The sequence below is a fragment of the Halorussus lipolyticus genome, from assembly GCF_029338375.1.
GTDB lineage: Archaea > Halobacteriota > Halobacteria > Halobacteriales > Haladaptataceae > Halorussus > Halorussus lipolyticus.
Genome location: NZ_CP119804.1, coordinates 888183 through 943341, shown reverse-complemented (window position 1 = coordinate 943341; position 55159 = coordinate 888183). Strand labels below are relative to the sequence as shown.

The 55159-nt window shown below is 64.7% G+C and carries 58 protein-coding genes (2 of these 58 only partly in view); 35 read left to right on the top strand and 23 right to left on the bottom strand.

What is annotated here, in order from left to right; translation table 11 throughout:
* The 3 genes in view from P2T57_RS04790 to P2T57_RS04780 are tightly spaced (at most 57 nt apart) and all read left to right on the top strand, a layout consistent with a single transcriptional unit that may run on beyond the window.
* Nucleotides 1-284, top strand: the 3' portion of a protein-coding gene (locus P2T57_RS04790) for a glycosyltransferase (RefSeq protein ID WP_276301348.1). Its footprint begins 859 nt before the window's first position; the window shows 284 of its 1143 coding nt (coding positions 860-1143); its start codon lies off the left edge, out of view; the stop codon is at nucleotides 282-284.
* Between the two features lie 3 nt (nucleotides 285-287).
* Entirely contained in the window at nucleotides 288-1331 is a 1044-nt protein-coding gene (locus P2T57_RS04785) for a glycosyltransferase family 4 protein (protein ID WP_276301347.1), read from the top strand.
* Nucleotides 1332-1388: 57 nt separating this feature from the next.
* The gene (locus tag P2T57_RS04780; RefSeq protein WP_276301346.1) at nucleotides 1389-2840 is read left to right on the top strand and encodes a sulfatase; all 1452 of its coding nucleotides are present in this window, start codon (nucleotides 1389-1391) and stop codon (nucleotides 2838-2840) included.
* Between the two features lie 12 nt (nucleotides 2841-2852).
* On the opposite strand, the gene P2T57_RS04775 is transcribed toward P2T57_RS04780, so the two are convergent.
* Complete coding sequence (locus P2T57_RS04775) at nucleotides 2853-3422, bottom strand: glycosyltransferase family 2 protein (protein WP_276301345.1); 570 nt, start codon at nucleotides 3420-3422, stop codon at nucleotides 2853-2855.
* A 142-nt stretch (nucleotides 3423-3564) separates the two neighbouring features.
* On the opposite strand from P2T57_RS04775, the gene P2T57_RS04770 reads away from it, so the two are divergent.
* On the top strand, nucleotides 3565-5019 hold the full coding sequence (locus P2T57_RS04770; protein ID WP_276301344.1) for a sulfatase: 1455 nt from the start codon (nucleotides 3565-3567) through the stop codon (nucleotides 5017-5019).
* The gene (locus P2T57_RS04765) at nucleotides 5016-5915 is read left to right on the top strand and encodes an alkaline phosphatase family protein (RefSeq protein ID WP_276301343.1); all 900 of its coding nucleotides are present in this window, start codon (nucleotides 5016-5018) and stop codon (nucleotides 5913-5915) included. Before P2T57_RS04770 ends, P2T57_RS04765 begins: the two co-directional genes overlap by 4 nt.
* A 33-nt stretch (nucleotides 5916-5948) precedes the next feature.
* Here P2T57_RS04765 and P2T57_RS04760 read toward each other — a convergent pair whose 3' ends face one another.
* Both P2T57_RS04760 and P2T57_RS04755 read right to left on the bottom strand, forming a co-directional pair.
* Entirely contained in the window at nucleotides 5949-7382 is a 1434-nt protein-coding gene (locus P2T57_RS04760; protein ID WP_276301342.1) for an oligosaccharide flippase family protein, read from the bottom strand.
* Nucleotides 7379-8695: a sulfatase family protein gene (locus P2T57_RS04755; RefSeq protein ID WP_276301341.1), complete on the bottom strand. Its 1317-nt coding sequence runs from the start codon at nucleotides 8693-8695 to the stop codon at nucleotides 7379-7381. Before P2T57_RS04755 ends, P2T57_RS04760 begins: the two co-directional genes overlap by 4 nt.
* 228 nt (nucleotides 8696-8923) lie before the next feature.
* On the opposite strand from P2T57_RS04755, the gene P2T57_RS04750 reads away from it, so the two are divergent.
* Nucleotides 8924-12070, top strand: a complete 3147-nt coding sequence (locus P2T57_RS04750; protein ID WP_276301340.1) for an oligosaccharyl transferase, archaeosortase A system-associated — start codon at nucleotides 8924-8926, stop codon at nucleotides 12068-12070.
* Nucleotides 12071-12476: 406 nt separating this feature from the next.
* Nucleotides 12477-12797 (top strand): divalent-cation tolerance protein CutA, encoded by a 321-nt coding sequence (gene cutA, locus P2T57_RS04745; RefSeq protein WP_276301338.1) that lies wholly within the window; start codon nucleotides 12477-12479, stop codon nucleotides 12795-12797.
* Nucleotides 12798-12920: 123 nt separating this feature from the next.
* Here the strand turns inward: cutA and P2T57_RS04740 are convergent, their stop codons facing one another.
* The 3 genes from P2T57_RS04740 to glpK form a co-directional block, all read right to left on the bottom strand.
* Nucleotides 12921-13595, bottom strand: a complete 675-nt coding sequence (locus P2T57_RS04740) for an HAD hydrolase family protein (protein WP_276301337.1) — start codon at nucleotides 13593-13595, stop codon at nucleotides 12921-12923.
* 66 nt (nucleotides 13596-13661) lie between these two features.
* Nucleotides 13662-14798 (bottom strand): DUF7973 family transport facilitator, encoded by a 1137-nt coding sequence (locus P2T57_RS04735; RefSeq protein ID WP_276301336.1) that lies wholly within the window; start codon nucleotides 14796-14798, stop codon nucleotides 13662-13664.
* A 125-nt stretch (nucleotides 14799-14923) separates the two neighbouring features.
* Complete coding sequence (glpK, locus tag P2T57_RS04730; protein WP_276301335.1) at nucleotides 14924-16468, bottom strand: glycerol kinase GlpK; 1545 nt, start codon at nucleotides 16466-16468, stop codon at nucleotides 14924-14926.
* 247 nt (nucleotides 16469-16715) lie between these two features.
* Between glpK and glpA the strand changes: the two genes are divergently transcribed.
* From glpA to P2T57_RS04710, 4 genes are read left to right on the top strand one after another with little or no spacing between them, the layout of a single operon-like run.
* Entirely contained in the window at nucleotides 16716-18566 is a 1851-nt protein-coding gene (glpA, locus tag P2T57_RS04725) for an anaerobic glycerol-3-phosphate dehydrogenase subunit GlpA (RefSeq protein WP_276301334.1), read from the top strand.
* A complete protein-coding gene (gene glpB, locus P2T57_RS04720; protein WP_276301333.1) occupies nucleotides 18556-19851 on the top strand; it encodes a glycerol-3-phosphate dehydrogenase subunit GlpB in 1296 nt (431 codons plus the stop codon). Before glpA ends, glpB begins: the two co-directional genes overlap by 11 nt.
* 2 nt (nucleotides 19852-19853) lie before the next feature.
* Nucleotides 19854-21239: an anaerobic glycerol-3-phosphate dehydrogenase subunit C gene (locus P2T57_RS04715; RefSeq protein WP_276301332.1), complete on the top strand. Its 1386-nt coding sequence runs from the start codon at nucleotides 19854-19856 to the stop codon at nucleotides 21237-21239.
* A gap of 4 nt (nucleotides 21240-21243) precedes the next feature.
* Entirely contained in the window at nucleotides 21244-22395 is a 1152-nt protein-coding gene (locus P2T57_RS04710; protein ID WP_276301331.1) for a Cdc6/Cdc18 family protein, read from the top strand.
* Between the two features lie 12 nt (nucleotides 22396-22407).
* Here the strand turns inward: P2T57_RS04710 and P2T57_RS04705 are convergent, their stop codons facing one another.
* Nucleotides 22408-23370, bottom strand: a complete 963-nt coding sequence (locus P2T57_RS04705; protein ID WP_276301330.1) for a DUF368 domain-containing protein — start codon at nucleotides 23368-23370, stop codon at nucleotides 22408-22410.
* A gap of 404 nt (nucleotides 23371-23774) precedes the next feature.
* On the opposite strand from P2T57_RS04705, the gene P2T57_RS04700 reads away from it, so the two are divergent.
* From P2T57_RS04700 to P2T57_RS04680, 5 genes are all read left to right on the top strand, one after another.
* Nucleotides 23775-24284 (top strand): GNAT family N-acetyltransferase, encoded by a 510-nt coding sequence (locus P2T57_RS04700; RefSeq protein ID WP_276301329.1) that lies wholly within the window; start codon nucleotides 23775-23777, stop codon nucleotides 24282-24284.
* A 64-nt stretch (nucleotides 24285-24348) separates the two neighbouring features.
* Nucleotides 24349-25263 (top strand): aspartate carbamoyltransferase, encoded by a 915-nt coding sequence (gene pyrB / locus P2T57_RS04695; RefSeq protein WP_276301328.1) that lies wholly within the window; start codon nucleotides 24349-24351, stop codon nucleotides 25261-25263.
* On the top strand, nucleotides 25260-25721 hold the full coding sequence (gene pyrI / locus P2T57_RS04690) for an aspartate carbamoyltransferase regulatory subunit (protein WP_276301326.1): 462 nt from the start codon (nucleotides 25260-25262) through the stop codon (nucleotides 25719-25721). Before pyrB ends, pyrI begins: the two co-directional genes overlap by 4 nt.
* A 138-nt stretch (nucleotides 25722-25859) precedes the next feature.
* The gene (locus P2T57_RS04685) at nucleotides 25860-26591 is read left to right on the top strand and encodes a hypothetical protein (protein WP_276301325.1); all 732 of its coding nucleotides are present in this window, start codon (nucleotides 25860-25862) and stop codon (nucleotides 26589-26591) included.
* Between the two features lie 50 nt (nucleotides 26592-26641).
* Entirely contained in the window at nucleotides 26642-27463 is an 822-nt protein-coding gene (locus P2T57_RS04680) for a hypothetical protein (RefSeq protein ID WP_276301324.1), read from the top strand.
* 8 nt (nucleotides 27464-27471) lie between these two features.
* Here the strand turns inward: P2T57_RS04680 and P2T57_RS04675 are convergent, their stop codons facing one another.
* Nucleotides 27472-28035 carry an NUDIX domain-containing protein gene (locus tag P2T57_RS04675; protein ID WP_276301323.1) on the bottom strand — a complete coding sequence of 188 codons (564 nt, stop codon included), beginning with the start codon at nucleotides 28033-28035 and terminating at the stop codon, nucleotides 27472-27474.
* Between the two features lie 417 nt (nucleotides 28036-28452).
* Between P2T57_RS04675 and P2T57_RS04670 the strand changes: the two genes are divergently transcribed.
* The 3 genes from P2T57_RS04670 to P2T57_RS04660 all read left to right on the top strand — a co-directional run bounded on the left by P2T57_RS04670 (nucleotide 28453) and on the right by P2T57_RS04660 (nucleotide 29837).
* Nucleotides 28453-28641 (top strand): DUF1918 domain-containing protein, encoded by a 189-nt coding sequence (locus P2T57_RS04670; RefSeq protein ID WP_276301322.1) that lies wholly within the window; start codon nucleotides 28453-28455, stop codon nucleotides 28639-28641.
* Between the two features lie 100 nt (nucleotides 28642-28741).
* Nucleotides 28742-29365, top strand: coding sequence for an archaellin/type IV pilin N-terminal domain-containing protein (locus P2T57_RS04665; protein WP_276301321.1), 624 nt, complete (start codon nucleotides 28742-28744; stop codon nucleotides 29363-29365).
* Nucleotides 29366-29411: 46 nt separating this feature from the next.
* Entirely contained in the window at nucleotides 29412-29837 is a 426-nt protein-coding gene (locus P2T57_RS04660) for an RNA-binding protein (RefSeq protein ID WP_276301320.1), read from the top strand.
* 31 nt (nucleotides 29838-29868) lie between these two features.
* On the opposite strand, the gene P2T57_RS04655 is transcribed toward P2T57_RS04660, so the two are convergent.
* A complete protein-coding gene (locus P2T57_RS04655) occupies nucleotides 29869-30024 on the bottom strand; it encodes a hypothetical protein (protein WP_276301319.1) in 156 nt (51 codons plus the stop codon).
* 118 nt (nucleotides 30025-30142) lie between these two features.
* A complete protein-coding gene (locus P2T57_RS04650) occupies nucleotides 30143-30724 on the bottom strand; it encodes a DUF2391 domain-containing protein (protein ID WP_276301318.1) in 582 nt (193 codons plus the stop codon).
* Between the two features lie 91 nt (nucleotides 30725-30815).
* Between P2T57_RS04650 and P2T57_RS04645 the strand changes: the two genes are divergently transcribed.
* A complete protein-coding gene (locus P2T57_RS04645) occupies nucleotides 30816-31553 on the top strand; it encodes a 3-oxoacyl-ACP reductase family protein (protein WP_276301317.1) in 738 nt (245 codons plus the stop codon).
* A 198-nt stretch (nucleotides 31554-31751) separates the two neighbouring features.
* Here P2T57_RS04645 and P2T57_RS04640 read toward each other — a convergent pair whose 3' ends face one another.
* From P2T57_RS04640 to P2T57_RS04615, 6 genes are all read right to left on the bottom strand, one after another.
* Complete coding sequence (locus P2T57_RS04640; RefSeq protein ID WP_276301316.1) at nucleotides 31752-32603, bottom strand: enoyl-CoA hydratase/isomerase family protein; 852 nt, start codon at nucleotides 32601-32603, stop codon at nucleotides 31752-31754.
* Nucleotides 32600-33496 (bottom strand): 3-hydroxyacyl-CoA dehydrogenase family protein, encoded by an 897-nt coding sequence (locus tag P2T57_RS04635; protein ID WP_276301315.1) that lies wholly within the window; start codon nucleotides 33494-33496, stop codon nucleotides 32600-32602. The genes P2T57_RS04640 and P2T57_RS04635 overlap by 4 nt, the downstream gene beginning before the upstream one ends.
* A 227-nt stretch (nucleotides 33497-33723) precedes the next feature.
* The gene (locus tag P2T57_RS04630) at nucleotides 33724-34122 is read right to left on the bottom strand and encodes a PIN domain-containing protein (protein WP_276301313.1); all 399 of its coding nucleotides are present in this window, start codon (nucleotides 34120-34122) and stop codon (nucleotides 33724-33726) included.
* Nucleotides 34119-34334: an antitoxin VapB family protein gene (locus P2T57_RS04625; protein WP_276301311.1), complete on the bottom strand. Its 216-nt coding sequence runs from the start codon at nucleotides 34332-34334 to the stop codon at nucleotides 34119-34121. Before P2T57_RS04625 ends, P2T57_RS04630 begins: the two co-directional genes overlap by 4 nt.
* Before the next feature lie 110 nt (nucleotides 34335-34444).
* The gene (locus P2T57_RS04620) at nucleotides 34445-35884 is read right to left on the bottom strand and encodes a zinc ribbon domain-containing protein (protein ID WP_276301310.1); all 1440 of its coding nucleotides are present in this window, start codon (nucleotides 35882-35884) and stop codon (nucleotides 34445-34447) included.
* On the bottom strand, nucleotides 35881-37059 hold the full coding sequence (locus P2T57_RS04615) for a thiolase domain-containing protein (RefSeq protein WP_276301309.1): 1179 nt from the start codon (nucleotides 37057-37059) through the stop codon (nucleotides 35881-35883). Before P2T57_RS04615 ends, P2T57_RS04620 begins: the two co-directional genes overlap by 4 nt.
* A gap of 109 nt (nucleotides 37060-37168) precedes the next feature.
* On the opposite strand from P2T57_RS04615, the gene paaK reads away from it, so the two are divergent.
* From paaK to P2T57_RS04595, 4 genes are all read left to right on the top strand, one after another.
* Complete coding sequence (gene paaK, locus P2T57_RS04610) at nucleotides 37169-38464, top strand: phenylacetate--CoA ligase PaaK (protein ID WP_276301308.1); 1296 nt, start codon at nucleotides 37169-37171, stop codon at nucleotides 38462-38464.
* A gap of 126 nt (nucleotides 38465-38590) precedes the next feature.
* Nucleotides 38591-39886 (top strand): DUF8130 domain-containing protein, encoded by a 1296-nt coding sequence (locus P2T57_RS04605; RefSeq protein WP_276301307.1) that lies wholly within the window; start codon nucleotides 38591-38593, stop codon nucleotides 39884-39886.
* A 90-nt stretch (nucleotides 39887-39976) separates the two neighbouring features.
* Entirely contained in the window at nucleotides 39977-40678 is a 702-nt protein-coding gene (locus P2T57_RS04600; protein WP_276301306.1) for a LiaF transmembrane domain-containing protein, read from the top strand.
* Nucleotides 40679-40741: 63 nt separating this feature from the next.
* Nucleotides 40742-41128, top strand: a complete 387-nt coding sequence (locus tag P2T57_RS04595; protein ID WP_276301305.1) for a twin-arginine translocation signal domain-containing protein — start codon at nucleotides 40742-40744, stop codon at nucleotides 41126-41128.
* 55 nt (nucleotides 41129-41183) lie between these two features.
* On the opposite strand, the gene paaI is transcribed toward P2T57_RS04595, so the two are convergent.
* Nucleotides 41184-41585 carry a hydroxyphenylacetyl-CoA thioesterase PaaI gene (gene paaI, locus P2T57_RS04590; protein WP_276301304.1) on the bottom strand — a complete coding sequence of 134 codons (402 nt, stop codon included), beginning with the start codon at nucleotides 41583-41585 and terminating at the stop codon, nucleotides 41184-41186.
* 240 nt (nucleotides 41586-41825) lie between these two features.
* On the opposite strand from paaI, the gene P2T57_RS04585 reads away from it, so the two are divergent.
* From P2T57_RS04585 to P2T57_RS04570, 4 genes are all read left to right on the top strand, one after another.
* A complete protein-coding gene (locus tag P2T57_RS04585) occupies nucleotides 41826-42038 on the top strand; it encodes a hypothetical protein (protein WP_276301303.1) in 213 nt (70 codons plus the stop codon).
* A gap of 87 nt (nucleotides 42039-42125) precedes the next feature.
* Nucleotides 42126-42587 (top strand): MaoC/PaaZ C-terminal domain-containing protein, encoded by a 462-nt coding sequence (locus P2T57_RS04580; RefSeq protein WP_276301302.1) that lies wholly within the window; start codon nucleotides 42126-42128, stop codon nucleotides 42585-42587.
* 124 nt (nucleotides 42588-42711) lie between these two features.
* Nucleotides 42712-44037, top strand: coding sequence for a hypothetical protein (locus P2T57_RS04575; RefSeq protein ID WP_276301301.1), 1326 nt, complete (start codon nucleotides 42712-42714; stop codon nucleotides 44035-44037).
* Nucleotides 44038-44299: 262 nt separating this feature from the next.
* The gene (locus tag P2T57_RS04570; protein ID WP_276301300.1) at nucleotides 44300-45181 is read left to right on the top strand and encodes an amidohydrolase family protein; all 882 of its coding nucleotides are present in this window, start codon (nucleotides 44300-44302) and stop codon (nucleotides 45179-45181) included.
* Nucleotides 45182-45297: 116 nt separating this feature from the next.
* Here the strand turns inward: P2T57_RS04570 and P2T57_RS04565 are convergent, their stop codons facing one another.
* The 4 genes from P2T57_RS04565 to P2T57_RS04550 form a co-directional block, all read right to left on the bottom strand.
* Complete coding sequence (locus P2T57_RS04565) at nucleotides 45298-45744, bottom strand: hypothetical protein (protein ID WP_276301299.1); 447 nt, start codon at nucleotides 45742-45744, stop codon at nucleotides 45298-45300.
* Between the two features lie 166 nt (nucleotides 45745-45910).
* Complete coding sequence (locus P2T57_RS04560; RefSeq protein ID WP_276301298.1) at nucleotides 45911-46279, bottom strand: DUF8062 family protein; 369 nt, start codon at nucleotides 46277-46279, stop codon at nucleotides 45911-45913.
* A gap of 76 nt (nucleotides 46280-46355) precedes the next feature.
* Nucleotides 46356-46616: a hypothetical protein gene (locus P2T57_RS04555; protein WP_276301296.1), complete on the bottom strand. Its 261-nt coding sequence runs from the start codon at nucleotides 46614-46616 to the stop codon at nucleotides 46356-46358.
* Between the two features lie 160 nt (nucleotides 46617-46776).
* Entirely contained in the window at nucleotides 46777-47541 is a 765-nt protein-coding gene (locus tag P2T57_RS04550; RefSeq protein ID WP_276301295.1) for an enoyl-CoA hydratase/isomerase family protein, read from the bottom strand.
* A gap of 111 nt (nucleotides 47542-47652) precedes the next feature.
* Here P2T57_RS04550 and P2T57_RS04545 point away from each other — a divergent pair, with 111 nt between their 5' ends.
* A complete protein-coding gene (locus P2T57_RS04545) occupies nucleotides 47653-48036 on the top strand; it encodes a PaaI family thioesterase (protein WP_276301294.1) in 384 nt (127 codons plus the stop codon).
* A 10-nt stretch (nucleotides 48037-48046) separates the two neighbouring features.
* On the opposite strand, the gene P2T57_RS04540 is transcribed toward P2T57_RS04545, so the two are convergent.
* On the bottom strand, nucleotides 48047-48580 hold the full coding sequence (locus tag P2T57_RS04540; RefSeq protein ID WP_276301293.1) for a hypothetical protein: 534 nt from the start codon (nucleotides 48578-48580) through the stop codon (nucleotides 48047-48049).
* Nucleotides 48581-48706: 126 nt separating this feature from the next.
* Nucleotides 48707-49348 carry a helix-turn-helix domain-containing protein gene (locus tag P2T57_RS04535; protein ID WP_276301292.1) on the bottom strand — a complete coding sequence of 214 codons (642 nt, stop codon included), beginning with the start codon at nucleotides 49346-49348 and terminating at the stop codon, nucleotides 48707-48709.
* A 434-nt stretch (nucleotides 49349-49782) separates the two neighbouring features.
* Here P2T57_RS04535 and paaA point away from each other — a divergent pair, with 434 nt between their 5' ends.
* The 6 genes from paaA to P2T57_RS04505 all read left to right on the top strand — a co-directional run.
* Entirely contained in the window at nucleotides 49783-50724 is a 942-nt protein-coding gene (paaA, locus tag P2T57_RS04530) for a 1,2-phenylacetyl-CoA epoxidase subunit PaaA (RefSeq protein ID WP_276301291.1), read from the top strand.
* A 2-nt stretch (nucleotides 50725-50726) separates the two neighbouring features.
* Nucleotides 50727-51047, top strand: coding sequence for a 1,2-phenylacetyl-CoA epoxidase subunit PaaB (paaB, locus tag P2T57_RS04525; protein WP_276301290.1), 321 nt, complete (start codon nucleotides 50727-50729; stop codon nucleotides 51045-51047).
* On the top strand, nucleotides 51047-51922 hold the full coding sequence (paaC, locus tag P2T57_RS04520; RefSeq protein WP_276301288.1) for a 1,2-phenylacetyl-CoA epoxidase subunit PaaC: 876 nt from the start codon (nucleotides 51047-51049) through the stop codon (nucleotides 51920-51922). Before paaB ends, paaC begins: the two co-directional genes overlap by 1 nt.
* A gap of 186 nt (nucleotides 51923-52108) precedes the next feature.
* Complete coding sequence (locus P2T57_RS04515) at nucleotides 52109-52501, top strand: metal-sulfur cluster assembly factor (protein ID WP_420028526.1); 393 nt, start codon at nucleotides 52109-52111, stop codon at nucleotides 52499-52501.
* Between the two features lie 2 nt (nucleotides 52502-52503).
* Nucleotides 52504-52674, top strand: a complete 171-nt coding sequence (paaE, locus tag P2T57_RS04510) for a 1,2-phenylacetyl-CoA epoxidase subunit PaaE (RefSeq protein WP_168215919.1) — start codon at nucleotides 52504-52506, stop codon at nucleotides 52672-52674.
* 207 nt (nucleotides 52675-52881) lie between these two features.
* On the top strand, nucleotides 52882-55159 hold the 5' portion of the coding sequence (locus tag P2T57_RS04505) for a hypothetical protein (protein WP_276301286.1). Its footprint extends 944 nt past the window's final position; the window shows 2278 of its 3222 coding nt (coding positions 1-2278); it begins with the start codon at nucleotides 52882-52884; its stop codon lies beyond the right edge, outside the window.

The following is a 55159-nucleotide window of genomic DNA, read 5'->3' as shown; positions in this document are numbered from 1 at the left end:
TCAACTGGTGGTTCATGATAGCCTCGCCGTGGCTGGTCGCGCTCGACGTGCTGGCGGTCACGGCGGCCGGAATCTCGGTGTTCGGCCTCGCGGGACTGGCGGTGCCCGCGGCGCTCGCCGGATTCGTCTGGTTGGGCCAGAAGGACCTCCTCGGCCCCCTGCAAGCGTTCTACGCCATCTTCGACTCGCAGGTCTCGCTCCTCCACGCTGGGACCGAACTCCTCCGGGGCGAGGGCGACGGAACGTGGGAAGTGGACGAGGACCTCCGGGAAGCGTTCGACTGACCCATGCGGATTTTGCAGGTGACGCCGCGGTATCCGCCCCACACCGGCGGCGTCGAGACCCACGTCGCGGAGATTAGCGAGCGACTCGCGGCCCGCGGCCACGACGTGACCGTCTTCACGGCCGATGCCGGGGACGATGTGCCTCGCCAACACGTCCGAGACGGCGTCCAAGTTCGGCGATTTCGCGGGTTCGCACCCGGAGGAGCCTTCCACGTCGCGCCCGGAATCGCGCCAGCAGTTCGGCGTGCCGACCCGGACGTGATTCACGCTCACAATTACCACTCCCTGCCCGCGTTCTTCGCGGCGCTCGGCGCAGGAGATTCCCGATTCGTCGTGACGCCACACTACCACGGCGGGAGCGCCAGCGACTTCCGGGACCGACTCCTCTCGCTGTATCGGCCCCTCGGCGGGTGGGCGCTCGACCGGGCCGACGAGGTAATCGCGGTCAGCGAGTGGGAGCGAAACCGCCTCCGGGCGGACTTCGGCGTCGAAGCGACCGTGATTCCAAACGGTCTGCGCGTCGAACGATTCGCCGAGGCCACGTCCGAGGAGCGCGACCGGCCCTACCTCCTCTGCGTGGGTCGCTTGGAGGAGTACAAGGGCGTCCAGCACGCGATTCGCGCGCTGTCGGAACTGCCGGAGTACGACCTCCTCGTGGCCGGGTCGGGCGATTTCCGGGACGAACTACGGCGAGTCGCCGGAGAGGCGGGTGTGGCCGAGAGGGTCGAGTTCTTGGGATTCGTCGCCGACGAGCGACTGCCGGGACTCTACGCCGGTGCGTCGGCCTACCTCCTGCTCTCGTCGTTCGAGGCCTACGGGATGACGGTCGCCGAGGCGCTGGCCAGCGGGACGCCCTGCGTCGTCCGGACCGGGAGCGCGCTGGATGACTGGGCGTCGAACGCGGGAGTGGCCGCCATCGACCGACCTGCGCCCGAGGAGGTCGCCGACGCGGTAGGGGCAGTTCGAGAGCGCACCCCGGACGCGACGAACCTCCTCGACTGGGAGGAAGTCGCCGAGCGCGTGGTGGCGCGGTACGACGTTCTCTGACGGACGACCGACACGAAAACGGCGGAGTTATACATCCAAAGCTCAACTGGGCAAGCGATGAGGCCGAACGTTCTCCTAATAATCCTCGACAGCGTCCGGGCGGGTAACACTAGCCTCTACGGACACGAACACGAGACGACTCCGTTCCTCGAGACGTTCGCCGAGGAGGCGACGGTCTACGAGCAGGCACGTTCGCCCGGCACGTGGAGTCTGCCGAGCCACACGAGCATGTTCACCGGCCTCCACGTCGAGGAACACGGCGTCACGCGAGCGCGCCACTCCCTCCAGTCCGGACACACAATTTTCGAGACGCTCCGGGACGACCACGACTACGACACGGGCGTCTTCTCCGAGAACACGTGGATTACCGACATGGACGTGGGACTCAAAGACGCCTTCGACACCGTGGAAGGTGCCCGGAATCTGCCGTATCCCGAGGGCGTGGACCCGAGTAACTTCGTGCTGACCGAGGGGCAGGGCCAGTATCTCGACTATCTCAAACACTGTCTCCAGAGCGACGAACCCGTCAAATCGCTGGCCAACGGCGTCGTCACGAAGTTGGCGTGGGACTACCCCCGGTATCTCCCGGATTCGCTCACTGCGAGTACCCCCGCCGAAGTCTATACCGACCTCTTTCTCGACTGGGAGGACGACCGAGACGGCCCGTGGGCGGCCTGTATCAACTTCATGGACGGCCACCTCCCCTACGAACCCGACGCCGGACACGACGGGTGGGGCGGCGAGAAACTCCGGGACCTCCAAGACGAGATGCAGGACCAAGTGTGGGAGTTCAACGGCGGCCAGCGGCCGTGGTGGCAACGCAAGGCTCTCGAAGGACTCTACGACGGCACCATCCACCAGATGGACAACCAAATCGGGCGCGTCGTAAACGCACTGGACGAGCGCGGCGTCCTCGACGACACCCTCGTCGTCGTGACCGCCGACCACGGCGAAGGTTTCGGCGAACCGAGTCGGGTCCGGCCCGGCGCTCGCGTCGCGGCCCACGGCGCTGGCATCCACGAGGCCCTCCTGCACGTCCCGCTGGTGGTCCGCGCCCCCGGCCAGCGCGACAGCGAGCGCGTCTCCGAGGCGGCGTCGCTCACCCAGTTCCCCGAGGCGGTCCACTCGCTCATCGAGGACGACTGGGACGACGACGCCTTCGTGCCCGAGGGGCCGGTGGTGGCCTCGTCGCACGGCCTCGAAGAACCGATGGAGGAGCGCGCGAGCAAGTACTGCGGCGACCTCTGGCGGTTCAACGGCGACGCCCGAGCGGTCTACCGCGACGAAGACGAGTTCGTCCGCAAGGACGTGACGTGGCGCGACGAGGAGGCGTCGGTCCTCGTTTGCGACTCGAAAGCGTCAGCGAAGACCGACGACGGCGACGCCCGCGAGCGCGTCGAATCGGCCTTCGAGACCATCAAGGACGTCGGCGTCCGCGACGAGAGCGAAGGGATGGGCGACGTGGACGAGGCGACCCAGAAGCGACTCGAAGACCTCGGCTACGTCTGAGAACGAGTTTGGTTACCTGCGGAGGAGTTTCAGGACTTTTCTACCGACGATGCGGCCAGCGACCGGGCCGAATTTCGCGGGATGTCGGCGGGTGAGATAGGCCATCCACTCCAGATGTTCGAGTTCGTCCATCCCCTCGCCGGTGTCCTCGTCGTAGTGGGGGACCGCCTCCCGGTCGAGTTGCACGACCTGCCCGCCGACCTTCTCGACCCGGATGGCGAAGTCGGTATCCCCGCCGTGGTGGCGCGACTCGTCGAACCCGCCGACGGTCCGCCAGAGGTCCCGGTGGAAAATCATCAGTCGGCCGATTATCCACCGGAGCGGCGGGAAGTCCGCGAGGCCCGCGAGCGTCCGGTCGTCCATCCGGTCTATCGTCCGGGCGACCGTCTCGGTGGGAAAGTCGATGTCGTCGTCGGCGATGACTATCCAGTCGTTGCTCGCGGCTTCGACGCCGGCGTTTCTGGCGACGTTGAGTCCGTCGTCTCGCCGAACGACGACTTCGGCCTCTGACGGAATCGTGTCCGTGGTGTGAATCTGGTCGCGGGCGGTCGGAACGACGACGGAGACGTTTTCGAGCGACATGTGTACTCTCGGAGTTCGCTACACGTCGTTGTCGAACGACGCGGTTAAAACCTCTTTCACTTGCCGGCCGTCGCTGACGGCGGGGGTCGAACGAGCGCGAAGACAGGAACATTATTCACGGTCAACTACTCAAACTGAGACCATGACCAAGCCGAACGTCCTCCTCGTCGTGATGGACAGCGTGCGGGCTGAGAACGTCAGCCTGTACGGCCACGAGAACGAGACCATGCCTCGGCTCGAAGAGTTCGCACAGAAGGCGACAGTCTACGAACACGCCTACTCACCCGGAACGTGGAGTCTCCCGGCCCACGTCAGTCTTTTCACCGGTCTCGACGTCGAGGAGCATCGCATCATCGACGAGAACGACAAGCTTCAACCCGGCCAGACCATCTTCGAGACGCTCCGGGACGACCACGGCTACGACACGGGCGTCTTCTCCGAAAACAGTTGGCTGACCGAAATGGACTGCGGGCTTCGAGACCCCTTCGAGACGGTCGAAGGACCGCGCAACCTCCTCTATCCCGAGGCGGCCGACCCCTCGAAGTTCGTCCTGACCCACGGCGAGGGCGAGTATCTGGATTACCTCAAGTTCGTCCTCGGCCACGACGAACCGCTCAAGTCGGCGCTCAACGGCATCTACACCAAACTCGCGTGGGACTACCCGAATCTCCTCTCGGGCCTCGTGACCGCGGGGACGAGCGCCGACGTGTACACCGACCTCGTGCTGGACTGGACCCAAGAGCGAGACGGACCGTGGGCGGCCTGCGTGAACTACATGGACCCCCATCTCCCCTACGAGCCGAAAGACGAGTTCGACCACTGGGGCGGCGAGGAGGCCAAGGAGATTCACTCGGAGGTCAGCGACACCAAGTGGGAGTTCATCGCTGGCGACCGGCCGTGGTGGCAACACGCCGCGCTCGAAGGTCTCTACGACGGGGCGATTCGCCAGACCGACCACGAAATCCACAGGCTTCTGGCCGGACTCGAACAGCGCGGGGAACTGGAGGACACGCTGGTCGTCGTCACCGCCGACCACGGCGAGGGCTTCGGCGAAATCGACCAAGTGAGCGGCCTCCGGTCGGTGGCCCACGGCCTCGGCATCGACGAGGGCGTGGTGCGGGTCCCCCTCGTCGTGAAACAACCCCACCAGACCGAGGGCCGAACGGTCGAGGAGCCAGTCAGTCTGCGCGAGTTCCCGAGCGTCGTCTCCGCGCTCGCCGAGGACGACGGCCCGGAGGACTTCACCAGCGACGAACCGGTCGTGGCGTCCTCGAACGGCGTCAAGGGACCGATGAAGCACCGCGCGGTTCGATACATCGACGACGAGACGCTGGCGCTGTACGACACCCAGTACCTCGCCGTCTACCGCGAGGAGGACGGCGCGCTCGTGAAGTACATGACGTGGGACGACGAGGAGAGCGCCGCCGTCGAGATACGCGGCCACCAACAGATGCCGGTCGAACGCGACGACCCTGCAGAGGTCGTTCGCTCGGCGTTCGAGGACAAACCCGAGGCCAACGTCAAGACCAAGGGTGACGGCATCGAAGAAACCGACGACGCAGTGATGCAACGACTGGAGGATTTGGGTTACGCATGACGCTGGTCGTACTGGCCATCGACGCCCTCGACCCGGTTCACGTGGATACGTTCGAGGCCGACGAGTTCCGACTCTCGACGTGGGGTGAGTGCGAGACGTTCGCCCACATGTACGACAAACCCCACACCAGCGAGGTCTGGCCGACGGTGGCGACCGGCAAGCACCCGTCCGAACACGGCGTGACCGAGGAGAGTACCAGCGAGTGGGACAATCCCCTCGTGGACTTCGCGTCTCGGTTCACCGGGCGGCTATCGGGACGCCACCGCGCCCTCCTCGGCAAAATCGCCCAGCGGGCGACCGGTGCCGACTGGGAACTCAAAGAGGTCGAATCGGATACCGTCTTCGACGGGCCGGGCAGGGTCGTCCACAACTGGCCCGGCGTCCACCGCGGGAGCGAACTCCAGCGCGCGTGGGAAGTGTTCCAGCAGGCCAACCAGAGTGAGATGTCCACCCAAGAGTTCGACCGGCGGATTCGGGGCATCGCAAGCGAGCAGTTCGGGTGGGTCCGCGAGATGCTGAATCACGACCTGAACCTCGTGGCCTCGCACGTCCACGTCATCGACGCGACCGGTCACGTCTATCGGAACGACCGCGAGCGATACCACGACGCCTACGAGTGGACTATCGAGCGCCTCGAAGAAGTCAAGTCGGCGATGGGTCCCGACGACGAACTGCTTCTGGTCAGCGACCACGGCATCGAAACCGCGTGGATTGACGGCGACGACAACCCCGGCGGCCACTCGTGGCGGGCGTTCACCGCGACGACGCTGGACACGCGCCCCGAGAGCGTCTTCGAGGTCCGGGAGTGGGTCGAAGCCCACGTCGAGGACACGACCGCCGAGGAGGACGACCTCGACATCCCCGAGGAGCAACTCGAAGACCTCGGGTACATCTGAGAGCGGGAGAGAAATACTTTTGTTTGCCTACACTCACCGATACTGTTTTTGAGCATCAGAGAGGATGCTCTTGGCCGTGTGCATGAAGATGTCAGAGACCGACACCAACACGGCCCCGTAGACGACGGCACCGACACCGACGATGGCGAGGAGTTCGAACCACGACCCCACGCCAATCCAGCGGTGGAGGAGTTCGACCACGGCGAACATCCCGACGCCGGCGAGGAACTGGTGGCGGACCGGCGTCGGGAAGATTTCGTAGGTCACGTGCTGTCGCGCGAGGTACGTCACCCACGAGAACTTCAGGGCCTCCGCGGCGATGGTGGCGACGACGATGCCGACCGCGCCGAAGCGACGGACGAGGACGACGCCGAGTATCAGGTTCGTCACGAGGGTCACGGCGACGATGTACATCTGGAGGTCGGGTCGGTCGAGGCCCTCCAAGACCGACGAAATTTGGGACGCCTGCGTCTGGATGATTTGGTACGCCGCGAGACCAATGAGGAGCGTCCCCGCGGGCCGGTACTCGCTCCCGAAGACGGTGACGACGATTGACTCGGGCATCGCCAGCGCGCCGAAAAACAGCGGGATGGCCAGCACCGACGCGAACGCGACGTTGTTTGTGACCTGTTGGGCGACCTCCTCGCCCCGACTCGCCAGCGAACTGACCTCGGCGAACAGCCCCGACCCCATCACCATCGAGAGGGTCGCGCCGGGGAGGACCAGTTGCATGGCGATTTTGTACTGGCCGGACGCGCCCGTCCCCAGAATCGCGCCCAGAAGCAGGATGTCCACCTTGCCGTAGGCGGTGCCGATGAAGTTGCTCGGCACGGAGAACTTGGCGTACTCCCAGATGCTCCGAACCGTCTCCCGGTCGGGCATCGCGGGCCGAACGTCGAGGACGTAGAGCGCGAGGGGCACCGTCGCCAGCGAGGCCACCGTCAGTCCGGCAACCATCCCGGCGACGCCCCACCCCAGAAAGACCAGCGCCAACTGGAGCGGAATCGTGAAGAACGACCGTATCGAGTCGAGGAAGACCGCGGTCCCGAACTGTCCTCGACCGGCAACCATCGGTTGCACGACCTTGAAGAAGACGATGCCGAAGAAGACGAGGGCGACGTACAGCGGGCCGTTGTCGATGTCGAAGTAGTCGAGGTACGGACCGACGAGGAGGATGAGGCCGCCGACCAGCAGTCCGAGTCCTGCGGTCGCTGAGAGACCGATGGTGAGGATGGCCCCCGCGTCTTGGCCGTGTTCGGAGATGCGCTTCTTGCACGCGGTGCCGAGACCGGTGATGGGGTTGTCGAGGACGTTCGCCAGCGCGACGACGACGTGGAAGGCACCGTAGCCGACCGGTCCGAGGACGCGGGCGAAGACGATGCTCCCGGCGAATCCGACGAGCATCAGCAGTACCTTCCCCAAGAACCCCTTCGAAACTTCCAGTCCGAAACTCCCACTTCGGCTCATTTGTATCCGAGATTTTCGAGTCGTTCTTCGATGTCGTCGCCGACTTCGACCGACTCCGAGCGACCGGCCGTCTCGCGTATCTCGGCTACGAACGAGTCGAGCGCCGCGGCGTGGTCGCCGAGTCCGCGCTCACCCACGAGATTCTCGCGCTCGCCGGGGTCGTCTCGCAGGTCGTAGAGTTGCTCGGTGTCGGCCTCGTCGTTCCGGATGTACTTCTCGTCGCCGGTCCGACTCATCAGGCGAATCCGGTCGAGGTCGGTGCCGGCGTTTCTGGCCCACCCGCCGACAACTCGGTCGCGCTCGCCCGACAGGACGTGCCGACCGCGGTAGGTCTCGGGAGCCTCGATTCCGGCCTCGTCCAGCAGGGTCGCCGGCACGTCGTTGAGACCCACGAGGTCGTCGTGTCTGTCGGGGTCCTCGATTCCGGCCCCGCCGAACAGCAGGGGGACGTGGACGTGTTCCTCGTAGAAGCGATTCTTGTGCCCGAAGTTCTCGTGTTCGTAGAACTCCTCGCCGTGGTCCGCGGTCAGCATCCACGTCGCGTCGTCCAGACCGCGGAGGAGGCGACCGATTTCGGCGTCGGTGTAGCGAACCTCGGCGTCGTAGAGGTCCACGAGGTCCGACCAGTCCTCCTCGGAGAGCGCGTCGGGATTGTCGAGGACCTGCTGGCGGAGTTTGACCCCGCGGCGCTTCGAGAGGGTCTCGCCGAACACCTGATGGTCGTCCGGCGGGATGTAGGGGTGGTGTGGGTCCATGTAGTGAATCCACAGAAACCACGGCTCGTCGGCCGATTCGACCCACGACAGGGCCTCGTCGGTGAGCGATTCCGCGTCCTGATAGTACGACCCCACGTCAACCCCGGCGTGTTCCTGCCCGCGGTTGTAGAGCCATTCCAGCAAGTCGTGGACCGGCCCGTCGAGGTTGTTCGAGACGTACTTGCGGATTCGGGACGCCAGCGTCGGGTCGTCCTCCGAATCGCTGAACGAGTCGAAGCCCCGCGCGTAGCCGAACTCCTCGGAGAGGAAGGGATTCGAGTGGAACCCGCCGGTCGCGTAGCCCTCCTCGGAGAGGGGCACCGAGAGGGGCACCTGCTTCTCCGAGAGGTGGTCGAACCCGCCGTAGAGCATGCCCTGCGTGGATGTCAGAAGCGAGGGGAACGAGGGACGAGTCGCGCAAGCGTGGGCCACGGCGTCGGTGAAGACGTGAGAGCGAGAAGCTAATTCGTCGATATTCGGCGTCGTCTCCCGCTCGTACCCGTAGCAACCTACGTGGTCCGCGCGGAGAGAATCGACCGTAACGAGAGCGAGGTTCATCGAGAGAGGCTATACGCTTCCCCAACTTATTATCTACTAAACAGCCCCGGAACGGCGGTCGGGCGGTCCGGTCTCGTCAGGCCTCGTACCGACGACAGACGCCCGCCGCCACCGCTGACGACCCACTGCTACCCAACCGCCGGCCACCGACCGCAGGCCGAAAGGTCCCCGAGCGGACACGTGTTCAGATGATAAGGCTTATGCGCTTTTTGGCACTTCCTCAATTCAATGAGCCAGCAGACTGAGCAGGTCGAGGACTCGACCGACACCGTCGGTTCGGTCCTCGATTCGTTCGAGGACTGGTACCACGTCCCCGTACTCGCCGCCGCGATGGCGTTCATGCTGTGGGTACGACTCCAGTCGTACGGACAGTTCATCAGAGACGGAGAGGTGTTCTTCGCCGGAAACGACGCATGGTATCACTTCCGGCAAGTCCAGTACACCGTGCAGAACTGGCCCGCGACGATGCCCTACGACCCGTGGACCTACTTCCCGTTCGGGACCAGCGTGGGCCAGTTCGGCACGCTCTACGACCAACTCGTCGCCACCGCCGCGCTAATCGTCGGCCTCGGCGACCCCTCGCAGAAGACGGTCGCGCTAACCCTCCTCGTCGCGCCCGCCGTCTTCGGCGCGCTAATCGTCATTCCGACCTACCTCATCGGCAAGCGCCTCGGCGGCCGACCCGGCGGCCTGTTCGCCGCCGTCGTGTTGGCGCTGTTCCCCGGCACCTTCCTCCGACGGGGCCTCGTGGGCTTCGCCGACCACAACATCGCAGAGCCGCTTTTCCAAGGGTTCGCCGTCCTCGCCATGATGATTGCGCTGACCGTCGGCGAGCGCGAGAAACCCGTCTACGAACTCGTCGCCGACCGCGACTTCGCGGCGCTCCGCAGGCCCTTCGGCTACAGCGTGCTGGCGGGCATCGCCACCGCGCTCTACCTCTGGACGTGGCCGCCGGGCGTCCTGCTGGTCGGTATCTTCGGCGTCTTCTTCGGCATCAAGCTGACTGCCGACTACGCCCGCGGCGTCAGCCCCGACCACCTCGCGTTCGTCGGCGCAGTCAGCATGACCGTGGCGGGCCTCCTCCTGCTGGTCCCGCTCGGCACGCTCGACCCGAGTCCGACCAAGTTCTCGCCGCTCCAGCCGCTTCTGGCGTTCGCCGTCGCAGGCGGTTGCGTCTTCATGGCGTGGCTCGCCCGCGAGTTCGACGCCCGTGACGTGGAGACGGCGCTCTACCCCGCGACGGTCGGTGGTCTCGTGGCCGCTCTCGTCGGGTTCGTCTACGTCGCGCTCCCGTCGCTCTACCAACTCGTCAGCAACAACATCGTTCGCGTCGTCGGCTTCAGCACCGGTGCCGAGACCCGGACCATCGGCGAGGCCCAACCCTTCCTCTCGCGGGCCCAGCCCCGGTTCGGCATCGAGTGGTACGACGTGATTCTCCAAGAGTACGGCCTGATGCTGTTCACGGCCGTCCTCGGCGCGCTCTGGCTCGTCTGGCGGACCTACCGCACGGACGACCACCGCGCAGAGTATCTCCTCGTGCTGGTGTGGGCCGCGTTCATCACCGCCGCGGCGTTCACCCAAGTTCGTTTCAACTACTACCTCGCGGTGCCGATTGCGGTGCTGAACGCGTATCTGGTCAAGCAGGTTCTCTCGTTCGCGGACCTGCGAAGCCGCGAGTCGCTGACCGACATCGAGGGGTATCAGGTGGTCGCCATCGTCCTCGTCTTCCTGTTGGTGACGCCTGTCCTCGTCTGGCCCGCAAGCCTCGGGTCGTCGGGCTACCCCTCCATCGACAACACGAACACCGCGATGCAGGCCGGCCAGACCGCGCCCGGCGCAGTCACCAAGTGGGACGGGTCGCTCGACTGGATGGCCAACAACACGCCCGCAGAGGGTACTTACGGGGGTGCCGACAACGCCGACCAGATGGACTACTACGGCACCTACCACCAGAGCGACAGCGACTTCAGCTACCCCGAAGGGGCCTACGGCGTGATGTCGTGGTGGGACTACGGCCACTGGATTACGGTCGAAGGCAACCGGATTCCGAACGCCAACCCCTTCCAAGAGGGCGCGAAGACCGCCGCGAAGTACCTCCTCGCGCCGAGCGAACAGCGCGCGAACAACGTCATCCAGACGCTGGGCAACGACAGCGAGGAGACCCGCTACGTGATGGTGGACTGGAAGATGGTCGAACCGTCCTCGAAGTTCTCCGCGCCGACGGTGTTCAACGAGAACGTCTCGGCCGGTGACTTCTACAGTCCGGTCTACCAGCAGGGCCAGAACGGTCTCCAACTCGCCTTCCGGATGAAGGACCAACGCTACTACCAGAGTCAGGTCGCGCGCCTCTACCTCTACCACGGTAGCCGCGTCGAACCGAGTCCCATCGTGGTTGACTGGAACGCCCAGACCTACCAGACCCCGAGCGGACAGACCGCTTCCTACAAGACGGCTCCGCAGGGACCGAACGCCACCATCGTCCGGCAGTTCCGCACGATGCAGGAGGCCCGTGAGTTCGTCCAGAGCGACAACTCGGCCCAACTCGGCGGTATCGGTCCCTTCCCGAGCGAATCGGTGAAGGCGCTGAACCACTACCGGGTCGTCAAGCAGAGCGAGGCCTCGGGCGCGAACGCCCGAAGCTACGCGCAGACGCTCCGCGGGGAACTCCGCTTGCTCCAGCAGGCGGGCGTCCGCAACCCCAACGCGCTGTTCAAGACCTCGCCGTCGTGGGTCAAGACCTTCGAGCGCGTGCCCGGCGCGACGGTGACTGGCACCGCCCCAGCCAACACCACGGTCACGGCGCAGGTCCAGATGTCCCCGACCGGACAGAACGGGACGTTCACCTACCGCCAAGAGGCCGAGACCGGCCCGAACGGCGAGTTCACGATGACCCTGCCCTACTCGACCACGGGCTACGAGAAGTGGGGTCCACAGGAGGGCTACACCAACGTCAGCGTGCGAGCGACGGGTCAGTACAAGTTCTACACGCCCCGGACCTTCGAGAACGGGTCGCTGACCTTCCACAACACCTCCGCGGGCGTCACCGAGGCGCAGGTCATCGGCGAGTCCAACGAGACCACCTCGGTCGAGTTGACGGAGGAGACCATCGAACTCCAGCAGGAACAGACCAACTCGACGGCCGGTAACGAGACCGAAAGCGATGCGCCGACGAACGAGTCGGCGACCGGAAACGAGTCGGCGTCGGGTAATCAGTCCGGGAACTCCTCGGCGCTCGCTGGTCCGAGCGCGGCCGCCGATTCGCCGGAACGACCGACGCCCGCCGACGCCCTGCCCGACCGTAAGGGGACCTCGCCCGCCCGAGTCGGTCTGGTCAGCGCGTGGGCCGGTGCGCTGGTCGTTGCCGGTCGGGACTGAATCGGAAATCGACCGCGAGTAGTCTCGGTTTTTTCGAGCGGTTCTTTTCGTCGTGGTTTCGTTTCTCGGAGAGCAATGGGCTATTTTGAGTGTAGTCTCGTTCCATCCCCTGAATCGACAGTGACTACGGCTGTGACCGCGACCGGCAGAAACGTTCACCCTGATGGCTTGGTCGCCTGCCGGTACTTGCCGAGGGTTTAAATCCGAGAACGGGACGAACCCTGCCCGGACGTTTCGCGCAGTTACGGGCAGATAGCTGGCGAGTCAGTCAGCACTGTCACCCGGCGGTTCCACCGCCTCGCTGGTGGCGACAGAGCCGCTCCACCCCGTAACTGCCAGTCCGACTAATCCGAGAGGACAGCGCCAATGGCCGACTCTTAACCGTCTCGGCGACGGAGCTACGGGTATGCCGACCGCCTACATCACCGCACCGCCGGAGGAGGCCGCCGACCTCGCAGAGACTCTCGTGACGGAGCGACTCGCGGCGTGCGTCAACCGACTCCCCTGCTCGTCGGTCTACCGGTGGGAGGGCGAGGTCCACCGCGACGACGAGGTGGTCCTGCTGGCCAAGACCACCGACGAGGCCTACGACCGCCTCGAAGCGCGGGTCGAGGAGCGACATCCCTACGACGTACCCTGTATCGAGCGGTTCGAGGAGGACGGTCTCCTCGAATCCTTCGCCGAGTGGCGCGAGACCGAAGTCACCGCCGAGGAGGACGACCGATGAACCGCGATTGGGGACCGTGGGCGCTGGTCGTCGGGGTCCTCGCCGTCGCAGTCGCGGCAATCGCTCGGGGCGCGCTCCGACGACTTCGCGGGCAGGAGTAATCTCGCGCGGCGGGACGAGTGGCTACGCCCGACTCTGCAGTTCGTCCAGCACCCCGATGGTGGCCTCGGAGTAGGACTCGTCTAACACCACGTCTGCGGCGCGCTTGGCCTTCTCGTCGGCGTTGGCGACCGCGTAGGACTCGCCGGCGACGCCGAAGGTGGACACGTCGTTCTCCGAGTCCCCGATGGCGACGAACTCGTCGGGAGTGCGGTCGAGGAGCGGCGCAATCGACTTGAGACCGATACCCTTCTCGATACTGGGCGACTTGACGTGGTAGGCGAACCCGGTGTCCACGACCTCCAGTCCGTGTTCGGCCGCGAGTTCTTCGAGCGGGCCGAGTGGCTGGTCCCGAGCGACTGCAATCTCGGTCTCGCGCCACCGGTTCGTGAGGTCGGTCGGTCCCCACCCGAGGTCGTAGCCCGCGGCGACGTACTCCTCGGCGACTCGGCGTGCGGCCTCGCCGTCGCCGTTCGTCGTGACCTCCTCGCCCGAGAGGACGATGCCGCCGTTCTCGGCGATGACGTTCTGCTCGACGTACATGAAGTGACACAGCGAGACCGGGTAGGGAAAGGCCTTCCCGGTGGCGACGACCACCGGCGCGTCCCAATCGGGGAGCAGGTCGAAGAACCGCGGGTCTACGGAGTCGTCGGGCCGGGTCATCGTGCCGTCGATGTCGAGGACGAGCGGCGGAGCCATGCCTCACCGTGGGAGCGTCAGCCACAAAAAGCGGTCGGAGCGGGTCGAAGTCCGAGCGTCCGGCGCTCAGAACCCGAGTCCCGGCACCCAGACGCTCTGGGGGAAGACGCCGACGGCCGCCAGCACCGCGATGAGGAAGGTGCCGACCACGATGGCCGCCGCGGGCGGGTCGAAGTGGGTGTCGGCGTGGGCGTAGAAGATTCGCTGGATGGCCTCTCCAGCGAGGGCGCAAATCACGCCGAAGACTCCTCCCACGACGAGTGCGGGCAGGACCGGAATCGCGGCCGCGACCTCAGAAGGCGGGGCCGACGAGACTGCCATCCCGGCCGGAGCCAGCGCCAGCGCCGCCGTGCTGGCGGGAAGGCTGATGTGGTGAGTCACGGGAATCTTCTCGACGCCGCAGTTGAGGAAGACCAGACTCGCCGCGCTGATGCCGAACGCGAGGAAGGGACTCCCCGTCTTGTAGGCGGTGAACGCCGCCAGAATCCCCACGACGAGACCGAGCGTGGCCACGTTGACCCACTTGTACTGGTGGGGAAGCCACGGTTCGACCACGAACCGGCCCTGCTCGGTCCCGCCGTCGGCGGCGGGTTCGCCGCCCTCGCCACTATCGGCGGTCGCGGCCTCGCCGATGATGCGACGGTCGCCGTTCTCGAACGGCTTCATGTTGAAGATGCCACCGCTGGTATCGCCGATGAGGTCGTAGCCGAACACGAGGCGGTGGATGATGGCTGAGAGGACCACGCCCATCGCAATCGGGTCGTAGGGCATGCCGAGCGTCGAGGAGGCCGCGGTCAGCCAGTAGCCGAGGATGCCGAACGCGCCGCCGACCGCCAGCACGTCGGGCTTGGTGCCCTGCGCGAAGGCGATGTCCTTGGCGTTGTGGTAGTCGAAGCCCGACTCCATGTACCCCTTCTTGGCGGCGTAGGCGGCCGCGGCCGCACCGCCGCCGAAACTGATTGCCGGCGAGAACACCGGGCCGAACGCGATGGACCCGGTGATGCCGACCGCGGCGAGTTCGCCGGCCGCGCCCGCTTCGGATGCGCCCGCCACGGCCTTGCCGATGAGATTCGCCGCCTCGCCCGCGATGACCATGAAGCCGGTGAAGATGAACGCCGGGAGCGCTCCGAGCGCCGCGCCGAACGCGCCGCCCGCGAACGCCGCCAGCAACATCTCCAGCGCCCACAGGTCGCTCCACGCCATTCAGGTAGTACCTCCGTGACTATCGGACGGTCGAGAAGTCATTACGCCTTGGTTGCGGAACGACCGGGATAGTCGTTGTGATATGAAGAAGCGTTCAGATGAGTTCTGGTCGGGAAGTGCGGTCCTCACGATTCGCCTCCGTCGCGGGCCCAGTCGCGGGACCGTTCGACCGCCTCGTCCCATCGGTCGTACATCTCGTCGGCCTTCTGAGGTTCCATCTCGGGGGCAAACTCCCGGTCCACCCGCCAGTTGTCCCGGAGTTCGTCCGGGTCGTCCCAGTAGCCGACGGCGAGGCCCGCGGCGTAGGCCGACCCGAGTGCGGTCGTCTCGTCCACTTCGGGCCGAACGATGTCGGTGCCGATGATGTCGGCCTGTAGTTGACAGAGGAAGTTGTTCTTGACAGCGCCGCCGTCTACCCGAAGGTCGGCAAGTTCGATGTCGCTGTCGGCGACCATGGCCTCGGCCACGTCGCGGGTCTGGTAGGCGATGGATTCCAGCGTGGCCCGGACGACGTGTTCCCGTCGCGTCCCGCGGGTCATCCCGACGATGGTGCCCCGAGCGCGCTGGTCCCAGTGAGGCGCGCCGAGTCCGGTGAACGCCGGGACCACGTAGACGCCATCGGTCGAATCGACGCTTCTGGCGAGGGTCTCGGTCTCGGCGGCGTCGTCGATGAGCGACATGTCTTCGAGCCACTCGATTGCCGCGCCCGTGACGAAGATGGCCCCTTCGAGGGCGTACTGGACCGGTTCGCCCGACCGCTGGAACCCGACCGTGGTCAGCAGGCCGTGGTCGCTGTCTACGGCCTCGTTGCCCGTGTTCATCAAGAAGAAGCTCCCGGTCCCGTAGGTGTTCTTGGCGTCGCCGGCGTCGAAGCAAGTCTGGCCGAACAGCGCGGCCTGCTGGTCGCCGAGCGCCCCGGCGACCGGGATTTCGGCTCCGAGGAAACCCTCGGGGTCGGTGGTCCCGTAGTAGTCCTCGTCGCTGGAGGGCCTGACCTCGGGCAGGCACTCCTCGGGGACGCCGAACTCCCGGAGGAGCGCGTCGTCCCAGTCCATCTCGTGGATGTCGAACAGCATGGTCCGGGAGGCGTTGGTCACGTCCGTAACGTGGTTGCCGGTCAGGTTGTAGACCAGCCACGAGTCGATGGTCCCGAACAGGATTTCGCCCTCGTCAGCGCGCTCTTTCAGGTCGGCGGGCCGGGCGCGCTGGGTCTTGATGGGGTCGGCGTTGTCGAGCAACCACTCGGCCTTGGTCGCAGAGAAGTAGGCGTCGGCTTCGAGGCCGGTCTTGGCTCGGATGTCCTCTACCTTTCCCTCGTCCTCTAACTCCTCTACCCGGTCGGTGGTCCGGCGGTCCTGCCAGACGATGGCGTTGTGGACCGGCTTGCCGGTGTCGCGGTCCCACAGCAGGGTGGTCTCGCGCTGGTTGGTCACGCCGATGGCGGCGAGTTGGTCGGCGGTGAGGCCGGCGTTTTCGAGGGCCGACCCGACGACCGATTTGGTGTTGTCCCAGATTTCGAGCGGGTCGTGTTCGACCCAACCGGGTTCTGGATATATCTGTTCGTGGGTCTCGTACGCGTTGGCGACGACCTGTCCGCCGTGGTCGAAGACCATGAAGCGGGTGCCGGTCGTCCCTTGGTCGATGGCTCCGACGTATGTTTCGTTGGTCATGCGTTCACCTGTTGGTTATCGTCCGCCGTGCCGGATTCCCTGCACCTCGTTTACGTGTGGTCCGGCTATACCCGTAAACAATATTGACTTTCATTATAAAACTTTCGTCGGTACGGGTCGAGTTGGAAAATTCTGCGGACTTTCTGGCAGTTTTGGCCGAATATTCGGCGTACTCTCAAGAGTTTTACTCGGTAGTCCGGACCGTCGGTAAAGTAAAGTGGCGCGGGTTCCATCTTCGACAAAGCGAATGACAACTACGACGGGTGTGCTCGTTATCGGCGGCGGGTCCACCGGCACCGGCATCGCCCGAGACTTGGCGATGCGAGGACTCGACGTGACCCTCGTGGAGAAGGGGAACTTGACCCACGGGACCACGGGGCGGATGCACGGTCTGCTCCACAGCGGCGGCCGGTACGCCGTCGCCGACCAAGCGAGCGCCAGAGAGTGTATCGAGGAGAACCGCGTCCTCCGGGACATCGCTGACCACTGCGTCGAGGAGACCGGCGGGCAGTTCGTCCAACTGGAGGGCGACCCCGACGAGTACTTCGAGCGAAAGTTGGAGGGGTGTCGGGAGTGCGGGATTCCCGCGGAAGTCCTCACGGCCGAGGAGGCCCGCGAGGACGAGCCATATCTCACGAAAGACGTGAAGCGCGCGATTCGGGTCCCCGACGGGGCAATCGACCCCTTCCGGCTCTGCGTGGCCAACGCCATCAGCGCCGAGAACCACGGCGGTCGGGTCGAGACCCACGCCGAAGTCGTTGACCTGCTCGGCGACGAGGGCCGCATTACGGGGGCGAAGATTCGCCACGAGAGCGGTCCCGGCAAGCGCGAACACCGCGAGTCGGGCGAAATCGAGGAGATTCGGGCCGACTACGTGGTCAACGCCACCGGGGCGTGGGCGGGCCAACTCGGCGAGATGGCGGGCGTGGACATCGAGGTCCGGCCCTCGAAGGGCGTGATGGTCGTGATGAACTGCCGGCAGGTCGATACCGTGGTCAACCGGTGCCGACCGAAGGGCGACGCCGACATCGTGGTGCCCCACGAGACCACCGCCATCCTCGGCACGACCGACGAGGAGGTCTCGGACCCCGAAGACTACCCCGAGGAGCGGTGGGAGGTCGATTTGATGATAGACGAACTGAAGCGACTGGTTCCCATCCTCGGCGAGGCCCGGACGGTCCGGTCGTTCTGGGGCGTCCGACCGCTGTACGAACCCCCGGAAGTGGGGAGTACCGACCCGACCGACATCACCCGCGACTACTTCCTCCTCGACCACGACGACCGCGACGACCTGCGCGGGATGACCTCCATCGTCGGCGGGAAGTTCACCACCTACCGGATGATGGCCGAGGAAATCAGCGACCACGTGTGCGACAAACTCGGCGTCTCGGCCGACTGCCGGACCGCCGACGTGCCCCTGCCGGGGAGCGAGGACGCGTCGGTCCTCGACGCCGGGATGGACCGGTTCGGCCTGCGCTCGCCGGTCGCGCGCCGGAGCGCCCAGCGCCTCGGGAGCAGGACCGAGGAGGTGCTTTCGACCGCAGAGCCGAATCCGGTCGTCTGTGACTGCGAGGCCGTCACCCGCGCCGAGGTTCGGGACGCCATCGACCAGTCTGGCACCGACCTCAACGCGGTCCGCATCCGGACGCGGGCGTCGATGGGCAACTGTCAGGGCGGATTCTGCTGTCACCGGATGGCGAGCGAACTCCACCCCGAGTTCGGCGAATCGCAGGCCTACGCCGCACTGGACGAACTGTTCGAGGAGCGCTGGAAGGGCGAGCGCCACGCCCTCTGGGGCGAACAACTCTCGCAGGCCGCGCTGAACTACGCGCTCCACGCCACCACGATGAACCGGGACCGCGACCCGACGGCGGAGCGGCGGCGTGGCGACGCCGACAGTAAAGACGTAAAAAGTGAGTCTTTAGACAGCAAAAAGAGTGCTTTAGACAACGATAGTGTACCTTCGAGCATCGACTTCGGCGCGTTCGACGCGGGCGAGTCGGACGCCGAAGGCTCGGAATCGGCGCGACCCGCCGCCGACGGCGGTCGGTCTAAAAACGAAGACGAGCATCGGGAGGGCGGCAACCGTGGCGATTGAAGACGACGTGACGGTTATCGGGGGCGGCCTCGCCGGGATGACAGCGGCGCTCGCCGCGGCCCGCGAAGGGGCGGCGGTCCGCCTGCTCTCGCACAAGGAGTCCACGCTCCGGAGCGCGAGCGGACTGGTGGACGTACTCGGATACGACCCCGACGGAAACCTTCGCTCGGACCCCTTCGACGCGATTCCGGACTTGCCCGAGTCGCACCCGTACCGCCGAGTCGGCGTCGAGGGCGTCCGCGAGGCCCTCGCGCTTTTCGACGAGGTGGTCGGCGACCGCTACCGGGGCGGCCACACCGACCGGAACGCGCTCGTGCCGACCCACGGCGGGACCGTGAAACCGACCGCGCGCTACCCCGCAACCACCGCGGCCGGACTGGCCAGCGACGACCGGAGCGTCCTCCTCGTCGGGTTCGAGTCCGTCACCGACTTCGACGCGCCGCTTTCGGCTGACCACCTCGAATCGGCGGGCGTCCCGTTCGTCGCCCGCGGCGCGACGATTTCGTTCCCCGGCGACTTCCGAGTGGACGCCAAGATAACCCGGTTCGCCGACGCGCTCGACGCCGACGAGCGAATCGAACTCGCGGGCGACGGCTACACCACCGAACTCCCGGCCCGCGAGGCCCTCGCCGAGGCGGTGAAGCCACATCTCCGCGGCGAGGAGCGCGTCGGATTCCCCGCGCTCCTCGGCCAGCACCACACCGAGGAGGTCCGCGAGTCGCTGGAAGCCGAACTCGGCGCGGCGGTCTTCGAGGTGCCGATGGGACCCCCGAGCCTTCCGGGCATGCGCCTCGAAGGCGCGCTGGTGTCGGCCTGCCGGGACGCCGGGGTCCGGTTCACGACCGGCAATCCCGTGGTCGATTTCGAGGACGGCGAATCGGGACGCATCGCCGCGATTAGGGTGGACCGCAACGGCGCGGCCATCCCCTTCCACGCCGACCAGTTCGTGCTGGCGACCGGCGGCCTCGTGGGCAAAGGCATCGACTCGGACCGCGAGGGCGTCTCCGAGCCGATTTTCGACTGCCACGTCCCACACCCGAGCGACCGGTACGACTGGTTCGCCGACGACGCCTTCGGAAATCACCCCTTCGTCCGGTTCGGCGTCGAGACCGACGACGACCTGCGACCCCTCGACCGAGAGGGCGAACCGGAGTTTCCGAACCTGCGCGCCGTCGGGGCGGTCCTCGGCGGCTACGACTTCCCCGCGGAGAAATCCGGAAGCGGCGTCTCGCTCGCCACCGGGCGGACAGCCGGACTCTCTGCGGCCCGAGAGGTGACCAAGTAATCATGAGTGACGCAGAGAGCGGGGGAGACCCCCACGACGCGAGAACCGAGGAGACCATCGAAGACGACGAGTTCGAACCGGTGCAGGTGTTCCCCGAGAGCGAGGAGATGGACCTCCGGCCGGGGAGCGACGACTGCTACAAGTGTTCGACCTGCGACACCAACTGCCCGGTCGCCGAGGTGGACGACGAGTTCCCCGGCCCGAAGTTTCAGGGACCCGAGCAGTGGCGTCTCAAGCGCAAGGACGACCACGACATCGACGACTCGGTGATGTCCTGCTCGAACTGCATGCGGTGCGACTCGGCCTGCCCCTCCGACGTGCCCCTGAGCCAGATGCACAACACGGCCCGCGGCGCGTTCGTGGAAGAACAGATGGAGAAGCTATCCCGCGAGTACGTCCGGAATCGGATGCTGTCGAACTACCGCTTTTTCGCCGAGTTGGGGAGCAAAGTCCCCCGACTCACCAACTTCTTCATGGGCAGTTCGCTGGTCCAGTCGGTCGGCGAGAAACTGCTCGGCGTCACCAGCGAACGCGAGTTCCCGGAGTTCGCCCACGAAACGTTTCGGGAGTGGTGGGAAAAGCGAGGCGGCAACACCGCCTCGAAAAAGCGAGCGCGGAAGGCGCGAGCAGAGCGCGGCGGCGCAAAAGTCGAGTCGGCGGACAAGCGCGTCGCCTACTTCCACGGGTGTTACTCCAACTACAACACCCCCGAGGTCGGCAAGTCGATGGTCCGCCTCTACGAACACTTCGGCTACGAGATTATGGTCCCGCCCCAGAAGTGTTCGGGCACGCCGATGTTCGCCAACGGGATGCTGGCCGACGCCCGGCGCGCGGCCGAGACCAACGTCTCGGAACTCGCGGCCGCAATCGAGGAGGGCGCGGACGTTATCGCCTCCTGCACCTCCTGTTCGCTGTCGCTCCGCCAAGAGTACCCCGAACTGTTCGACTTCGAGGGCACCGCCAGCGTCGCTGGCCGGACCTACGAGGCCGTCGAGTACCTGCGACTCCACGAGGACTTGGCGGCCGAACTCGAATCCGCCGAACTCGCCGACGACGCCGATTTCGCCTACCACGCGCCCTGCCACGCCCGGAATCAGGGCGTTGACGGACAGGCCATCGAGATGTTGGACCGCCTCGACGGCGCGAACGCCGAGGACGTGGGCGAGTCGTGTTCGGGCATCTCGGGCACCTACGGGTGGAAAGCGGAGAAGTACGACACCTCTATGGCAATCGGCGCGGAGATGTTCGACCACATGGAGGCCGCCGACGCCGAAACCGGTATGACCGAGTGCCCGACCTGCGCGATGCAGATGGAACACGGCACGGGCTACGAGATTCGCCACCCCCTCGAAGTGATGGCCGAGGCGCTGGTCGAGAGGAGCGACTGAGAGCATGGACCTCGAACAACGCATCGCACGCCGACAGACCGCACGGGACGACGACCTGCTGGTGGACCTGAGTCCCCTGAACCCCGCGGTCCACCTGCCCGACCCGGTCGGCCGGGGACCGGTCCTCGAACGACTGCTGGACGTGCTGGACCCGGTGTTCGACCAGCGACTCCCGCCAGACCTCGCAATCTACGGGCCGAAGGGCGCTGGCAAGTCGGCGCTCGTGAACGCGCTGTTCACCCACCTCAACGACCAGTTCGGCCAGCGCCACCGCCAAATCGGGACGACGACGCGGGCCGGGACCGCGACCGATTCCGTCGAATTCGTCCACCTCGACGCCTACCGCACCACCAGCGAGTTCCGATTCTACCACACGCTCCTCGATTCCGTGGTCGAGGAGTCAGTTCCCCGGCGAGGCGTCGGGACCGAGACGCTCCGGAACCGGGTCGTCGAGGAGTTCTCCTCGCCGACCAGAACCGCGGTCGTCGCCGTAGACCACGTTTCGGACCCCGACTCGCCCTCCGAGGCCCAACTCCGGCAGTGGTTCGCGCCGTTCGCGGACGACGTGGCAGTCGTGGCGGTGGGCCGGTCGGTCCCCGACGACTGGAGCGCCGAGACGGTCCACGTGCCCGAGTACCGCCAGCACGCGCTGGTGGACATCCTGACCGAACGAGTCTCGCAGGCGCTGGCGAGCAACGCCCTCGGGCACGGGCAGGCCCGGCGAGTCGCCGAGTGGGCCACCGGCGATGCACACGACGCGCTGGCGGCGCTGTTCGGCGCGGCCGACCGGGCCGAGGCCGACGGTGCCAACCGAATCCGGGCCAGCGACGTGGACGCCGGCATCGACGGCGTGCCGGAGAACAGCGTCCACGTCGGGCGAGTGTTCGCCCTGCCCGAGAACCGCCGGGCGGTCCTCTCGGCGCTGGTGGCGCTCGACCCGATTCCGCCGATAGACGACACAGCGAGCGCCATTGCGGAGGGGTCGGACCTATCGCCGGCGACCGTCAAGCGGTTCCTCTACGAACTCGCCGAGCGGAACGTCCTCGAACGAGTTGCGGCCGATTCGTCCGCGGGGAGCGGCCGCCACCCGAGTCGCGTCGAACCCCGGTTCCCGGTCGCCGTGTTCCGCCGGGTAGACGCCGAGCGCCGGACGTAGCTCCGCCGGTTCTCAGTCGTTGCGGGGTGCCGGCGTCGGGTCGGTGGGGTCGTCCTCGACGTACTCCAAGTCGTCGGTGTAGTAATCAACCAGCAGGACCGCGAACGCGCCGACCAGACCCGCGACGAGGACGCTGGCTGTGTGGCTCGGAGTCCACGCTGAAGTTTCGGCTATCACCTCGGCCACGGGGTAGCGGAGCGCGCCGACCATCAGCGCCACGAGGAAGGTCAGGGTGAGTTGGTGGTAGTTCGACAGCGCCCACTCCACGACCCGAGCGAAGGTGAGGATGCCGACCGCCGCGCCAGCAAGGAAGGCGGAGATGTTGACCAGCGAGTCGAGCGCGGTATCGACCGCACCCGCCAGCACCGCGTCGATGAAGCCCTGCAGTTCGCCGACCATGAACTCGTACTGGCCGAGGAGCAAGAGCAGGAGCGACCCCGAGACGCCCGGTAGGACCATCGCGCTGATGCCGAGCGCCCCGGCGACGAACAGCAGGGGCACCGCGTGGGGGAGACCGGACTCGGCGGAGATGCCCGCGACGACGAAGGCGACCCCGAACCCGACGACTGCGGCCGCAATCTCACCGGGCGTGTCGAGACCGACCTCGCTCCAGAGGACGATTGCCGAGGCCAGAATCAGGCCCGCGAAGAACGCGAACACGATTGCGGGAGACGCTTCCAGCGCGTGTTCGAGGAGACCGGTCACTGCGACGACGGCGGTGATGATTCCGCTCCCCAGAACGAGGAGGAACGCCACGTCCATCTCGCGGAGCATCCCCGCGATTCGCCCGCGGGCCTCGGGATTGTAGGCCCTCAGCAGGTCGGCCACCACGCGGGGGTCGAAGGCGGCGATGGCCCCGACGAGTCGCTCGTAGATACCGGTTATCAGCGCGATGGTACCGCCGGAGACGCCGGGTACGGCGTCCGCGGCACCCATGAACACGCCCTTGAGGTAGATGGAGAGCCAGCGTTTCATTCGGCGTGTGGTACGATGACGGGCCGGAAAACGGTTTGCTTTCTCGGGACGAGCGCGTGACGATTGACTCCGACGTTCGAGTGATTCAGACGCACTCTAGCATAGATATTTGTTTTCTAAGCAATTGTTTTTATTGCTTGATGGTTGCAGTGACTGCTACTCCGGCCTGCGCTGGCGTGACACAGCGAGTCACGCCCAACAGCACGAGGTCTCACCGAACGTAGTCGTTCGAAAATCGGAGGTTTTTGCGATGGCGAGACTCTTTCGAAGCGACGTATCCTCTGCTCTCCATTCGCTCCGAATAGAGGCCGCTCAGGCGACCGCACTGAACGCCAGCGCGCGGCCCCTGCATCCCGCCGCTACGCCTCCCGAACCACTATTTTCCCCGCGAGCGAACCCCCGGTATGTCCATCGAGATTCGACGGGGCAGACCCGCCGACATCGACGCGCTCCAGCGAGTCTCCCGCCGGGCGTGGAAGGAGGCCCACGCGCCGATAATCGGCGAGGAGACCGTCGAAGATTTCCTCGGCGACCACTACGACGCCGAGAGCTTCCGGGCCGAAATCGAGGACGACGAAACCGTCTTCGCGGTTGCAGTGGACGACGCCGGGGTCCCGGTGGGATTCGTCTCGGCCCGGCCGAGCGACGACGACCCCGCGGTCTACGACCTCGGGCGACTCTACGTCTCGCCCGAACGGTGGGGCGAGGGAATCGGCCAGCAGTTGCTCGCCCGCGCCGAGGAGACCATCGCCGACTGGGGCGGCGAGCGCGTCCTCCTCGGCGTCATGGCCGAGAACGACCGCGCCGTGTCGTTCTACGAGTCGGCGGGCTACGACCGGACCGGCGAGTTCTACGACGAGCGCATCGGGACGCAGGGCTACACCTACGTCGCGCAGGTGTCGGACGAGCGATAATTCTGGCCTCGGACTCGACTCACTCCGAGAGATTCAAGGCCCACTCGCTCCCGATACACTACCAATGCGGCACGACCACCTCATAACTGCCAAACAACTCTCCCGAGAGAACGTCGAGGCGGTCCTCGACCGCGCGGCCGAAATCGACGCCGACCCGGCCGCGTTCGCCGACCGCCACGACGACGCCATCCTCGGCCTGTGTTTCTTCGAGCCGAGTACCCGCACCAAGATGAGTTTCGAGACCGCAATCAAGCGCCTCGGCGGCGACATCGTGGACATGGGGAGCGTCGAGTCCTCGTCGGTCAAGAAGGGCGAGAGCCTCGCCGACACCGCCCGCGTCATCGAGGGCTACGCCGACGCGATGGTTCTGCGCCACCCGAGTCAGGGCGCGGCCAAGATGGTCAGCGAGTTCGTGGACGTGCCTCTCCTGAACGCCGGAGACGGCGCGGGCCACCACCCGACCCAGACCCTACTGGACCTCTACACCATCCGAGAGAACGCCGGCTTAGACGACCTCACCATCGGCATCATGGGCGACCTGAAGTACGGCCGGACGGTCCACTCGCTGGCCAACGCCCTGACCAACTTCGACGCGGACCAGCACTTCATTAGCCCCGAGAGCCTGAAACTGCCCCGGAGCGTGCGCTACGACCTCCACGAGTCGGGCGCGATGGTCCGCGAGCATACGGAACTCGACGAGATTCTGCCCGCGCTCGACGTGCTGTACGTCACCCGCATCCAGCGCGAGCGATTCCCCGACGAGAACGAGTACCAGCAGGTCGCGGGCGAGTACGGCATCGACCTCGAAACGCTCGAATCGGCGAAGGACGACCTGACGGTCATGCACCCCCTGCCGCGAGTGGACGAAATCGCGCCCGAGGTTGACGACACCAAGTACGCGACCTACTTCGAACAGGCCCACAACGGCGTGCCGGTCCGCATGGCGCTTCTCGACCGGATGCTGGAGGACAACCGATGAGCGACCACCAACTCCGCGTGAGCAAGATTCCCCGAGGCACCGTCATCGACCACATCCGGGCCGGACAGGCCCTCAACGTCCTCGCCATCCTCGGCATCGACGGCCGGGCGGGCGAGACGGTCAGCGTCGGCATGAACATCCCGAGCGACCAGATGAGCCAGAAGGACATCGTGAAGGTCGAGGGCCGCGAACTCAGCCAAGACGAGGTGGACGTGCTGTCGCTCATCGCGCCCGAGGCCACCATCAACATCATCCGGGAGTACGAGGTGGTCGAGAAGCAGTACCTCGAACGCCCCGAGCGCGTGGTCGGCGTGCTGTCGTGTCCGAACCACAACTGCATCACCAACGCCAACGAACCCGTCGAGACCAAATTCGACGTGCTGGACGAGGGGGTTCGGTGCGAGTACTGCGAGACCATCGTCCGCGAGGACCTCGCGGCCCACATCGCAGTCAAGTAGCGGCGTCCTCGCGCTGGCGGCGCTCCCGGCGGAGTCGGGATAAGCGGCCGCTACTCGGCCCGAAACGTTTCGTTACGCTTCCAAACGGTCAGAACGGTCGTTTTCGTTTATCTTCCGCGTCGGAGTACGTCTCTGGGAATGAGTACACGAGCAACGCTTACGGTCGCACTGTCGGCGCTGGTTCTGTTCGCGGGAGTCGCCCCGGTCGCGGGCATCGCGGACGCCGAGGCCGACCGAAACGCCCCGGCGGACCGAGTCGGGGTGACCGACGAGCCAATCCACCGGACCGGCGGGCCGATAGCCCAGTACAAGGTGTCGCTCAACAACGTGACCATCGAGACGTGGCTCCTGCGGAACTCGACGGTGGTGAACGCCACGGTCGATGAGGTCCTGATTCGGAACGCCACGACCGAAAACGGGTCGCGGGCCAACGTCACGCTGTCGAACGTGTCGGTCGGCCAGTTCGAAATCGAGCGCGGGCGACTCAAGAGCGTGACCGCCCGAAAGTTGGTCATCCGGAACAAGTCGATTCTCTCCATCCCCGGCGGCGGGTTCATCGACCCCAACGTCGAGAACCGGACCTTAGAGCGCCACTGGACCAAAAACCAGACCGTCTCGGGCGTCGTCATCGACCGCATCGTGGTGGACGCCGCCTTCCTCTGTGGCAACGCCACGCTCGGGTCGCAGGCCGCCGGGAACTCCTCGATTGCTCCGCAGGCCGGCGATGAAAATCCCGACATCACGGTGCAGAACGGCACGGTCGGCGAGGCCCTCGTCATCAAGGGCGCGGCGTCGAACTGGTCGGTCGGCGGCGTCCAGCAACCCGGACTGACCGACGGGAGTCTACCGAAGGGGTGCAGTCGAGGATAGCGAGCGCCAGAGAACGAACCACTTACCCAGTCGGCCCGCCAAGTCGGGGTATGTTCGGCGTCGTCACGCGCAACGAGGAGGAACTCGACTGGCCGGAGTTCGACCTGAGTTTTCTGGAGGTCAAGGACGTGACCGGTCGGTCGGCCGAACCGGTCGAGTCGGGGGTGAGCATGGTGTCGTGCTTCGGGGACAACGCCGCAGTCGAGGCCGACCCGGACCTCGCGCCGGTCAGCGACGAGGGCGAGCGAGCGACCCGCGAGCGGCCCTACTTCGACTGGGCCTACGTCTGCCCGACCCGCGACGACTACCGCGAGGGCCTGCTCGAAATCGTCTCGGACTGCGCCGAGGTCAACCCCGACGTGCGACTGGACGACGTTGGCTTCCCGCGCGCGGAGTACTGTTACTGTGACCGCTGTACCGCCCGATTCGAGGAGAGCGACTTCGAGGACCGATTCGAGTGGCGCGCCGACGTGATTACCGAGTTCGTGGCCGAGGCCACCGACCGGATTCCGGGCAAGACCTATCTCACGCTCTACCCCGACCCGTATCCGGGCCACCTCTACGAGCGCGCCGGACTGGACTTAGACGCCCTCTCGGAGTACGTGGACGAGTTCGTCGTGCCCCTCTACGACATGGCCTACACCACGACCTACTGGCTCGAAACCATCGCCAGCGGGTTCGAGGACGCGCTGGATACCCCCTTCAGCGTCGAACTCTACGCGGTGGACGTTGACGTGGACAACCTGATTCACGCCGCCGAAGTCGCCGACGAGTACGCCGAGAACGTCTTCTTCGGCTACGACGCCAGCAACGCTCGGGCCGCGCTCCGCCGGAAGAAGGCCGAGGCCGGCGACGGCGTTTCTCACGGCTGACGCCGGCGTCACTCCAGCGCGAACTCCCGCCACGCCCGCAGGTCGTCCCGGTCGCGGGTGTTCTCCGGCAGGTCGTCGAACCACGCCGCCTCGGTGATTTCACCGTCCGGGTCCGCCGGTTCGGGCGTCGGGTCGTCCTCGGGGCGGGCCTCGAACAGCGGGAGGACACCCCACGTCGAGTAGTCGTCGCACCGGATGTCCACCCGGACGTTCAGCGCGAGGCCGTCGTACTGGGCAGAGACGCCGGCCTCCTCGGCGAGTTCCCGCTCGGCGGCCTCGCGGAAGGACTCGCCGGGGTCGGGTTCGCCGCCGGGGACGACCCACATGTCCACGCCGGCGTGCCAGACCAACAGGAGTTCGCCCGAGGGCCGGTAGACTACCGAGTGCGCGCCGTAGGGTGCGCCGAACTCGGCGATGCGCTCGGCCAGCGTCCGGAACCGCGAGCGCGAGACTCGCCGACTGTGGGTGCGTTCGAGAAAGTCGTCGTAGGCGTCGGTCAGACGGTGGTACACCTGCTCGGCCTGCTGTTCGGCCTGCGTGGTGAGATACCACAGGTCGTCTACCGTCGTCATCGCGGCGACGACCGGGTGACGACCGGCGGCGAACGACTGGCGACTGACGGTGAACGGACGGCGGACGGAGAGCGCGAAATCATACCAAGAAGCTATTCCGGGCGACCGAATAAGCCTTCGGTCGCCCGGTGGCCCGTGCGGGAATCGAGCGACGGGACGTGGCTCGTCACGGCCGAAGTATCCGGGTGATGGTCCGAGAGTAGGTGGCGAGTACTGGCCCACAGACAATCATATAATGGTCTGAAGGAATTATTTATACACGTCTATAAATTGTAATTGTTTCTTTCGAGGACGGTTCGCTCGTCGGCCGTCGGACCGACGACGACGTGACGACCGGTCTCCGAGCGGAGCGCCGACTGTTTGCTCGGCCGTCCCCGAACCGGGTCGTTTTTACCGGCCGCCGGGCTATTCCGACGCATGAGCTTCGAGGAAGACGACAGCGTCATCCTGCACGACGAGCACAGCGAGTACGACGGCCAAGAGGGTCAGATTACGCAAGTGATGGACACGATGTTCGGCGACAGCACCTACACCGTCAGCTTCGAGGACGGCCAAGAGACCGGCATCCCCGAGGACGCGCTGGAAGCCGTCGAAGACGACGAGTAGACCCACTGTCGATTTTTTCCGACGCCTGCCCGACGAGTGACGCATCTAGCGTGCGTCAGACATACATAAGAAATAAATACATTTGTTCGTATTTAGGAGTATGGACATCTCACTGCAGAAGCGACTCCCCGACAGGGGACAGGTCGGTATCGGTACGCTCATCGTGTTCATCGCTATGGTGCTGGTCGCCGCGATTGCCGCCGGCGTCCTTGTCAACACCGCCGGGTTCCTCCAAACCAAGTCCGAACAGACCGGTCAGGAGTCCAGCGCACAGGTCTCGAATCGGGCGCAGGTCGTCAGCGCCTACGGGAACGTCACCGACGACGCTCACGTCGACTACGTGAACCTGACCGTGATGCGCGGGTCGGGGTCCGAGGACGTGAATCTCTCGGCGGCGACCATCGAGTGGATAGGACCCGACACCGCCGAGACGCTCGTCGGTAAGAACGCCACCATGGCGGGCGGGAACTACGTCATCGACCCCGCGAGCGACGAGTTCGAGATTAGCCCGATTCAGGACCCCGGTCACACCGTGCCGGTGCTGTCCGACCAGACCGACCGGTTCCGAATCACGATTCCGGCCGTCCTCCTCGACGACGACGGTGACGGTCTAGAGAAGGGCGAGGAGGCCGAGGTCAGAATCGTCACCCAGCACGGCGCAGTCACGCTCTACCGCGTGACCGTCCCGCAATCGCTCTCGCAGAAAAACGCCGTCACGGTCTGAACCGAACGAAACGCCTTTTTCCGTCCGGGGATTCTACCGTCTCTTGATGGCCGAAGTTCCGTTTCACTACATCGACCTGCGGGCGTTCTGCTACGCGACCGAGGACGACAAGCGCGTCGAGCAGGCCCTGCGGACCTACCTCCCCGACGAGTTCGAAATCGAGCGCGCGACCAGCGAGGGCCACCACGGCGACCGAATTCTCGTCCTCTCGGCCCGCGTCGAGAACGCCGACGAGATGCGCCACGTCCTCTCGAAGGTGGCCGAACTCCCCGACGCCGACAACTTGCTGGACGAACTCGACCAGCGCGTGAACGACAACTGCGCGATGTTCCTGCGCCTCGACAAGCAGTCGGCCTACCGTGGCGAGGCCGAACTCGGCGAGGGCATTACCTTCCGGGCGAAAGTCGAGGCCTACCCCGCCAACAAGGAGGCCGCCGTCGAGAACGCGCGCGAGGCGCTGTCTTCGCTCTGATTTCTGCTCGACGAAAAAGAGGAGGGTCCCGTCAGTGGGCCGTGAACCCGTCTATCATCTCGTCGCAGTCCGGGCAGGAGACGAGTTCCGAACCGGTCGATTTGCTCCCGAGTGGTTCGCCGTTGCGCCGCGTCTGCGTCTTCGTCCGACGATTCAGGTCAGAACCGCAGTGTGGACATTCTATCATACGTCTCACCGGAAATCCGTGTGAACAGATACCAATACCCGCACCACGCAGATATACTTTGTGCCGACGTTACGGACGGCTGAAACGTTCTCCGACGAGCGCGGAATCGCAGGAGGGCTTACGACCCCGGCAGGATGTCCCCGAGGGCGGCGGCCAGCGACATCGGCGCGAACGCGACGGTGGTCTGACAGAGCGCGAGCCACGGGTCCGACCACTCGATTCGCCCCCACCCGGTCATCAGCGCGACTGCGGTGACGAACGAAATCCCCAGCACGCCCACGAGTCGCCGGGGAATCACGCCGAAGAAGGGCCGATAAATTTCGACCTGCTGGATTTCCGCGACGTAGAGGACGCCCACGACGAGGCCGATAGTGGCGAGGACGGTGGCGACGAACGACACCGGGTGGAGCGCCAGAAACGCGCCGATTTCGAGCGTGCCGCCCTCCGCGAGCATCGGCACGCCGATGAGGACGCTCCCGACCAGCGCCTCCGAGGCGTCGTGGCGGTCGAACCCCCGGATGACCCGGCCGAACGGAGTCGGTTGGACCCGGCGGGCCACCCGAATCGTCTCCCGGACCTGCTGGCGCTCGTCGGGGTCGTCTACGGTCTCCTCCAGTTCTTCGAGTTCGTCCAACAGGTCGGACAACTCGGGTTCGTGGGGCGGGTCGGAGGGTGGGGTCGCCGAACCGGAATCGCTCATGGCAGTCGCATGACGCCCGGCGGGCATAAACGCCGAGGTCTGCACGAGCGGAGACGCAACTGCCAAGTCCCCGGCGTGCCGTGATTGGGGTATGCCAGCAGTACTCGTCACCGGGTCCTCGCGGGGTATCGGCCGGGCAATCGCCGAGCGGTTCGCGCGCGACGGCTACGACGTCGCCGTCAACTACGTTTCCAGCGCCCAGAAGGCGCGGGCCGTGGCCGAGACCATCCAGCAGAACACCGACAGCGAGGCCGTCGCAGTCCGGGGCGACGTGGGCGACCCCGAGGAGGCCGCCGACCTCGTGGACGCCACAGTCGAGGCCTTCGGCGACCTCTCGCACGTCGTCAACAACGCCGGGGTGGACCAGCACGTCCACACCGAGGACCTCTCGCCCGAGGACTTCGACAGCGTGATGGACACCAACGTCAACGGCGCGTTCAACGTCACGAAGGCCGCCCTGCCCCATCTGAAGGAGTCGGACGCCGCCCCGACGCCCTCGGTCACGAACGTCTCGTCGATTCTGGCCTATACCGGCGCGCCGGTCGAGTGCCACTACGCGGCGTCGAAGGCCGGTCTCCTCGGTCTGACCAAGAGTCACGCCGGCGACTTCGCGCCCGACATCCGGGTCAACGCCATCGCGCCGGGCCACATCGAGACCGACATGACCGCCGACCGGACCGACGACGAGAAGCGCGACGAGATGGCAAACATCCCGGTCGAGCGGTTCGGCCAACCCGAGGACATCGCCGACGCCGCGGCCTACCTCCGAGACGCCGGATTCGTCACCGGCGAGACCCTGAACGTCAACGGCGGCGAACTGATGCGCTGAGAGTAATTACCCGATTCTCCGTCGTCTCGAACGGTCGTTTCGTAGTCGAAGGCAAGCGCAAGATTGCTTTAGGCCAGTACATATTGATGTACGGCGTGTGCCGGCGCGCGTTACCGCGCGCTTGCGCGAGGTTCTGCGCGCGCCAACCGCGAGAGACGATGCGCGAACCAACCGCGAGAAGTGGACCGCTCGGTTCGATTACTTCCCTTCCCACTCGGGGTCGCGGTCCTCGAAGAAGGCGTCGATGCCCTCGTTTTTGTCGTCGGAGGCGAACAGGTGGGCGAACAGTTCGGCCTCGTACTCGATACCCTGCTCCAAGTCCATCCGACTGGAAGCCTTCACGGCCTTCTTGGCGAATTCGAGCGCGAGCGGACTCTTTTCGGCCATCGACTCGGCGAGGTCGTACACTCGGTCCTCGAAGTCGTCCTCGTCGTGAACCTCGTCCACGAGGCCGATGTCGCGGGCCTCCTCGGCGTCGATGAGTTCGCCGGAGAGGATGAGTTTCATCGCTTGACCCTCGCCGACGAGACGCGCGAGGCGCTGGGTGCCGCCGCCGCCGGGCATGATGCCGAGGTTGATTTCCGGTTGACCCAACTTCGCTCCCTCGCGGGCGATTCGGGTGTCGCAGGCTTGGGCGAGCTCGCACCCGCCGCCGAGGGCGTGGCCGTTGATGGCCCCGATAACCGGCTGTTCGAGGTCGTCCACGTACTCGTAGACTCGGGGGCGCTTGCTGGCCTCGCGCTGTTCGAGGGGACCGCGCTCGCGGAGTTCGGTCACGTCGGCACCTGCCACGAACGCGCCCGATTCGTCGGAACCGGTCAGGACGACCACACGCACGTCGCTGGCCTCGATGGCGTCCAGCACGTCCTTCAACTCAGCGCGGAGTTGAGCGTTCAGGGCGTTGCGGGCGTCGGGCCGCGAGAGCGTGACGGTGGCGACGTGTTCGACCTCCTCGCCGACCGAGACGCCGACAGTTTCGCACTCGTCGCCGACCGCTTCGGGGCTTCCGATGTCGTCCTCACCGGGTCGGCCTTCACTGTTGTCGCTCATTCCTCCTCACCCCAGTCGCCGGAGGTGCCCACGATTTCGCCGTCCTCCCAGACGTAGAAGCCCTCGCCGGTCTTCTTGCCGAGTTTCCCGGCCCGGACCTTCCGGCGCAGGATTTGGGGCGGGCGGAACCGCTCGCCCAACTCGTCGCGGAGGTGTTCGAGGATGTCGAGGCGCACGTCGAGTCCCACCACGTCGCCGAGTTCGACCGGACCCATCGGGTGGTTGTAGCCCAGTTCCATCGACTGGTCGATGTCGCGGGGGCTTGCGACGCCCTCCTCGACCATGCGCATGGCCTCGACGCCCAGCGCGACCCCGAGGCGCGAGGAGGCGAACCCGGCGGTGTCCTGCACTTCGATGGCGGTCTTGCCGATGTCCTCGATGTAGTCGGTGGCGAACGCGACAGTCTCGTCGTCGGTCTGCTCGCCGACGACTACCTCGACCAACTGCATGATGTGGACCGGGTTGAAGAAGTGCAGGCCGATTCCCCGGCCGGGATTCTCCAGCGCCGAGACGATTTCGGTCACGGGGAGCGATGAGGTGTTCGAGGCGATGATGGTGTCGTCTGCGACTTCTGCCTCCACGTCCTCGAAGGTCTGTTTCTTGAGGTCCACGTCCTCGGGAACCGCCTCGACTACGAGGTCGGCGTCCGAGACGGCCTCGGCGAGGTCGGTGGTGCCCGAGATGCGGTCGAGCGTGGCCGCTTTCTCGTCGGCGGTCACTTTGTCGCGCTCGACGCCGCCCTGAAGGTTCTGCTCTATCGAGGAGAGACCGTCCTGAACGAAGTCCTCCTCGATGTCCCGAATCGTCACGCTATGGCCGGCCATCGCCGAGACTTGGGCGATCCCGTGACCCATCGTTCCTGCGCCGAGTACAGCGACTTGTAGGTCTCTCATGTCGGGTAGAACGGCGTTCGGCGCGGGGTTAAGCGTTTATCTCTCGGTTTCGGGTCGGGCCGCGTATCAGGCGCTCGGAAACAGATTCGATTTTATTCTGTTCGGTGCATCGAGTGTTTTCAGTTAGAGCAATATAAATAACCCTTTAGGGCATATAACTATATATTATATGTAGATATAGGTGTCTTATGAAATTATATGTATTTGTTAGCTAGTTGGATAGGGAACTATTCATAGGATTCAGCGGCCATCACGGTCTTGACGCCATCGTTCGTGAGGTCCCCATCTTCGGAGACCAACGTCGCCCCGACTTCCCGTGCGCTCCCGGCAATCATCGCGTCACGCGGTGCAAGCGGTGTTCCTTCGTCAAGCAATTCTGACTGGAGCCGAGCTGTTTCCAGCGCTGTAGCCTCAGTGAACGGTAGAATGTCGTCCAACCAGTCCAAGTGCTGGCGTGTCACCTCCGGTTCGTCTTCATCGTCTCCGAAAACCGCGCCCTGATAGACCTCAAATAGCGCAAGACTCGGCGCGTACAGCGGTTCGTCTAGGTGGTCAGAAATGTAGTGTAAGGCGGTCTCATCCTCTTCGAGATACGCGATGAGAACGCTACTGTCCAAACACTTCATCGACCGTCCTCAAACTCGGCGTTCAACTGCTCGCGGGCTTTCCGAGCATGGTCTCCCTTGTCAGTACCACTCCATGCGCCAAATCCGCTCATGATGTCGCGCTCGTCTTCCGTCAGACGAACAATCACGTCTGTAAAGCTCTCTCCCTCGCGTTTGTGTGCTTTTAGTCGCTCGTAAGCGTCCTCGGTTATCGAGATGTTCTTACTACCCATACGTGTACCTATACACAGTCTCTGTAAACTATCTTGGGGTCAGAAAAGCGAGACTGAATCCCCCGGCCATTCCGGGCGTGCGACTCGTCTCGTGTGAAATCCGTCCTTGGTCACTCCGTTCCCTGCGGACGCATCTTGAATCCGTACCTCGTCACGCCTTCCTGCGTGTAAATCCGCCGCATCGTCGTCTCTACGGCGTCACCGATTTCGACGCTCCCGGCCTCAGCGCCGACGACTTGCGCCGGGATGCTGGCCTCGCCGCCGTCCGGGCCTTCCAGAGCCACGACAGCAACGCCGAAATCGCCCGACTGGGCCTGCTGTTCGGCGAACTCTGGCGGGGCACCCCCCTGCGAGATGACCGTCGAGGCCTCGACGGTGCCCTCGCCGGTGAGTTCGACCGTCTCGTACTCATCGACCAGCGACTTGCAGGAGTTACACGCGCCCTCCGGCGGGAAGTTCAGACTCCCACAATCGGGACATTTCCCTGCCAGCAAGCGGTGGCGCTGGTCGAGGGTGCGCTTCCACGAGGGCACGCTGACGTAGGCCCCGCCGCCGTCCGGCGGGCCGGCGGTCAACTCGCCGCGCTTGCGGAGATATTCGGCGTAGCTGACCTCCTCGCCGTCGTCCAGCGCCAGTTCGGCCGCCACGTCGTCCCCACCGGTCTCGACCAGCAGGGCGTCAGCGCCCGCGCCGCTTCCGAACGACGCCGCCAGAACCGTCTCGGCACCCTGTGCGAGGCTCTTGGCAATCCCGAGCGGGACGCTCGCCGCACCGGTATCGCCCAAGTCGTGGACCGTCGCGCCGGCCTGAATCGTCTCGGTACCGACGCCGAGCGCGCCCCCAGCGCGGTAGGGCATCTTGCCGTTCGGGGCCTGCACCGCGGCGGCATCTATCTCGCTTCCGTCGAAATCAATCTGCTCGGCCGCTCCGGCCAGCGTCTCGGTGAACGCCTGTCGCTCGTATCCGGTCGCGCCGAGGCCCTCGACGGTCTCGGACCCCGAGCGCCGGAAGCGCGTGCCGGGGAACTCCTCGGCGTACTCGGCCCGCTCGCGCACCTCGGCATCGCCCGACTCCGAGAGGACGAACGCGGCCGCGCCCGCTCCGCCGGCGTGGTCCTCGGCGCTATCGGGTTCGCCGCGCGGGCAGTCGCTCGCCACGACCAAGCCCACTCCATCGTCCCACGGCCCGGCCGAGAGCGCGGCGTCGAGCGCCCGCGTTCCGGCCCGCGTGCTTCCGGTGACGACGTGTCGGGTCGCCGACTGTCCGACGCCGAGCATCCCACCGAGGCGGGCGCTCAGGTCCTCCTCGGCCAGCGGCGGCGTCGTAGAGGAGAATATTAAAGATGATACGTCCGCGCCCGCGAGGTCGGCGGCGTCGAGCGCCCGCCGGACAGCCTCGTAGGCCATCGTCAGGGCGTCCTCGTCGGCGTCGGGGACTGCCTTCGAGTTGACCCCGCCGGCGTGGAACTGGCCCCACGCCTGCTCGAACTCCTCGGCGGAGACCCGGAATCGGGGGGCGTAGGCTCCGACCGCCTCGATTTTGGGATTCATTTCGCCACCTCCCGTTCTTTCTCGAAGATGTGAACCACGGCCCCACCGCCGCTCCCGCCGACGTTGTGGGTCAGGCCGCGTGTCGCGCCCTCGACCTGCCGGTCCCCGGCGTCGCCGGAGAGTTGCTTGAAGGCCTCAGCGACCTGTCCCGCGCCGGTCGCGCCGATGGGGTGGCCCTTCGACTTGAGACCGCCCGAGGTGTTGACCGGCAGGTCGCCGTCGAGTTCGGTCGCGCCGGACTCGGCGAGTCGCCCGCCCTCGCCGGGTTCGCAGAAGCCCAAGTCCTCGTAGGCCAGAATCTCGGCGATGGAGAAACAGTCGTGGACCTCGGCGAAATCGAGGTCGTCGGGAGTGATTCCGGCGCGCTGATAGGCGGTTTCGCCGGCGCGCTGGGAGGCCTCGATGCCGGTGTAGCTATCGCGCTGGAACAGGCCCACCGCGTCGCTGGCCGCCCCGACCCCGGCGACTCGGATTGGGTCGTCGGTGTACTCGTCTACGACCTCCTCGCTGGCGATGACCGCGCAGGCCGCCCCGTCGCTGGTCGGACAGCAGTGGTAGAGCGTGAGGGGGTCGGCGACCGTCTGGGCGTTTTCGGCATCTTCGAGCGAACACTCGAAGCCGAGTTGAGCGTGGGGGTTTTTGGCACCGTTCCGGTGGTTCTTGACCGCGACGTGGGACATCTGTTCGGTCGTGGTGCCGTACTCGGCCATGTGGGCGTCGGCCATCTGTGCGTAGACCCCGGAGAAGGTGGTTCCAGAGAGGCGCTCCCACTCGGTTTCGCCCGAGACACCCAACCAGTATTTCGTGGCGTCGCCGGACATGTCGGTCATAATTTCGACTCCGCCGGCCAGCACCACGTCGGCCATGCCGGACTTGACGGCCTGTACCGCCTGCCGGACCGCGTACCCGGAGGCCGCGCAGGCGTTCTCGACTCGCGTGGTCGGGATGCCGTGGAGACCGACGTGTTCGGTGACGGCCGGTCCGGAGAGGCCCAACTGCCTGCCACCCACGCCGAGGGTGCCGACGACAGCCTCGTCTACGTCCTCGGGGTCGAGGCCCGCCGGGACCGAATCGCGGGCCTCCTCGAACGCGGTGCGGAACAGCGACCGGTAGCTTTCGTCGGGGAACGACCCGAAATCGGTCTGGGCCGCGCCGACGAGATAGGCGTCGCGCATGGGTGGAGTGAGTGGGTCTCGCAGGAAATAGTTGCCGTTGTGGGGAGACCGCACGGGGATTTCCGCCGACCAAAGGATTTAGACCCCTTCTTGCGAATTGTTACCTGACATGGCCTACAGCGACATCGAGACGGCCTCCCGAGACGAGATTCGGGACTTGCAGAACGAGCGCCTCGCCGAGACGGTCGAATACGCCTACGAGAACGTCGAGTTCTACCGCGAGGCCCTCGACGAGGAGGGCGTCTCGCCGGAGGACATCGAATCGGTCGAGGACGTATCGAAGCTTCCGTTCACGACCAAAGAGAACTTCCGCGACGAGTACCCTGACGGCCTGTTCGCGGTTGACCACTCGGAGGTCAGCCGGATTCACGCCTCGTCGGGCACTACCGGCAAGCCCAAAATCGTGAGTTACACCGACGAGGACTTGGGCGTCTGGCGCGAGGTCATGGCCCGGTCGCTGTATGCCGCCGGAGTCCGGCCCGAACACGTCGTCCAGAACGCCTACGGCTACGGTCTCTTTACCGGCGGTCTGGGCTTCCACGACGGCGTGGAAGAACTGGGTGCCTGCGTCATCCCGACCGGCGGGGGCAACACCGCGCGCCAGTTGGACATGTTGCAGGACTTGGAGAGCGACGTGCTGGCCTGCACGCCCTCCTACTGTCTCTATCTGGCAGAGGCCGCCGAGGAGCGCGGCATCGACCCCAAAAATCTCCCGCTCTCGACGGTCATTATCGGCGCGGAACCGTTCACCGACCCGATGCGCGACGAAATCGAGGAGGTCCTCGACGTGACCGCCGTGGACGTGTACGGTCTCTCGGAGATTATCGGGCCGGGGGTCTCCATCGAGTGCGAGGAGGTCCAGAACGGCCTCCACCTCTGGGAGGACCACTTCTACCCCGAAGTCGTGGACCCACAGACCGGCGAACCCCTGCCCGAGGGCGAGGAGGGCGAACTCGTCATCACCTCGCTCACCAAGCAGGCCCTCCCGGTCCTTCGATACCGGACCGGCGACATGACCTCGCTGACCTACGACGAGTGCGATTGCGGCCGAACCGTCGTCCGGATGGACAACGTGACCGGCCGGACCGACGACCTCATCATCGTCCGCGGGGTCAACGTCTACCCGAGCCAAATCGAGGAGGTCATGGTGGACATCGAACACGTCGCGCCCCACTACCGCATCGACCTCTACCGGAAGGGCAACCTCGACACGATGGAACTCACCGTGGAGTATGACGAGGACTACGAGGGCACCCACGACGAGTTGGAGCGCGACATCCGGGCCGAGTTGGAGGAGACCCTAGAGGTCAAGCCCGACGAAATCGAGGTGGTCGGTCCGGGCGTCGTGGACCGGACCGAAGTCGGGAAGGTCAAGCGCGTCTTCGACCACCGCGACGAGGAGTAGCGCCGGGAGTCGGGTCGCCGGCGCATCGGGACCCCTCTATCGCGCTCTCGGTCGAACGTCGTCCCCGGCGACCGGGTAGCATATCAATTCCTGTGTCTTTTTGAATCCCGAGTGTCATTCACCGGTATGAACCGCCGCCCGTTCCTCCACGCCGCGTTCGCCGGCGCGGCGGCCGCGGCGACCGGCGGCTATCTCGGCGTCCTCGGGGGTTCCGAGGAGGACCCCGACGAGTCGAACCGACGAGCGACGAGTCCGGCCGCGAGCGACCCCGAGGCGCTGTCGGTCCGCCGGGTCGAGACCTTCGACCACGTGGTCCGCCTCAACGCTCTCGGCGACGACCCGCGAGGCGGTATCTCGTCGGTTTCGGCCCTGAGCGACCGGGAGCGCGAGGTGGTCGCGGCCGCCCTCTCCGGGGGCTACGAGACCGACGACCCGCCGGAGTGGCTTGCCGAGTTCGCCAGCGGAACCCCGTTCGTGGAGCGGTCGGGCACCTACTACCGATTGGACGACACTTTCCCGACCTATCGCGTCACCGCCGAAGCAGTCCCGGCCGGTGAAGTCGAAGGCGACGTTGCGACCTACGACGAGTACGAACGCGCCGTCACCCGCGAGGAGTACGTGATGAGCGGCCTCCTCCGGGTCGCTCGCCGAGAGGCGGTCGAACTCGGCTACGTCTGGCCCTCGCTCCGCGGGTTCTTCGAGAACTACGCCGCCGCGCGGTACCACGGCGAGGTCGTGGCCTTCTCCGTCGCGGTCGAGGACGCGGGACCGCCCTTCCGACTCTCGGCGAGCGAGGTGCCGGTCTCGGAGGCCGCCGGCGGTCCGGTCTGGCGGGCCGACGCCGCGTCGGCGGCGGTCCGGGAAATCGTCCGCCGGGCGGGGCAGGCCCGCGGAGCCTACGGGTTCAATCGCGCGCCGCCGGGCCTCCTCGACGCGCTTCGGGAGCATCGGTACGTCCTCCTCGGTGGCACGTTCTACACCAGTTACGTCGAGTCCCGCGGGTCGCCCCGGATTTCGGTCTCGGCCGAGGTCCGGGACGGTCTCCTCCGCCTCGCGGCCCGCAACCGAGGCGATAGCGCGGTCCGACTGTCCAGCGGTGCGCCCCGGCCCTTCGGCGTCGTCCGGTGTCGGCCGAAGGGCGGGTCGGACGGCGACTCGGGTTCTCTGCTCTGGACCGACGCCTACGCCGAGAGCGACCACGTTCGGACCGAGGGCCGCGCGGTCGAACTGGCCAGCGACGTAGCGGTGGTCTCGACCCTCGCGCCCGCCGAGGAGGTCGCTGAGACCTACGCGGTCCCGGACCTGCCGGCGGGCGAGTACGTCGTGGCCGGGTCCCTCGGTGGGACCGAAACAGGGGACGACTCCGCGAACGACGACCGCGATTCGACGGTCCGGTACCGAGTCGCGTTCTCGGTCGGATAATGGGGCCGCCGCGCTCGGCCAGTGGGTTCCGATTCTCTCCGGGCGAGAATCTGCGAGTACGGTTATATTTCCGTCCGTCGTACTACGGGTATGGCAACCGAAACCCAATCCCGAAAAATCGACCGCAGACCGACGAGCCAGACGATTTTCGGCGCGCTCGTCGTCCTGCTCGGGGTGGTCCTCCTGCTGGACACGACCGGTCTCTTGGAGACCGATTACCTGCTGACCTACCTCCCGTCGCTGTTCCTCGTCGTGGCGCTCTACGCCGTCGTGGCGAGCGGGTTCCGGAACCTCGCGGGACCGCTGGTCATCGCCCTGCTGGCGGGCGGGAGCCAACTCGTCGCGCTCGGCGTGGTCCAGTTCGCCGACCTCGCGCCGCTCTGGCCGGTGTTCATCATCCTGTTCGGCCTCTCGGTGGTGCTGGCGCGCTACCGCGCTCGGGTCCACACGGTCCCCGACCAGTACGTCTCGGCGGTGGCGCTGTTCGGCGGGAGCGAGAAGCGCACGACCTCGAAATCGTTCGCGGGCGCGGACCTGACCGCCTTCTTCGGCGGCGCGGAACTCGACCTGCGGGACGCCGCGGTCGCTGACCCGCCAGCGCAGGTCTCGGCCACCGCGCTGTTCGGCGGCGTCGATGTCGTGGTTCCGCGCGACTGGAACGTCCGGGTGGACGTGTTGCCGGTCTTCGGTGCGGCCGAGGACGACCGGCCCCGCCGCGACGAGGAGGGCGACGAGGTTGACCTCGTGGTGACGGGGTTCGTCGCTTTCGGCGGCATCAGCGTGACGGACTGACCGGCGACCGATGGCCGGTCCCCGTTCGAAACAGTAATTGTCCGAGCGTCACACCCCGAATCCGTGAACCGGCGTCAGTTCCTCCGACTCGGTGGCGCGGCCGCCGCCTCGACCGGCGCGGCCGGGTGCGTCTCGGAGTTTACGGGCATCGAGGTCCACGAGTTCGAGGTCTGGAACGAGGACGAGGAGGGCCACGTCTTCGACGTGTCGGTCTCCGTCGTCGGCGAGGACGACGCCTACGAGCGGTCGGTCGAACTCGGCGGCGCGTCCGGTTCGACGTTCACTCGGGAGGTGTTGGCCGACGCGCCGGCCTCCTCGATTACGGCGGCCGAGGTGTCAGTCGGCGACCAGCGCGCCCGAGCGGACCTGACGACGTACGACGAGTCGCTCGCTACCGTGAGTCTGCGGCGTAGTCGGGAGGGCGAACTGGCGGTAGCGGTCTTCTTCTGAGTCCGGTGGGTCGGTTTTCGACCGCCGAGGAGATTTTCAATCGCAGGAGCGGCGCTCAGTCGCCGGGGAGGTACACTCGGCCGCGGAAGGCCGCAATCTCGTCTCCTCGCTCGTCGGTGACGGTGACGCGGTAGGAGGCGGTCCGGCCGCGCTGGTGGACGCGCTCTGCCTCGGCGGTCAGCGTCTCGCCGACTGAGACGGCCTCGAAGTAGGAGATGTTGGTCTCCAGCGCCAGCGCGGTATCGCCCTCGGCGTTCGAGGCGGCCGCGAACGCGGCGTCCGCCAGCGAGTAGATTGCTCCTCCGTGGGGCGTCCCGTGGAAGTTCAGCAGGTCGTCGGTGACGGTCAACTCGGTCGTCGCCGCGCCGGGGCCGAGACCATCGAGTTCGACGCCCAACTGCTCGCAGAAGGGGTCGGACTCGATGGTTTCGCGGCGGTCGTCGGGAATCTCGGTCATGGCGGCAGTTGGCGCGACGGCTACTTATATCTCCGAGCGTAGCAATATTTTCAATCCTTGGAGAATTGTATACGTTTATTTTGGCCCGGTCGAGGATTGTTTGACGAACCACCGCCGCGTCCGCGCCGGACCGTGGAGACGGCCGGACCTCGGAATCGGCCTCGCCGCGGGTTCCCTGTAGCGGGGTTCGTCGTTGGATTTGAATCATACTTATTATCTGACGGGTTGTCTCTGGGTCTCATGGTGGAACACACCGACTGGAAGTCGTGGGTGGCCGCGTTGGTCCTCGGGGGAATCGGTCTGGGCATCATCGCCGCGCCGTTCGTCTTGGAGTTGCACGCCCTCTGGGTCGGGTTCGCGCTGACCGTCGGTGCCCTGTTTCTGGCCGGGGCCATCGGCGTCGTCTCGCCGGTCATCGCCGGTGAGTTCCCGCCGCTCCGTCGCGGGGGATAGTTCGGGGGCGCTCCTCCGGGGTGAACCACTGGCTCTCGTCACCGGAGATACCATAGAATTTTATCGGCGACGAGCGAACCCCGGAATATGCCGTACAGCTACACGCCCCACCACTTCGAGGACTTCGAGGAGGGACAGACCTTCGAGAGCGTCGGTCGCACCGTCACCGAGTACGACTTCGTTCAGCACTCGGCGTTTGCGGGCGACTGGACCGAACTCCACACCAACAAGGAGTACGCCGAGGACGAGTACTTCGGCGAGCGCGTGGCCCACGGCCCGATGACGTTCGTACTGGCGACCGGATTCGTCTACCGCACCGGCATCTTGGAGCGCACCGTGCTGGCGTTCCTCGGGATGAACTACATGGACATCCCGAACCCGGTCCACATGGACGACACCGTTTCGCTCGACATGGAAGTCGTGGAGACCAAGGAGATTTCGAGTCGGGACGACTCCGGGATGGTCGTCATCGACACGGTGATGACGAATCAGGAGGATACCGTGGTGTTCGAAGGGGATATGAAGTTCCTGATTAAGAAGGAAGAGTAGAAAACACCCATAATACTTTTTCTATCGTATAAAGTTAATACCAACTTTCTACACCTATATTCGAATGCAAGCTTACTCTACGCTAGCAAACTATTTTATAATAACCGTATAAACCCTATCACTAATGCCCGAGGATTTCGAATCACGATTGGCAGAAGCATTTGATTGCCTTTCGACGTCCCGAATTACTGATGGCTATAGTGTTCGTTTGGGGATGGAAGGAAAGTTGACAAGTTTACTAAAGGAAATAGTCCGTGAAGACCTCGGATTTGACACCTATGAACACAAATTAACCGAACAGGCATTTGCAAACGAGATTCAATCTCAATTAATTTCGATATCGGAGAATATCGGTGAGGATGATGCCGACCGGGTTGAAGAATTCAAAAGTCAAAAAGGAGACTTCTTAAGCGACGTTCTTGGGTCGGAAAAAGATACATACACGGTTGCATTCCCTCTCAATATCCGTAAATCGGAAAGTTTGCCCGATTCATTCTCTGCTCCTGAAACTGAGTTCCAACGATTATCATATGAAGAGTGGGAAGAAGAGCACAAAGACCCCGCCTTAGAAGCCGATGAAACCACATTAGAACATTTCCTTGAGGAGTCGCCCAACAAACTTGATGCTAGAGATAGTCTTAGCCGTTTCTATACTTTCTGGGAAACAGAATACGAGGCACGTGATGCGGATTTCGCTTTATATATGGTTCAGGATATTGTCCGATTATTGATTGCAAAATTGAATTTTGTTATGAAGAAGTGGAGCATTGAATTACCTCAACCAAGTGGGAAGGGTAGCCGTCCGCCACGGGCTCAATGGTCTTGGCTTCAGGAGCCATTTTTGTTTTTACTATTCGATGAGGAAGGGTATGTCGATTACTGGCCGATGGACTACAATTACCGCCGAGGTCCAGTGACCACTCCAGACGATATTGACGACTGTATAAGTGAATTTGAACAACTCCCGGACCTTACTGCGGAGCGTCCAGCGTTGGAAGGCCTAAACGAAAGTCTAGTGAATGCACTGTTTGCTTATCAGGAAGGGATTACTGAATCTTCAACAACTCAATCTTTTTTCGGATTCTGGCGAGGAGTTGAAAATCTTTCACAAGTAGAGCGACAGCAGAAAAGTGAAATTATTGTGGAGAGAGCAGAGTTTGCATTCGAACATGTACGGGGAGAAAATCGTCGCCCGAGAATTGATGAGGCGATAGATGAACTTCAATCGAAACGGAATACATTAGCTCACGAGGGGCCAAATACTCACGTTTCACAGAATCATCAGGGAGCGGCGAAACTGCTCTTAGATTCACTCCTTGAGTTCTATTTTGAATATTACCCTGAGGATTTCTCGGAGGAAGAGTACCAATTTTTCCTCAAACAAGGGGCTTCGTCACCGGAAGACCGTGAACGAACATTTGAAATACTAAATAAGTTCGATTATGACTAGATAATTAACTATCCAAAAGTCAGGAGTCCTTGCAATCATTTTATTATGACAGAAAACCTAGCTACTGTATAAGCCTAGGGAGACTGCACAACACGCTATCGCAGACCTTGACCCTCCCCAGCCTCCTGCGTTACTCACTCTGCTTCGCTCCGTTGCGTAGCTCGTCTCTCGCGCACGCCGACATCATCCTGTTAATCTGACACTCAATACTGGAAAATCTCCCTTCGCACGATTTTTCACCACAGTCCCCGAACACCTTCCCATGCCAAAACTCGACGTAGTGAAAGACCACCCTGACGAGAACCCCATCATCGACACCCACTGCCACCAACCGACCGAGGAGTTCCTCCACGACGCCGGAGGTCTGATGATGGAGGACGCCGCCGAGAAGTTCGGGTCCTCCATCGAGACCGACACCTACGACTCGCTCATCGAGGAGTACCACGAGGTCGGCATTGGCAAGACGGTCCTCCTCGGGTGGGACGCCGAGACCAACACCGGCAACCCGCCGGTGCCCAACGACTACGTGGCCGAGGTCCGCGACGAGTACGACGACTTCTTCGTCGGGTTCGCCAGCGTGGACCCCCTCAAGGACGATTGCGTCGAGGAGGCCGAGCGCGCGGTCAAGGACCTCGGTCTCTCCGGGTTCAAGTTCCAGCAAATCGCGCAGGGCTTCGACCCGAGCGACCCCGAACACGAGGAGCTATTCGCCACCATCGAGGACCTCGGCGTGCCCGTGGTCTTCCACGGCGGGAACTCCACCCTCGGCGCTGGCGCGCCCGGCGGTCGGGGCCTCAAAATCAAGTACGGCAACCCGATGCTCATCGACGACGTGGCGGCAGAGCATCCCGACCTCCAGATTCTCATCGCCCACCCGGCCTTCCCGTGGGAGAAAGAGCAGTTGGCCATCTGTCAGCAGAAGGGCAACGTCTACATGGACCTCTCGGGGTGGATGCCCCGGTACATCGACGACCAAGTGCTTCACTACGCAAAGAGTCTCCTGAAGGATAAGGTGATGTTCGGCACCGACTATCCGATGATAGAACCCGGACCGTGGCTCGAACAGTTCGAGGAACTCGACTTCCCGGAGGAGGTCCAGCGCAAGATTCTCTGGGAGAACGCCGAGGAGTTCCTCGGACTGTAATCTGCCGACGGAACTGCAATCTCGTTTTCGCGCTTACTTCGCCCGAGGAGAGACACATTTCGCGCCGAACTCCTCGGTCACGAAAAGCGAGAGTCAGACGAAGCTACAGCGTCGGTTCAAGCCGTAATCGGTCCGTTGGTGATGGGTCCGTTGGTGATGGGACCGTTAGTGATGGGACCGGCCGCAGTCGGGCAGTTCGGACAGTCCTGCGTAATCGGGCCGGTCGCAGTCGGACAGTTCGGACAGTCCTGCGTAATCGGGCCGGTCGCAGTCGGACAGTTCGGACAGTCCTGCGTAATCGGGCCGGTCGCAGTCGGGCAGAGCGGACAGCCGTTCGTGCTGAGAGACGCCGTGATGGGCGACTGGGTAATCGGTCCCTCCGCAGTGATGGGACCGTCACCCGTAATCGGACCGGCGTCCGACGCTGGGTCTACCGATTCCAGACACGCCTCGTGCGGACTCCCACTACACTGGGTGCCGACCGCAGCGGCGGGTGAGGCCGCAAACGAGAACGCGACCAGCGCAAGCGATACAGCGATCAAGAGTTTGGATGTCGTTTTCATGGTTTTCTCCGTGCATTTCGGCCCGAAGCGCGAATCTCACGTGCCGCACGTTCGGACCGCCACGCCTGGGAACGACAGACGTGACATTAAATACCATACATCGAGAAATATTAAATTTTCTGGCCGATATATAAATAAAATGCTTCGAAAGGCATCATCTTCGTTACTAGTCGGCCGTGACGAGCGTCGTCTCGTCGCTCCTCGCGTGGCGAATCTCGACCTCGTGGCGCGTGTGACGGGCGTGGGTCTCGGCCCACCGAGTCACGGCGTCGCTGGCGAGACGCTCGGCCTCCTCGGGGCAGTTGCGACACGCCGCGCGCCACGTCCGGATTTCGTCGGGAAAGTGGCCCGTGTGGCGCTTGTGGTCGAGTGCGAACTGCTCGACCGCGTGGTTGCCCGCACCTAACTGGTCGAACTCGCGGGCGAGGTCCCACGTCTGGTCGCACCGCTGGCAGGTGACTGTCGGGGTCTCGTCCGGGTCGGAGTCGGCGGTCGAAAAATCGTCGTCGGTCGGAGAGTCGTCTGGGTCGGTCACGTCGGACCTAACAGACGCGGCTTTTTGACTCTACGCTTCGGCGCTGAGGGCCGGGTCGAAAACGACGGAACCCGGATTAGCTACAGAAATTCCACTGGTCGCCCAAGCAGGGGTTGTCGTCGAGCGGTTGGGTCTCCATCGATTGGGCGCAGAACTCGAACTGTCCGCCCATGCAGGGACTGTCCTCCAGCGGTTGCGTATCCATCGACTGTTCGCAGAATTGGAAGTGACCGCCAGTACAGGTGTCTTCGTCTCCGGCGGCCGCCGGCGATGCGACGAGGCCGAACACTGTGAGTGCAACTGCGGCGAGGAGCGCAAGTTTGAGTGTGCGTTTCATGTTTTGTGTCACCTTGTATCAAAGGACGAATCTACAGAAAGCACCCCCAAAGATAAAATTTATGGTTGCGAAATAAGAGATAAACTCGCGCTATTTGGACCGCGATTTTCCGACCGGGAGGCCGGGCGTCTCCGGCAGGGCGTCCCGAGCCGTCACGACCTCACTCGAAGTCAGGTTCACGGCCTTCGAGGAAGGCGGCGACGCCCTCCTCGTGTTCGGGGGTGTCGTAGGCTTGGGACTGGACCATGTTCTCGTAGTCTTGGGCCTCGCGCCACCCTCGACCCAGATTCTCGTGGATGGCGCGCTTGGCGAGACCGATGGTCTTGGTCGGGCGCTTGCGGAGCGTATCGAGCAGGTCCGAGACGGCGGCGTCGAGTTCGTCCTCCGGGTGGACCTCGTTCACGAGACCCATCTCGGCGGCTTCGCTCGCGCCGAAGAATTCTCCCGTAAAGGCGAGGCGCTTGGCGGTCCGAAGCCCCACGAGTCGCGGGAGGAGGAAGCTTCCGCCGGTATCCGGAATCAGGCCGACCCGGACGAACGCGCAACTGAACGTGGCCGACTCGGCGGCGTAGGCGAAGTCGCTGACCGCGGTGACCGCGAGGCCAGCGCCGACCGCATCGCCGTTGACTTTGGCGACGATTGGCACGTCGGCAGAGAGGGCCTCCTCCACCACTCTGCCGAACGTCTCGGTGACGCGCTCGTAGGCCTCCTCGGTGTTCTCCTCGCGCTCGGCCATCGACTGGATGTCCCCGCCCGCGCTGAAGGCGTCGCCCTCGCCCGTGAGGACGATTGCGTCGAGTTCTTCGGGATTCGCGTCGGCGAAGACCTCGGCCAGTTCCGCGGCGATTTCGGGCGTGAAAGCGTTCATGACTTCGGGGCGGTCGAACGTGACGGTGCGAACGCCGTCGTCGTCGGTGATTTCCATACGTCACGGTTTCGGGCTAGCGGAATAAGGCTATCTGACTGCCCGAGTCGCTCGCCGGACCGCTCTCTCGAAGAAGTATTTTTAAGCCGGTCGGCCGTGCAAATCGCCGATATGGACGTAGAGAACTTCTTCGAGGAGATGCCCTTCGCCGACCTGCTCGGCGTGGAAGTGACCGAAGTCGAGGAGGGCCACGCAGAGGGCGAACTACAGATGCGCGAGGAGTTATCGTGGAACGCCGACCACATGATGGCCCACGGCGGGGTCACATTCACGCTCGCCGACACGGTGGGCGGCGCGGCGCTGGTCTCGCTGGTGGACCAACCGGTCCCGACCATCGACATGCGAATCGACTACCTCGAGGCCGGGACCGGCGACCTCTACGCCGAGGCCGATGTCGTCCGGTGCGGAAGCGACGTGGGCGTCGTGGATGTAGAGGTCTACGCCGAAGACGACACGCAGGTCGCCGACGCGCGCGGTGTCTACAAGACGGGGTAGTTGCCTGCTTCTATTCGGCGTCGGTCGGCGGGGCTTCGTTCAGGTCGCCGATTCGTCGGTCGCCCACCGCCTTCGGTCGGTTGCCGCCGCCGCCGAAGCCGCCGAACTCGGTCGGGCACTCAGCGTGGGAGAACTCCAGCAGGGGGTCACTGACGCGAATCGTGCCGGTCCAGTAGCCGTCGTCGTTGGTGTGGCCGGTCTCGGCACAGCTCCGGGGCTTCCACGTCCACGACTGCCACTGTTCGTAGGCCGGGTCGTCGTGGTGGAGTTTGCCCCATATCTCGTAGGTTCCCCACGCGAAACCGTCGTCCAAGTGAATCGCGGTGCCGGTCGGGACCCGAAACCGTCCGCCCCGGACCCGACCGCCGTCGTGGTTCACCGCGAGCGAGACCACGCGCTCGGTGCTGGAGTGGTTGGCGAGAACCAGAAAGTCCCGGTCCGTGTCGTCCTTTCCGCGGTCGTTGCCGCCGAGACAGCCAGCAGAGCCGAGGAGCGCGAGGCCCACAGCGGAGCGGAGGAGCGTTCGTCGTGTCGGGGAGGGCATGTTTCGGAGGATTTCGGGCTAGCGGTATCTGCTTTTGGGTCCGAGGTCAGCACTCGTTTAGAGACAACTATACAATTTCTTTACCCATAGAAAGAAATATTTAAGTACAAAATATATTTCCAAGAGCTATCCGAACACCTGCGCGAACAGCGTCGCCTGCCCCCGATGCAGTCGCTCCAGAAACGCCGACTTGCTGATGGTTAACTCGTCTGCGACCTCCTCGGCCGTGACCTCGCGGGGGACCGCGAAGTAGCCCATCTCCAGCGCGGTCCGGAGCGCGACCTCTTGGGCGGGCGTCACGTCCCAGCGTTGGGCGACCGCCTCGTCGTCCTCGCTCCCGAGCGGAAACACCCGTTCCAGCGACACGCCGACGGTCTCCGCGGCCGCCGCCAGCACGCCCTGCAACACGTCGTGACCCACGACCGCTCCGGTGTAGCGTTCGACGCCCTTCCGGTACTGGAGCGTCTCGGCCATGAATCCGGCGTCGGTCAACTCGTGGACCGCGCAGGGGTGTTTCGACAGGCACCGGAAGTTGGTCCTGCTGTCGGTCCGGGAGACGTGGAGGTAGCGAATCCTGTCGTCGGCGTCGAGGAGTTCGGCGAGTTCGTCGGCCTTCTCGCCCGCGGAGAACCGGAGGAGCGCGTTGTCGTCGGAGCGCAGTTGCGGCGGCCGGGCGTCGATGGTGGTCCCGGTGTCGCGGGTGGCCTCGGCGAGCGGACAGTCGTCGCCCGTGACGCTGAACTCGACTACTAAGCACTCGTCTATCACGATTTACCTCCGAATTTCGAGTTCGTTGGTCCTCGTGGACCGCCACGACCGCTGTGAAGAAGGCTTAGAAAGCCCCCGCCGGGGCGCGGTCGCTCAGCGACATATCCGACGCGCGCAGACCTGCGCGCGTCGGATAGCGGCCGGCTGAGACGACCACGGCCTTCGGCCGCGCCCCGGCGGCCCCTTTCAGTCCACCCAAACTGGCGGTCGGTGCGCCGTCGCGTAACTGTTCGACGGTCGGAGTCGGTTTTCGGCGGACTGTCGGCCAGCGTTTCGGGTGGACAGTCAAAGTTGCTCACCCGAAGACGGTCGGCCGGGCGTCGGCGGGCGGATTTCGGCCCGTCGGTCATGCGTCAAACTTGTTCGGGATGGTATTTAAACCCCGTTCATGGACGGGGTAATCTGTATGTCGGTCGGGAACTAGGTATCGGTATATGGACATCGAACAGGTCAAAGAGCGCGCCGGACCGCGTGAATTCAGTCCGAAGGACGACCTTCCGGAGAAGTACCGGAAGGCCGCCACGCGGATGATTCAGTTCCACGCCAACAGCGAAATTATGGGGGCGTACCTCGAACGACCCTTCATCCGCGAGGCCCCGAGCCTCGACCGGAAATTGGCCTTCTCCGCGAAGACCCAAGACGAAATCGGCCACGGGCAACTGCTGTACCGTGCCGCCGAATCGCTCGGCATCAAGACCCGCGAACAGATGCTGGACGAACTCGCCGAGGGGAAGGGTAAGTTCCTCAACTGCTTCCACTACCCGATGGACTCGTGGGTCGAGACGCCCATGATTGCGTTCTTCGTGGACGGTGCGGCGATGCGCCGACAGGCCACGCTCAAGCAGTCCAGTTGGGAACCCTACGCCCACGCGATGGACAAGGTGTGTTTCGAGGAGGGCTTCCACGTCAAGCACGGCGAGGCCATCCTCTACGAACTCATGACAGGTTCCAAGAGCGAGCAGGAGCGCACCCAAGAGGCCTTCGAGAAGTGGTGGCCCCGAATCATCCAGTTCTTCGGCCCGACCGACGACAAGTCCACCCACCACGACTTCTCGGCCGACGTGGGTCTGAAGACGATGACCAACGACGAACTCCGCAACGCCTTCCTCAACGCCTACATCCCGAAGGCCAAGAAGTACGGCCTCGAAATCCCCGACACGCCGCGAATCCGCGAGAACGGCGACGGCACCTACGAAGTCGTGGAGGACGACCTCGACTGGGACGAGTTCTTCACCATCGCCAAGAACGACTACGAGGGGAGCCACGAGCAAATCGGCAAGCGGAGTCGCACCCAAGAGGCAGTCGAGTGGGTTCGCAACAGCATGGATGGCTGGGAAGCCAAGAGCGCGGGCCAGACCCCGCAGGCGGCCGATTAACCATGATTTGGGAAGTATTCCGACAGGAGCAGGCCGGGGAGTATCACACCCACTGCGGAAACGTCCACGCGCCGGACCGCGAGATGGCCCTGCTGTTCGCCGAGATTCAGCACGGGCGGCGCAAGCCGACCAACAGCCTCTGGGTCGCGCCCCAGCAGGAAATCGGCGAGGTCGACACCGAGGACGCCAAGTTCGGCGGCACGACCGACAAGTCCTACCGGTGGGCACAGACCTACAGCTTCGAGGCCGCGGCCGAGGAGGTCGCCGAGTCCGAGAGCGAACAGGTCAAAGCCGAGACCGAGCGCCAGCGAGGTGACGACTGATGGCGAGCGCAGAGCAGTTGGCCGGACCCGACGAACTCTCCGACGACGAGCAGGAAGCGGTCGAGACCCTGCTGTTCCGCCTCGCGGACGACGAGTTCGTGATTGCGGAGCGATACACCGAGTGGCAGGTTCGGGCACCGACGCTCGAATCCGACCTCGCGCTGGCCAACATCGCGCAGGACGAACTGGGTCACGCCCGCCTCTGGTACGACCTCTTGCAGGACTTCGGTCCCGACGAACCGGACCTTATCTGGGAGCGCCCGCCCGATGAGTGGCGTCACAGTACCCTCGTCGAACTCCCCTTCGAGGAGGGCGACTGGGCCGACCCCATCCTGCGGTCGTACCTCTACGACGTGGCCGAGGAGATTCGCCTCGAAGCCCTCGTGGATTCGTCCTACGCACGAATCCGGGACCGAGTGGGCAAGATTCAGGGTGAGGAAGACTACCACCGCGAACACGCCCAGAACTGGCTCGAACGACTCACCGACGACGACGAGGGCACGCGGCGCGTCCAGCAGGCGCTCGACCGACTCCTGCCCTACGCGCTGACTATCTTCGCGCCGACGGACGAGGACATCGAGGCCCGCATCGACGAGTTGGGCCTCCGGACCGAATCCCTCGCCGACATGCGCGAGGAGTGGCTGGACACCGTGGTCCCGTACCTCGAAGGGTTGGGTCTCTCGGTGGACGAGGCCGAACTGCCCGAGCAGTACGACACCCACCACGAGGGCCTCGAACTCCCCGACGAACTCGGCAGAGACCGGACCCACACCGACGACTGGGACGTCCTCTGGGACGAGTTCACCAACACGTACCGTGACCTCGGTCGGTCCGAGGCGACCCGCATCATGAAAGACCCCGACGAGGTGGAGTAACTGACCCTCATGTCGAGTGAACTGCCCTACGACCCCGAGATTCCGGACCTGCGTGAGAAGGACCCCGACGACCTCGACGCCGATGAGATTCCCGGAACTGGTGGTATTCCGGGCTTGGGCGACGACTGCGATGACCCCGCGCTCTGCGCGTACACCGAGTACGTCGAAGGCGAGGAGGTTGAGGACATGCCGGCGACCGGCGAGGGTGCGGAGGGCATCGAGGCCGACGTGTGGGAGGCTCTCTACGGCGTCGAGGACCCCGAGATGCCAGTCTCCATCGTGGACCTCGGTCTCATCTACAACGTCGAAGTGACCGAGCGAGTGGACAGCGAGGCTCCGGAGGAGTCTCGTAGAGGCGGTGAAACCGCCGGAAGCTACCACGCCGAGGTCCTGATGACGCTGACCTACTCGGGGTGTCCCGCCCGCGACATGCTCACCGACGAGGTGGAGCGCGAAGTGGCGGGCGTCGAGGGCATCGAGTCGGTGGACCTGCGACTCGTCTGGAGTCCCGAGTGGTCCATCGAGATGGTGACCGAACAGGGTAAAGAAGACCTGAACGACTTCGGACTGAGCGTCTAATCATGAACCGACGACCGGACCCGAGCGTCGAAACCTCTGGCGACGACAGCGGGGCCGAGTGCCCCTACTGCGGTTCGACCGAGACCGAGCGCGAGCATCCGAAGGGACCGTCGCTCTGTCGGTCGATGCACTACTGCAACGACTGCGAACAGCCCTTCGAGAAGTTCGAGTAGCCGGTCGTCCGCTTTTCGCGCGGTCGCGGCGGTACAGAGGTACAGAATACATTCCTAAGGAATAAAATCATTTCTTAGGAAAATATTTTTGATTCTTTCCCGGAAGGAGTACCCCGGTGCAGACGACGGTAGGAGCAAATACTTTTTCACTTGTAATAGTTTGATTTATCAGTAGTAAGTAATAAAATATTCTCGTCGCTGTGATTCATGACATCTGATAGCACGCAGAACTGGCTCAGAGCCGCCGCTGTCTGTGCAGTCGTGGTTCTCACGCTCACAGGAAGCACGCTCGCGCCAGTCGCAACTGCAACGGCACCAGTACCGACGAACGAACGCATTACGAACGGCATCGCTTCGAGTACGGCAACTGCGAACACCGCTTCGGTGACGATTTCCGGAACGGTCACGTACCCCAACGGCTCCGTCGCCGAGAACGTCACCCTCCGGTGGATAACAGAGGACGGCGGCGAGACCGACCTCCAGCAGACCGTGACTCATCTCGACGGCTCGTACACCGCGACCTTGGAGGAGAACCGGAGCTACGAGGTCAAGCTCTGGCAGGCCGACCTCAGCGGTGTGAACGCTAGCACGCCGACCAACGTGGTCTACCCGAAGGACGGCGTGGCCGACTTTACCTCGCTCGGATGGCTCAACACCTCGACCACCGACGTGGCCCGGAACTACTCCTTCCCGGTTGGACACGTCTTGAACGTCACCGTCGAGAACGAGTCGGGCGCACCCGTCGAGGACGCGCCGGTCGGACTCCGCGACGGGACGGGTGAAACCGCCGCGTCCATCTACAGTTACCTCTACGCCGACGGCGTGCCGACCGACGCGCAGGGCCGGATGAAACACCCGCCCAACCCCGGCACCGGAATCGAGGTCAATGGGACGACCTCGGTTTCGGTCCGACCGCCCGAGAACTCCTCCTACGAAGGCAACTACACCCGCATCACTGTCGCCAGCGACCGGGACCTGACTCGGACCCTCACGAGTTCCACGTCCGACTCGACCGATACGCCCACCGTCACGGGCACGGTCCGGAACCCCGACGGCACCCCCGCCTCGAACGTCACCCTCCAATGGGAGGGTCTCGACGGGACCTCGGGCTTCGAGCAGGCAGTCACCGACGACGAGGGCCACTTCACGGCCCAAGTTGACGAACCGGGCGACTACCACCTCTCGTACTGGCAGGGCGACGTTCAGGCCGGTAACGTCACCTACCCGCGGGACGGAGTGGCCGACTTCGGCAACCTCGGCGCGGTCTCGATTTCCGGCGACCGGACCGCCAACTACACGCTTCAGGTCGGTCACGCGCTGAACGTCACCGTCGAGAACGACTCCGGCGCGCCCGTGACCGGGGCCGAGGTCGGACTCTCCGACCACCACTCGACCACCGGCGAGCGGACGTACTTCCACGGCTACCGCGACGGCGGCGTGCCGACCGACGCGCAGGCCCGGATGAAGCACCCCGAGAATCCGCTCCCCGGAATCGAGGTCAACGGTTCGGTCGGGGCCTACGTCGATGACCCGGCCGGGACCGACTACGACCACGCCTACGACGAGTACGACGTGAACGCTCCGCGAGACGAGACCCTCGTCCTGTACGAGACGACCACCGTCTCGGGGACGGTTCGGAACCCCGACGGGACTCCGGCCTCGAACGTCACGCTCGACTTCTGGACCGGCCAAGAGGACGGCCACGGCGAGCGAATCGCCACCGACGCAGACGGAACCTACACGGTCCAACTTCGGGCGGACCGGGACTACGAGGTCCAGACGTGGCAGGCCGACGTGACCGACGCGGACTCGCCGACCGAAGTTGTCTACCCGAAGGACGACGTGGCGGACTTCGCCGCGCTCGGGTGGCACAACACCACGGCGGGCAACGAGACGCGCAACTTCACGCTCCCGGTCGGTCACACCCTGAACGTCACCGTCGAGAACACCTCGGGCGCGCCAATCGAGAACTCGTCGGTCCAACTCGTTGACCGCGAGGAGGGCACGTGGGCCTCGCTCTACACCTACCTCCACGAGGACGGCGTGCCGACCGACGCGCAGGGTCGGATGACCCACCCGGCGAATCCGACCGTCGGCATCGAAGTCAACAGTTCCATCGACGTGAACGTCCATCCCCCCGAGGACACCGAGTACAAGCGCAACGACACCGAGGTGAGCGCCACCGGTGACCGCGACGTTTCGGTCACGCTCCGGCGCTCGGCCGAAGTCGAGGGTCGCTTGGTCGGCCCCGAGGGCGGCGCAATCGCCGACGCGACAGTCTACGTCGTCAACTGGTCTACCGGCGTCTTCGAGTCCACGACGACCGAGACCGGCGGAAACTTCTCGGCAATCGTGCCCGACGGCACCTACGGAATCTACGTCGATGTCGGGCGGACCGGCGACGGTATCGCCAACGCGTGGGTCTTCAAGGACGTTACCGCGTTCGGCGACACCGACCTCGGCAACGTGACGCTCCCCCGAGGGT

Excerpts from the sequence above, each read along its gene's own strand:
- P2T57_RS04785 (WP_276301347.1), top strand. The coding sequence starts at position 288 with ATGCGGATTTTGCAGGTGACGCCGCGGTATCCGCCCCACACCGGCGGC.
- P2T57_RS04780 (WP_276301346.1), top strand. The coding sequence starts at position 1,389 with ATGAGGCCGAACGTTCTCCTAATAATCCTCGACAGCGTCCGGGCGGGT.
- P2T57_RS04775 (WP_276301345.1), bottom strand. The coding sequence starts at position 3,422 with ATGTCGCTCGAAAACGTCTCCGTCGTCGTTCCGACCGCCCGCGACCAG.
- P2T57_RS04770 (WP_276301344.1), top strand. The coding sequence starts at position 3,565 with ATGACCAAGCCGAACGTCCTCCTCGTCGTGATGGACAGCGTGCGGGCT.
- P2T57_RS04765 (WP_276301343.1), top strand. The coding sequence starts at position 5,016 with ATGACGCTGGTCGTACTGGCCATCGACGCCCTCGACCCGGTTCACGTG.
- P2T57_RS04760 (WP_276301342.1), bottom strand. The coding sequence starts at position 7,382 with ATGAGCCGAAGTGGGAGTTTCGGACTGGAAGTTTCGAAGGGGTTCTTG.
- P2T57_RS04755 (WP_276301341.1), bottom strand. The coding sequence starts at position 8,695 with ATGAACCTCGCTCTCGTTACGGTCGATTCTCTCCGCGCGGACCACGTA.
- P2T57_RS04750 (WP_276301340.1), top strand. The coding sequence starts at position 8,924 with ATGAGCCAGCAGACTGAGCAGGTCGAGGACTCGACCGACACCGTCGGT.
- cutA (WP_276301338.1), top strand. The coding sequence starts at position 12,477 with ATGCCGACCGCCTACATCACCGCACCGCCGGAGGAGGCCGCCGACCTC.
- P2T57_RS04740 (WP_276301337.1), bottom strand. The coding sequence starts at position 13,595 with ATGGCTCCGCCGCTCGTCCTCGACATCGACGGCACGATGACCCGGCCC.
- P2T57_RS04735 (WP_276301336.1), bottom strand. The coding sequence starts at position 14,798 with ATGGCGTGGAGCGACCTGTGGGCGCTGGAGATGTTGCTGGCGGCGTTC.
- glpK (WP_276301335.1), bottom strand. The coding sequence starts at position 16,468 with ATGACCAACGAAACATACGTCGGAGCCATCGACCAAGGGACGACCGGC.
- glpA (WP_276301334.1), top strand. The coding sequence starts at position 16,716 with ATGACAACTACGACGGGTGTGCTCGTTATCGGCGGCGGGTCCACCGGC.
- P2T57_RS04715 (WP_276301332.1), top strand. The coding sequence starts at position 19,854 with ATGAGTGACGCAGAGAGCGGGGGAGACCCCCACGACGCGAGAACCGAG.
- P2T57_RS04710 (WP_276301331.1), top strand. The coding sequence starts at position 21,244 with ATGGACCTCGAACAACGCATCGCACGCCGACAGACCGCACGGGACGAC.
- P2T57_RS04705 (WP_276301330.1), bottom strand. The coding sequence starts at position 23,370 with ATGAAACGCTGGCTCTCCATCTACCTCAAGGGCGTGTTCATGGGTGCC.
- P2T57_RS04700 (WP_276301329.1), top strand. The coding sequence starts at position 23,775 with ATGTCCATCGAGATTCGACGGGGCAGACCCGCCGACATCGACGCGCTC.
- pyrB (WP_276301328.1), top strand. The coding sequence starts at position 24,349 with ATGCGGCACGACCACCTCATAACTGCCAAACAACTCTCCCGAGAGAAC.
- pyrI (WP_276301326.1), top strand. The coding sequence starts at position 25,260 with ATGAGCGACCACCAACTCCGCGTGAGCAAGATTCCCCGAGGCACCGTC.
- P2T57_RS04685 (WP_276301325.1), top strand. The coding sequence starts at position 25,860 with ATGAGTACACGAGCAACGCTTACGGTCGCACTGTCGGCGCTGGTTCTG.
- P2T57_RS04680 (WP_276301324.1), top strand. The coding sequence starts at position 26,642 with ATGTTCGGCGTCGTCACGCGCAACGAGGAGGAACTCGACTGGCCGGAG.
- P2T57_RS04675 (WP_276301323.1), bottom strand. The coding sequence starts at position 28,035 with ATGACGACGGTAGACGACCTGTGGTATCTCACCACGCAGGCCGAACAG.
- P2T57_RS04670 (WP_276301322.1), top strand. The coding sequence starts at position 28,453 with ATGAGCTTCGAGGAAGACGACAGCGTCATCCTGCACGACGAGCACAGC.
- P2T57_RS04665 (WP_276301321.1), top strand. The coding sequence starts at position 28,742 with ATGGACATCTCACTGCAGAAGCGACTCCCCGACAGGGGACAGGTCGGT.
- P2T57_RS04660 (WP_276301320.1), top strand. The coding sequence starts at position 29,412 with ATGGCCGAAGTTCCGTTTCACTACATCGACCTGCGGGCGTTCTGCTAC.
- P2T57_RS04655 (WP_276301319.1), bottom strand. The coding sequence starts at position 30,024 with ATGATAGAATGTCCACACTGCGGTTCTGACCTGAATCGTCGGACGAAG.
- P2T57_RS04650 (WP_276301318.1), bottom strand. The coding sequence starts at position 30,724 with ATGAGCGATTCCGGTTCGGCGACCCCACCCTCCGACCCGCCCCACGAA.
- P2T57_RS04645 (WP_276301317.1), top strand. The coding sequence starts at position 30,816 with ATGCCAGCAGTACTCGTCACCGGGTCCTCGCGGGGTATCGGCCGGGCA.
- P2T57_RS04640 (WP_276301316.1), bottom strand. The coding sequence starts at position 32,603 with ATGAGCGACAACAGTGAAGGCCGACCCGGTGAGGACGACATCGGAAGC.
- P2T57_RS04635 (WP_276301315.1), bottom strand. The coding sequence starts at position 33,496 with ATGAGAGACCTACAAGTCGCTGTACTCGGCGCAGGAACGATGGGTCAC.
- P2T57_RS04630 (WP_276301313.1), bottom strand. The coding sequence starts at position 34,122 with ATGAAGTGTTTGGACAGTAGCGTTCTCATCGCGTATCTCGAAGAGGAT.
- P2T57_RS04625 (WP_276301311.1), bottom strand. The coding sequence starts at position 34,334 with ATGGGTAGTAAGAACATCTCGATAACCGAGGACGCTTACGAGCGACTA.
- P2T57_RS04620 (WP_276301310.1), bottom strand. The coding sequence starts at position 35,884 with ATGAATCCCAAAATCGAGGCGGTCGGAGCCTACGCCCCCCGATTCCGG.
- P2T57_RS04615 (WP_276301309.1), bottom strand. The coding sequence starts at position 37,059 with ATGCGCGACGCCTATCTCGTCGGCGCGGCCCAGACCGATTTCGGGTCG.
- paaK (WP_276301308.1), top strand. The coding sequence starts at position 37,169 with ATGGCCTACAGCGACATCGAGACGGCCTCCCGAGACGAGATTCGGGAC.
- P2T57_RS04605 (WP_276301307.1), top strand. The coding sequence starts at position 38,591 with ATGAACCGCCGCCCGTTCCTCCACGCCGCGTTCGCCGGCGCGGCGGCC.
- P2T57_RS04600 (WP_276301306.1), top strand. The coding sequence starts at position 39,977 with ATGGCAACCGAAACCCAATCCCGAAAAATCGACCGCAGACCGACGAGC.
- paaI (WP_276301304.1), bottom strand. The coding sequence starts at position 41,585 with ATGACCGAGATTCCCGACGACCGCCGCGAAACCATCGAGTCCGACCCC.
- P2T57_RS04585 (WP_276301303.1), top strand. The coding sequence starts at position 41,826 with ATGGTGGAACACACCGACTGGAAGTCGTGGGTGGCCGCGTTGGTCCTC.
- P2T57_RS04580 (WP_276301302.1), top strand. The coding sequence starts at position 42,126 with ATGCCGTACAGCTACACGCCCCACCACTTCGAGGACTTCGAGGAGGGA.
- P2T57_RS04575 (WP_276301301.1), top strand. The coding sequence starts at position 42,712 with ATGCCCGAGGATTTCGAATCACGATTGGCAGAAGCATTTGATTGCCTT.
- P2T57_RS04570 (WP_276301300.1), top strand. The coding sequence starts at position 44,300 with ATGCCAAAACTCGACGTAGTGAAAGACCACCCTGACGAGAACCCCATC.
- P2T57_RS04565 (WP_276301299.1), bottom strand. The coding sequence starts at position 45,744 with ATGAAAACGACATCCAAACTCTTGATCGCTGTATCGCTTGCGCTGGTC.
- P2T57_RS04555 (WP_276301296.1), bottom strand. The coding sequence starts at position 46,616 with ATGAAACGCACACTCAAACTTGCGCTCCTCGCCGCAGTTGCACTCACA.
- P2T57_RS04550 (WP_276301295.1), bottom strand. The coding sequence starts at position 47,541 with ATGGAAATCACCGACGACGACGGCGTTCGCACCGTCACGTTCGACCGC.
- P2T57_RS04545 (WP_276301294.1), top strand. The coding sequence starts at position 47,653 with ATGGACGTAGAGAACTTCTTCGAGGAGATGCCCTTCGCCGACCTGCTC.
- P2T57_RS04540 (WP_276301293.1), bottom strand. The coding sequence starts at position 48,580 with ATGCCCTCCCCGACACGACGAACGCTCCTCCGCTCCGCTGTGGGCCTC.
- paaA (WP_276301291.1), top strand. The coding sequence starts at position 49,783 with ATGGACATCGAACAGGTCAAAGAGCGCGCCGGACCGCGTGAATTCAGT.
- paaB (WP_276301290.1), top strand. The coding sequence starts at position 50,727 with ATGATTTGGGAAGTATTCCGACAGGAGCAGGCCGGGGAGTATCACACC.
- paaC (WP_276301288.1), top strand. The coding sequence starts at position 51,047 with ATGGCGAGCGCAGAGCAGTTGGCCGGACCCGACGAACTCTCCGACGAC.
- P2T57_RS04515 (WP_420028526.1), top strand. The coding sequence starts at position 52,109 with ATGCCGGCGACCGGCGAGGGTGCGGAGGGCATCGAGGCCGACGTGTGG.
- paaE (WP_168215919.1), top strand. The coding sequence starts at position 52,504 with ATGAACCGACGACCGGACCCGAGCGTCGAAACCTCTGGCGACGACAGC.